58 protein-coding genes (2 of these 58 running past the window's edge) are annotated in these 55,191 nt (G+C 61.7%); 46 read left to right on the forward strand and 12 right to left on the reverse strand.

Annotation, left to right across the window (positions count from 1 at the left end):
* Nucleotides 1–494 carry the final stretch of a Si-specific NAD(P)(+) transhydrogenase gene (gene sthA / locus CW305_RS04800; RefSeq protein ID WP_003299651.1) on the forward strand. The gene continues 901 nt to the left of window position 1, outside the view, so the window shows 494 of its 1,395 coding nt (coding positions 902–1,395); its start codon lies beyond the left edge, outside the window; it ends in the stop codon at nucleotides 492–494.
* A gap of 145 nt (nucleotides 495–639) precedes the next feature.
* On the opposite strand, the gene CW305_RS04805 is transcribed toward sthA, so the two are convergent.
* The 3 genes from CW305_RS04805 to CW305_RS04815 are packed head-to-tail and all read right to left on the reverse strand — an operon-like array spanning nucleotide 640 to nucleotide 2,306.
* Nucleotides 640–1,362, reverse strand: coding sequence for a glycerophosphodiester phosphodiesterase (locus CW305_RS04805; protein WP_104097239.1), 723 nt, complete (start codon nucleotides 1,360–1,362; stop codon nucleotides 640–642).
* On the reverse strand, nucleotides 1,359–1,667 hold the full coding sequence (locus CW305_RS04810) for a phosphodiesterase (protein WP_104097240.1): 309 nt from the start codon (nucleotides 1,665–1,667) through the stop codon (nucleotides 1,359–1,361). Before CW305_RS04810 ends, CW305_RS04805 begins: the two co-directional genes overlap by 4 nt.
* Nucleotides 1,668–1,670: 3 nt before the next feature.
* Nucleotides 1,671–2,306 carry a PilZ domain-containing protein gene (locus tag CW305_RS04815; RefSeq protein WP_104097241.1) on the reverse strand — a complete coding sequence of 212 codons (636 nt, stop codon included), beginning with the start codon at nucleotides 2,304–2,306 and terminating at the stop codon, nucleotides 1,671–1,673.
* 36 nt (nucleotides 2,307–2,342) lie between these two features.
* Between CW305_RS04815 and CW305_RS04820 the strand changes: the two genes are divergently transcribed.
* The 3 genes from CW305_RS04820 to CW305_RS04830 are packed head-to-tail and all read left to right on the forward strand — an operon-like array spanning nucleotide 2,343 to nucleotide 5,540.
* The gene (locus CW305_RS04820) at nucleotides 2,343–3,590 is read left to right on the forward strand and encodes a lipoprotein-releasing ABC transporter permease subunit (RefSeq protein ID WP_104097242.1); all 1,248 of its coding nucleotides are present in this window, start codon (nucleotides 2,343–2,345) and stop codon (nucleotides 3,588–3,590) included.
* A gap of 7 nt (nucleotides 3,591–3,597) precedes the next feature.
* Entirely contained in the window at nucleotides 3,598–4,296 is a 699-nt protein-coding gene (gene lolD / locus CW305_RS04825; RefSeq protein WP_003299646.1) for a lipoprotein-releasing ABC transporter ATP-binding protein LolD, read from the forward strand.
* A complete protein-coding gene (locus tag CW305_RS04830) occupies nucleotides 4,296–5,540 on the forward strand; it encodes a lipoprotein-releasing ABC transporter permease subunit (RefSeq protein WP_104097424.1) in 1,245 nt (414 codons plus the stop codon). Before lolD ends, CW305_RS04830 begins: the two co-directional genes overlap by 1 nt.
* Nucleotides 5,541–5,546: 6 nt before the next feature.
* Here the strand turns inward: CW305_RS04830 and CW305_RS04835 are convergent, their stop codons facing one another.
* Nucleotides 5,547–6,062, reverse strand: coding sequence for a DUF2062 domain-containing protein (locus CW305_RS04835; RefSeq protein WP_003299644.1), 516 nt, complete (start codon nucleotides 6,060–6,062; stop codon nucleotides 5,547–5,549).
* Between the two features lie 150 nt (nucleotides 6,063–6,212).
* Here CW305_RS04835 and CW305_RS04840 point away from each other — a divergent pair, with 150 nt between their 5' ends.
* The 8 genes from CW305_RS04840 to murB all read left to right on the forward strand — a co-directional run bounded on the left by CW305_RS04840 (nucleotide 6,213) and on the right by murB (nucleotide 13,045).
* A complete protein-coding gene (locus tag CW305_RS04840; RefSeq protein ID WP_104097243.1) occupies nucleotides 6,213–8,438 on the forward strand; it encodes a DNA internalization-related competence protein ComEC/Rec2 in 2,226 nt (741 codons plus the stop codon).
* Nucleotides 8,439–8,509: 71 nt separating this feature from the next.
* A complete protein-coding gene (locus CW305_RS04845; RefSeq protein WP_031298327.1) occupies nucleotides 8,510–9,142 on the forward strand; it encodes a MotA/TolQ/ExbB proton channel family protein in 633 nt (210 codons plus the stop codon).
* Entirely contained in the window at nucleotides 9,139–9,567 is a 429-nt protein-coding gene (locus CW305_RS04850) for an ExbD/TolR family protein (protein ID WP_014820907.1), read from the forward strand. The genes CW305_RS04845 and CW305_RS04850 overlap by 4 nt, the downstream gene beginning before the upstream one ends.
* The gene (gene lpxK, locus CW305_RS04855) at nucleotides 9,567–10,571 is read left to right on the forward strand and encodes a tetraacyldisaccharide 4'-kinase (RefSeq protein WP_041014487.1); all 1,005 of its coding nucleotides are present in this window, start codon (nucleotides 9,567–9,569) and stop codon (nucleotides 10,569–10,571) included. Before CW305_RS04850 ends, lpxK begins: the two co-directional genes overlap by 1 nt.
* Before the next feature lie 45 nt (nucleotides 10,572–10,616).
* On the forward strand, nucleotides 10,617–10,802 hold the full coding sequence (locus tag CW305_RS04860; protein WP_003299639.1) for a Trm112 family protein: 186 nt from the start codon (nucleotides 10,617–10,619) through the stop codon (nucleotides 10,800–10,802).
* Nucleotides 10,799–11,563: a 3-deoxy-manno-octulosonate cytidylyltransferase gene (gene kdsB / locus CW305_RS04865; protein ID WP_104097244.1), complete on the forward strand. Its 765-nt coding sequence runs from the start codon at nucleotides 10,799–10,801 to the stop codon at nucleotides 11,561–11,563. Before CW305_RS04860 ends, kdsB begins: the two co-directional genes overlap by 4 nt.
* A gap of 1 nt (nucleotide 11,564) precedes the next feature.
* On the forward strand, nucleotides 11,565–12,029 hold the full coding sequence (locus tag CW305_RS04870) for a low molecular weight protein-tyrosine-phosphatase (RefSeq protein ID WP_104097245.1): 465 nt from the start codon (nucleotides 11,565–11,567) through the stop codon (nucleotides 12,027–12,029).
* Nucleotides 12,026–13,045, forward strand: a complete 1,020-nt coding sequence (gene murB / locus CW305_RS04875; RefSeq protein ID WP_104097246.1) for a UDP-N-acetylmuramate dehydrogenase — start codon at nucleotides 12,026–12,028, stop codon at nucleotides 13,043–13,045. The genes CW305_RS04870 and murB overlap by 4 nt, the downstream gene beginning before the upstream one ends.
* Nucleotides 13,046–13,417: 372 nt before the next feature.
* On the opposite strand, the gene rne is transcribed toward murB, so the two are convergent.
* On the reverse strand, nucleotides 13,418–16,552 hold the full coding sequence (rne, locus tag CW305_RS04880) for a ribonuclease E (RefSeq protein WP_219819251.1): 3,135 nt from the start codon (nucleotides 16,550–16,552) through the stop codon (nucleotides 13,418–13,420).
* Between the two features lie 557 nt (nucleotides 16,553–17,109).
* On the opposite strand from rne, the gene rluC reads away from it, so the two are divergent.
* From rluC to sppA, 3 genes are read left to right on the forward strand one after another with little or no spacing between them, the layout of a single operon-like run.
* Nucleotides 17,110–18,063 carry a 23S rRNA pseudouridine(955/2504/2580) synthase RluC gene (rluC, locus tag CW305_RS04890; protein WP_104097248.1) on the forward strand — a complete coding sequence of 318 codons (954 nt, stop codon included), beginning with the start codon at nucleotides 17,110–17,112 and terminating at the stop codon, nucleotides 18,061–18,063.
* A complete protein-coding gene (locus CW305_RS04895) occupies nucleotides 18,056–18,742 on the forward strand; it encodes an HAD-IA family hydrolase (protein WP_023446723.1) in 687 nt (228 codons plus the stop codon). The genes rluC and CW305_RS04895 overlap by 8 nt, the downstream gene beginning before the upstream one ends.
* On the forward strand, nucleotides 18,732–19,715 hold the full coding sequence (sppA, locus tag CW305_RS04900) for a signal peptide peptidase SppA (RefSeq protein WP_104097249.1): 984 nt from the start codon (nucleotides 18,732–18,734) through the stop codon (nucleotides 19,713–19,715). Before CW305_RS04895 ends, sppA begins: the two co-directional genes overlap by 11 nt.
* 14 nt (nucleotides 19,716–19,729) lie before the next feature.
* On the opposite strand, the gene CW305_RS04905 is transcribed toward sppA, so the two are convergent.
* Entirely contained in the window at nucleotides 19,730–20,308 is a 579-nt protein-coding gene (locus CW305_RS04905; RefSeq protein ID WP_104097250.1) for a Maf family protein, read from the reverse strand.
* A gap of 103 nt (nucleotides 20,309–20,411) precedes the next feature.
* On the opposite strand from CW305_RS04905, the gene CW305_RS04910 reads away from it, so the two are divergent.
* From CW305_RS04910 to CW305_RS04975, 14 genes are all read left to right on the forward strand, one after another.
* Nucleotides 20,412–20,939 (forward strand): YceD family protein, encoded by a 528-nt coding sequence (locus tag CW305_RS04910; protein WP_014820897.1) that lies wholly within the window; start codon nucleotides 20,412–20,414, stop codon nucleotides 20,937–20,939.
* Between the two features lie 12 nt (nucleotides 20,940–20,951).
* Nucleotides 20,952–21,134, forward strand: a complete 183-nt coding sequence (gene rpmF / locus CW305_RS04915; RefSeq protein WP_003293518.1) for a 50S ribosomal protein L32 — start codon at nucleotides 20,952–20,954, stop codon at nucleotides 21,132–21,134.
* Nucleotides 21,135–21,137: 3 nt separating this feature from the next.
* Nucleotides 21,138–22,208, forward strand: coding sequence for a phosphate acyltransferase PlsX (plsX, locus tag CW305_RS04920; RefSeq protein ID WP_104097251.1), 1,071 nt, complete (start codon nucleotides 21,138–21,140; stop codon nucleotides 22,206–22,208).
* A gap of 62 nt (nucleotides 22,209–22,270) precedes the next feature.
* Nucleotides 22,271–23,209, forward strand: coding sequence for an ACP S-malonyltransferase (gene fabD / locus CW305_RS04925; RefSeq protein WP_104097252.1), 939 nt, complete (start codon nucleotides 22,271–22,273; stop codon nucleotides 23,207–23,209).
* A 14-nt stretch (nucleotides 23,210–23,223) separates the two neighbouring features.
* Nucleotides 23,224–23,967, forward strand: coding sequence for a 3-oxoacyl-ACP reductase FabG (fabG, locus tag CW305_RS04930; RefSeq protein ID WP_042922585.1), 744 nt, complete (start codon nucleotides 23,224–23,226; stop codon nucleotides 23,965–23,967).
* 194 nt (nucleotides 23,968–24,161) lie between these two features.
* Nucleotides 24,162–24,398 (forward strand): acyl carrier protein, encoded by a 237-nt coding sequence (acpP, locus tag CW305_RS04935; protein ID WP_003283670.1) that lies wholly within the window; start codon nucleotides 24,162–24,164, stop codon nucleotides 24,396–24,398.
* Between the two features lie 173 nt (nucleotides 24,399–24,571).
* Nucleotides 24,572–25,816: a beta-ketoacyl-ACP synthase II gene (gene fabF, locus CW305_RS04940; RefSeq protein ID WP_044316189.1), complete on the forward strand. Its 1,245-nt coding sequence runs from the start codon at nucleotides 24,572–24,574 to the stop codon at nucleotides 25,814–25,816.
* A gap of 2 nt (nucleotides 25,817–25,818) precedes the next feature.
* Nucleotides 25,819–26,634: an aminodeoxychorismate lyase gene (pabC, locus tag CW305_RS04945; protein ID WP_104097253.1), complete on the forward strand. Its 816-nt coding sequence runs from the start codon at nucleotides 25,819–25,821 to the stop codon at nucleotides 26,632–26,634.
* Nucleotides 26,631–27,701, forward strand: a complete 1,071-nt coding sequence (mltG, locus tag CW305_RS04950; protein ID WP_104097254.1) for an endolytic transglycosylase MltG — start codon at nucleotides 26,631–26,633, stop codon at nucleotides 27,699–27,701. Before pabC ends, mltG begins: the two co-directional genes overlap by 4 nt.
* Nucleotides 27,698–28,330, forward strand: coding sequence for a dTMP kinase (gene tmk, locus CW305_RS04955; RefSeq protein WP_104097255.1), 633 nt, complete (start codon nucleotides 27,698–27,700; stop codon nucleotides 28,328–28,330). Before mltG ends, tmk begins: the two co-directional genes overlap by 4 nt.
* The gene (locus CW305_RS04960; protein WP_014820889.1) at nucleotides 28,323–29,309 is read left to right on the forward strand and encodes a DNA polymerase III subunit delta'; all 987 of its coding nucleotides are present in this window, start codon (nucleotides 28,323–28,325) and stop codon (nucleotides 29,307–29,309) included. The genes tmk and CW305_RS04960 overlap by 8 nt, the downstream gene beginning before the upstream one ends.
* Nucleotides 29,310–29,340: 31 nt before the next feature.
* The gene (locus CW305_RS04965; protein ID WP_003283656.1) at nucleotides 29,341–29,697 is read left to right on the forward strand and encodes a PilZ domain-containing protein; all 357 of its coding nucleotides are present in this window, start codon (nucleotides 29,341–29,343) and stop codon (nucleotides 29,695–29,697) included.
* A gap of 119 nt (nucleotides 29,698–29,816) precedes the next feature.
* On the forward strand, nucleotides 29,817–30,602 hold the full coding sequence (locus CW305_RS04970) for a TatD family hydrolase (RefSeq protein WP_042922599.1): 786 nt from the start codon (nucleotides 29,817–29,819) through the stop codon (nucleotides 30,600–30,602).
* 108 nt (nucleotides 30,603–30,710) lie between these two features.
* Nucleotides 30,711–32,108, forward strand: coding sequence for an amino acid permease (locus CW305_RS04975; protein ID WP_104097256.1), 1,398 nt, complete (start codon nucleotides 30,711–30,713; stop codon nucleotides 32,106–32,108).
* 204 nt (nucleotides 32,109–32,312) lie between these two features.
* Here the strand turns inward: CW305_RS04975 and CW305_RS04980 are convergent, their stop codons facing one another.
* Nucleotides 32,313–33,446 (reverse strand): aminotransferase class V-fold PLP-dependent enzyme, encoded by a 1,134-nt coding sequence (locus CW305_RS04980; protein WP_104097257.1) that lies wholly within the window; start codon nucleotides 33,444–33,446, stop codon nucleotides 32,313–32,315.
* Between the two features lie 75 nt (nucleotides 33,447–33,521).
* Between CW305_RS04980 and CW305_RS04985 the strand changes: the two genes are divergently transcribed.
* From CW305_RS04985 to CW305_RS05000, 4 genes are all read left to right on the forward strand, one after another.
* Nucleotides 33,522–34,142: a TetR/AcrR family transcriptional regulator gene (locus CW305_RS04985; RefSeq protein WP_003299617.1), complete on the forward strand. Its 621-nt coding sequence runs from the start codon at nucleotides 33,522–33,524 to the stop codon at nucleotides 34,140–34,142.
* Between the two features lie 38 nt (nucleotides 34,143–34,180).
* On the forward strand, nucleotides 34,181–35,077 hold the full coding sequence (locus CW305_RS04990) for a radical SAM protein (protein ID WP_104097258.1): 897 nt from the start codon (nucleotides 34,181–34,183) through the stop codon (nucleotides 35,075–35,077).
* Between the two features lie 130 nt (nucleotides 35,078–35,207).
* Nucleotides 35,208–35,822: a DUF4823 domain-containing protein gene (locus tag CW305_RS04995; protein WP_014820884.1), complete on the forward strand. Its 615-nt coding sequence runs from the start codon at nucleotides 35,208–35,210 to the stop codon at nucleotides 35,820–35,822.
* A gap of 55 nt (nucleotides 35,823–35,877) precedes the next feature.
* Nucleotides 35,878–36,447 (forward strand): DUF1285 domain-containing protein, encoded by a 570-nt coding sequence (locus CW305_RS05000; RefSeq protein WP_104097259.1) that lies wholly within the window; start codon nucleotides 35,878–35,880, stop codon nucleotides 36,445–36,447.
* Between the two features lie 55 nt (nucleotides 36,448–36,502).
* Here the strand turns inward: CW305_RS05000 and CW305_RS05005 are convergent, their stop codons facing one another.
* Nucleotides 36,503–38,158 (reverse strand): electron transfer flavoprotein-ubiquinone oxidoreductase, encoded by a 1,656-nt coding sequence (locus CW305_RS05005; protein WP_023446706.1) that lies wholly within the window; start codon nucleotides 38,156–38,158, stop codon nucleotides 36,503–36,505.
* Nucleotides 38,159–38,488: 330 nt separating this feature from the next.
* Between CW305_RS05005 and CW305_RS05010 the strand changes: the two genes are divergently transcribed.
* The 7 genes from CW305_RS05010 to CW305_RS05040 all read left to right on the forward strand — a co-directional run bounded on the left by CW305_RS05010 (nucleotide 38,489) and on the right by CW305_RS05040 (nucleotide 44,389).
* Nucleotides 38,489–39,238 carry an electron transfer flavoprotein subunit beta/FixA family protein gene (locus CW305_RS05010; RefSeq protein WP_041014470.1) on the forward strand — a complete coding sequence of 250 codons (750 nt, stop codon included), beginning with the start codon at nucleotides 38,489–38,491 and terminating at the stop codon, nucleotides 39,236–39,238.
* A complete protein-coding gene (locus CW305_RS05015; RefSeq protein WP_104097260.1) occupies nucleotides 39,239–40,183 on the forward strand; it encodes an electron transfer flavoprotein subunit alpha/FixB family protein in 945 nt (314 codons plus the stop codon).
* 126 nt (nucleotides 40,184–40,309) lie between these two features.
* Nucleotides 40,310–41,134, forward strand: a complete 825-nt coding sequence (locus CW305_RS05020) for a substrate-binding periplasmic protein (RefSeq protein WP_031298316.1) — start codon at nucleotides 40,310–40,312, stop codon at nucleotides 41,132–41,134.
* A gap of 11 nt (nucleotides 41,135–41,145) precedes the next feature.
* Nucleotides 41,146–41,499 carry a DUF4398 domain-containing protein gene (locus CW305_RS05025; RefSeq protein ID WP_425444913.1) on the forward strand — a complete coding sequence of 118 codons (354 nt, stop codon included), beginning with the start codon at nucleotides 41,146–41,148 and terminating at the stop codon, nucleotides 41,497–41,499.
* On the forward strand, nucleotides 41,496–42,293 hold the full coding sequence (locus CW305_RS05030) for an OmpA family protein (protein ID WP_104097262.1): 798 nt from the start codon (nucleotides 41,496–41,498) through the stop codon (nucleotides 42,291–42,293). Before CW305_RS05025 ends, CW305_RS05030 begins: the two co-directional genes overlap by 4 nt.
* Before the next feature lie 110 nt (nucleotides 42,294–42,403).
* The gene (locus CW305_RS05035; RefSeq protein ID WP_014820876.1) at nucleotides 42,404–43,834 is read left to right on the forward strand and encodes an aminotransferase-like domain-containing protein; all 1,431 of its coding nucleotides are present in this window, start codon (nucleotides 42,404–42,406) and stop codon (nucleotides 43,832–43,834) included.
* 33 nt (nucleotides 43,835–43,867) lie between these two features.
* Nucleotides 43,868–44,389, forward strand: coding sequence for a superantigen-like protein SSL4 (locus tag CW305_RS05040; RefSeq protein ID WP_014820875.1), 522 nt, complete (start codon nucleotides 43,868–43,870; stop codon nucleotides 44,387–44,389).
* A 26-nt stretch (nucleotides 44,390–44,415) separates the two neighbouring features.
* Here the strand turns inward: CW305_RS05040 and CW305_RS05045 are convergent, their stop codons facing one another.
* On the reverse strand, nucleotides 44,416–46,980 hold the full coding sequence (locus CW305_RS05045) for a bifunctional diguanylate cyclase/phosphodiesterase (protein ID WP_104097263.1): 2,565 nt from the start codon (nucleotides 46,978–46,980) through the stop codon (nucleotides 44,416–44,418).
* Between the two features lie 122 nt (nucleotides 46,981–47,102).
* Nucleotides 47,103–47,270, reverse strand: a complete 168-nt coding sequence (locus CW305_RS05050) for a DUF2897 family protein (protein WP_014820873.1) — start codon at nucleotides 47,268–47,270, stop codon at nucleotides 47,103–47,105.
* A 166-nt stretch (nucleotides 47,271–47,436) separates the two neighbouring features.
* Here CW305_RS05050 and pyrF point away from each other — a divergent pair, with 166 nt between their 5' ends.
* Nucleotides 47,437–48,132, forward strand: coding sequence for an orotidine-5'-phosphate decarboxylase (gene pyrF / locus CW305_RS05055; protein WP_104097264.1), 696 nt, complete (start codon nucleotides 47,437–47,439; stop codon nucleotides 48,130–48,132).
* A gap of 51 nt (nucleotides 48,133–48,183) precedes the next feature.
* Here the strand turns inward: pyrF and CW305_RS05060 are convergent, their stop codons facing one another.
* Entirely contained in the window at nucleotides 48,184–49,188 is a 1,005-nt protein-coding gene (locus CW305_RS05060; RefSeq protein WP_023446695.1) for an NADP-dependent oxidoreductase, read from the reverse strand.
* Between the two features lie 217 nt (nucleotides 49,189–49,405).
* On the opposite strand from CW305_RS05060, the gene CW305_RS05065 reads away from it, so the two are divergent.
* Nucleotides 49,406–50,167, forward strand: coding sequence for an SDR family oxidoreductase (locus CW305_RS05065; protein WP_014820870.1), 762 nt, complete (start codon nucleotides 49,406–49,408; stop codon nucleotides 50,165–50,167).
* A 46-nt stretch (nucleotides 50,168–50,213) separates the two neighbouring features.
* Here CW305_RS05065 and CW305_RS05070 read toward each other — a convergent pair whose 3' ends face one another.
* A complete protein-coding gene (locus tag CW305_RS05070; RefSeq protein WP_104097265.1) occupies nucleotides 50,214–51,401 on the reverse strand; it encodes a benzoate/H(+) symporter BenE family transporter in 1,188 nt (395 codons plus the stop codon).
* A 246-nt stretch (nucleotides 51,402–51,647) separates the two neighbouring features.
* On the opposite strand from CW305_RS05070, the gene fliE reads away from it, so the two are divergent.
* The 4 genes in view from fliE to fliH are tightly spaced (at most 19 nt apart) and all read left to right on the forward strand, a layout consistent with a single transcriptional unit that may run on beyond the window.
* The gene (gene fliE / locus CW305_RS05075) at nucleotides 51,648–51,977 is read left to right on the forward strand and encodes a flagellar hook-basal body complex protein FliE (protein ID WP_003299599.1); all 330 of its coding nucleotides are present in this window, start codon (nucleotides 51,648–51,650) and stop codon (nucleotides 51,975–51,977) included.
* Nucleotides 51,978–51,990: 13 nt separating this feature from the next.
* On the forward strand, nucleotides 51,991–53,772 hold the full coding sequence (gene fliF, locus CW305_RS05080) for a flagellar basal-body MS-ring/collar protein FliF (RefSeq protein WP_104097266.1): 1,782 nt from the start codon (nucleotides 51,991–51,993) through the stop codon (nucleotides 53,770–53,772).
* Nucleotides 53,765–54,781: a flagellar motor switch protein FliG gene (fliG, locus tag CW305_RS05085; RefSeq protein WP_014820867.1), complete on the forward strand. Its 1,017-nt coding sequence runs from the start codon at nucleotides 53,765–53,767 to the stop codon at nucleotides 54,779–54,781. The genes fliF and fliG overlap by 8 nt, the downstream gene beginning before the upstream one ends.
* Before the next feature lie 19 nt (nucleotides 54,782–54,800).
* Nucleotides 54,801–55,191: the 5' portion of a flagellar assembly protein FliH gene (gene fliH / locus CW305_RS05090; RefSeq protein WP_014820866.1), read on the forward strand. It continues 386 nt past the right edge of the window; only the first 391 of its 777 coding nucleotides appear in the window; its start codon is at nucleotides 54,801–54,803; its stop codon lies off the right edge, out of view.

Below are 55,191 nucleotides of genomic sequence, written 5' to 3' on the forward strand. Positions count from 1 at the left end.
AGATCGGCAATATCTACGCTGCCGGCGATGTGATCGGTTGGCCGTCGCTGGCCAGTGCCGCTTATGACCAAGGCCGTTCGGCAGCGGGCAGCATCGTCGAGAATGACTCCTGGCGTTTCGTCGATGACGTACCGACCGGTATTTACACCATTCCCGAGATCAGCTCTATCGGCAAGAACGAGCGCGAACTGACCCAGGCGAAGATTCCCTATGAAGTCGGCAAGGCGTTCTTCAAAAGCATGGCGCGGGCGCAGATTTCGTTCGAGCCAGTGGGCATGCTGAAGATTCTCTTCCACCGCGAAACGCTGGAAGTGCTCGGTGTGCACTGCTTCGGTTATCAGGCTTCGGAGATCGTGCACATTGGCCAGGCGATCATGAACCAGAAGGGGCCGGCGAACAGCATCAAGTACTTCGTCAACACCACCTTCAACTACCCGACAATGGCCGAAGCCTACCGCGTCGCTGCGTTCGACGGGCTCAACCGGCTTTTTTGAGCAGCTCCGGCCGCTGGCCTGAGGCGGCTGGAGAGGGCGGCGACTCCCGTGATTGGCATTGGCCTAACCGGGAGAGCTTCTGATCAGGTGAGGGTGAATCCGGCAGCGGCCTGCGCTGCCGGATCGTGCCGCGGTGTGTTGGCTGTCAGGATCGCGATAGGGTACTGACCGCCAGGCCGGGGTAGTCGGTGATCAGGCTGTCGACGCCGAAGTCGGCCAGGCGGCGCATCAGGGCCGGTTCATTGACTGTCCAAACCGATACATGCAGGCCCTGTTTACGGGCTTTTTCCAGACGCTCCGGGGTGCACAGCGTCCACTTCAGCGCCAGTAGGTTGCAGCCATATTGACGGGCGACCTTCAGTGGATCGAGCCAGTTGTACTCGGCTACCAGCCCGCGTGAGATCTCCGGCGCAAGCCGCTTCAGCGCACGCAGCACTTCACGAGAGCTCGACGTGACGGTGATGCGATCGAGCAATCGATACCGTTCGGCCAGCTCCTTGATCGCTATGACCGTACGCGCGGCGCGCACCCGCGAAGCACTCTTGACCTCGAGCTGCCAGTGCTCGAAATCGCATTTTTCGAATAGCTCGCTCAGCCTGGGAATAGGGCAGGGCGTCTTCCAGCCAGGCCCCCCTTCCCTGGCGTCGTAGTTAACCAGCTCGTCGGCATCATGTTGCACGACCTTTCCCCGGCGGCCGGTGGTGCGCTTGAGCGTCGGGTCGTGGATGACCATCAGTTCGCCGTCGCGGGAAAGATGCAGGTCCAGCTCGCAGCGGCGCACACCATGCTGCAGGCATTGCTCGAAGCTTGCCAGGGTGTTTTCTGGCGCTTCGCCTTTGGCGCCGCGATGGCCGTAGATGAGTGTCACGGTTGCAAGTCTTCCTTAGGGGGTGATGGGGCGCGTTGATGATGGCGCACGCTGTTGATCACCCAATCGCCTTCGAAGTACACGGAAAATTCCCGGTAATCCCAGCGGGTGATCGGCGGCTGGCCGACGGCGGGTCGCTCTTCATCGGCCAGGCCGAAGCGGTCCAGTACCTGGTTCTTCGAGTCGCCACGAGTCGGCATGGTCATTTCCGGCAGGCCTTGTTGGCCAACAGGTATCCGAATGTCTTCGGCGAACAGGGGTGGACTGAATGTCAGTACGAGCAGCAGAGTCGCCAGGCGGCGCATCGGTCAATCTCCTTGCAGGCTTTCCAGGGCCAGGCGCCGCTCCAGCGCCTGTTTCTGCAGGATATGTCGTGCGAGCAACTGTCGCTGTGCATCAGTCAACGCTTCGAACTCTGTGCCGATATCGTAACGCCCGTCATCCATCGGCGTGCAGTAGATGACCCGCGCGGCCAGCACAAGGCCAAGCCCCTGGGGCAGCAGAATCAGTTTCAGCGTGAGCCTCTCTCCTTCAGCCCTGGGCTGCTCGCTGGCGAAGCTGATACCGCCTTCGGACAATATCACCGGCTGCGGTGCGCCCTGATCCTTCAGCAGATCCTGCGCCAGTGCCTGGCCCAGGAGTTCGATTCGTTTGTTCTGCACCTTCAGGTAGTTGGCCAGCGTGCGATTGCTCTCGGCAATCTGCCGCAACAAATGCTGCGCTTCGAAATCAAGTTGGTGCAGCTCGCCGAGCAGGCTGAAAAGCGGCGGTAGGGGCGCTGCGTCGGCCTCCTGGCCTTGGTCGGCCGGGATGATTTCCAGTGCCACACGATCCTCGATACGGTAGTATTCGCGGCGTTCTTCAGTGTCTTGTGTAGGCATGGCGATACCCGGGATGCAGTAATGGCCAGAGTGTATCAGGCCCCGCGGTGACGTCAGCTGCATGTTGTTTTTTCCCCCGCCAGCGAACCCGTCGATCTTATGTTCAGACCGCTGTCCGTCTTTATCGGCGCGCGTTACACCCGCGCCAGACGTCGTAGCCTCTTCGTCTCCTTCATCTCCCTGACATCCATGATCGGGCTCGCCCTGGGTGTGCTCGTGATGATCGTCGTGCTTTCCGTGATGAACGGCTTTGATCACGAGATGCGTACCCGCGTGTTGGGCATGGTGCCGCATGCGACGATCGAAAGCCCGACGCCAATTGGCGACTGGCAGACACTTGGGAAGCGCCTCGAAGGGCACTCCCAGGTCGCGGCGACGGCACCTTTCATTCAAAGCCAGGGGTTGCTGACCCATCAGGGCCAGGTGACGAAGATCCTGATCAACGCCGTGGACCCCGAGGCCGAACGGCGGGTTTCGATCATCAATCAGTTTTTCCGTGAAGGTTCGCTGGACGATCTTGCCGCAGGCGAGTTCGGCATCGTCATCGGTGACAAGGCTGCGACTAAGCTCGGTGTCGGCGTGGGTGACAAGATCACCTTCGTGGCGCCCGAAGTCACCGTGACTCCAGCGGGGATGTTCCCGCGCATGAAGCGTTTTACCGTGACCGGAATCTTTCACGTCGGAGCCGGCGAGATCGATGGCTACGTTGCGCTGGCGAACATCGCTGACATAGCACGGCTGCAGCGCTGGAAGCCGGACCAGGTCCAGGGGGTTCGTCTGCGTTTCGACGACCTGTTCCAGGCGCCCCGCATTGCCTGGGAGCTGGCCGGCCAGCTCGGCGACGATTTCTATTCCCGTGACTGGACCCGCACCCATGGCAACCTGTACCAGGCGATTCGCATGGAGAAGGCCATGATCGGACTGTTGCTGCTGCTGATCGTGGCGGTGGCGGCGTTCAACATCATTTCGACGCTGGTGATGGTAGTAACCGACAAGCGCGGCGATATCGCCATCCTTCGCACGCTGGGCGCGACGCCGAAACAGATCATGGCGATATTCATGGTCCAGGGTACGGTGATCGGCGTCGTCGGCACCTTGGTCGGGGCGCTGCTGGGCATGTTCGCGGCGGTCAATGTCAGCAGCTGGATCGCTGCCCTGGAACGCCTGATCGGACACAAGTTTCTCAGCGCCGACGTCTATTTCATCGACTATCTGCCGTCACGGCTGATGGCGGCCGACGTCATCCAGGTCTGTGTTGCCGCGCTGGTCCTGAGTTTCCTCGCGACCCTGTATCCCGCCTGGCGCGCTGCGCGCACCCAGCCGGCAGAGGCGCTACGTTATGAGTGAACAGGTTATGAACGAGCTTTCTTCGCAAAAGCACGCGGTGCTGAGCTGCCGCAATCTTGGCAAACGCTACGAGCAGGGTCCGGAGTCGGTGGAAGTGCTGTCCGGCCTGCAACTCGAGTTGTTCCCGGGGCAGCGCGTCGCCATCGTCGGCAGTTCCGGCTCGGGCAAGAGCACCCTGTTGAACCTGCTTGGCGGGCTGGATACGCCCAGTGAGGGCAGTGTCTGGCTGGCCGGTGAGGAGCTTTCGGCGCTCAACGAAAAGGATCGCGGGTTATTGCGTAACCGCGCGCTGGGCTTCGTTTACCAGTTCCATCACCTGCTTGCCGAATTCACTGCACTGGAGAACGTCTGCATGCCGTTGCTGATCGGGCGGACGCCGATCCCGGAAGCGCGGCAGAAGGCCGCTGCGCTGTTGACGCGTGTCGGACTCGGGCATCGCCTCGAGCACAAGCCGGCGGAGCTCTCTGGCGGTGAACGCCAGCGTGTGGCGATTGCACGGGCGCTGGTGAACGAGCCGGCGCTGGTACTGCTCGACGAACCTACCGGAAATCTTGACCATCACACGGCGCAAGGCATCCAGGACCTCATGCTGGAGCTCAGCAAGTCGTTGCAGACCGCCTTCCTGGTGGTTACCCATGACCGCCAGCTTGCCGCGCAGATGGATCAGATTCTGCGGTTGGAAGACGGACGTCTGGTGGTCGAATGATGTTCAGGCCTCTGAGTGTCTTTATCGGCAGCCGCTACACCCGTGCCAAGCGGCGCAACCATTTCATCTCGTTCATCTCCCTGACCTCGCTGATCGGCCTGGCACTTGGCGCGTTGGCGATGATCATGGTCCTGTCCGTGATGAACGGATTTCAGCGCGAGATGAGTTCGCGCATTCTCGGGATGGTGTCCCACGCCACCGTCATTGGTGATCAGCCATTGGACGACTGGCAGGCCGTCGCGTCGCGCCTGTCGGCGCATCCTCAGATTGTCGGCAGCGCACCCGTCACCCAGCTCGAAGGCATGCTGTCATTCAAGGGCAGCATGCAGCCGATACAGATCAGCGGTATCGATCCGCAGGCTGAGGCGGATGTATCCATCGTCGGTGATCGCCTGGTCGGAGGCAGTCTGGATGCGCTGAAACCAGGTGAGTTCGGCGTCATCGTCGGCTTGATGACCGCCCGGCGCTTCGGTCTGAAGCTGGGCGACAAGTTGACACTGATCGTGCCGGAAGTGAGCTCCTCGCCCGGTGGAGTCACGCCTCGCATGCAGCGGCTGAATGTGGTTGGCGTATTCAAGGTGGGCGCCGATCTGGACGGCAGCCTGGGGATGATCCACCGCGCCGATGCTGCGCAGATCCATCGTTGGGCGCCGCAGCAGGTGCAGGGCGTGCGGCTCAAGCTGAGCGACCTGTATCGGGCGCCGGAAGTGGCAGCGCAGGTGGCTGAAATGCTCGGTGATGGCTACCGCGTGGAGGACTGGTCTTATACGCAGGGCAGCCTATTCAGCGCGATGAAGATGGAAAAGACCATGATTGGCCTGTTGTTGATGCTGATCGTTGCGGTGGCTGCCTTCAATATCATTGCGACGCTGATCATGGTCGTTGCCGACAAGCGAGCCGATATCGCGATTCTGCGCACGCTTGGCGCGACTCCACGGCAGATCATGTCGATCTTTATGGTTCAGGGCAGCATCATTGGCTTCAGTGGCACCGTGATAGGCGTGATTCTGGGCGTACTCGGTGCGCTGAACGTAAGTGCTCTGGTGGCCTGGCTGGAAAAAGTGTCAGGCCAGCATATCTTTAGTTCCGACGTCTACTTCATCAGCACCCTGCCATCGGAGCTGCGTCTGGAGGACGTGGTGCTGGTATCGGTCGCGGCGCTGAGCTTGAGCTTCTTGGCTACGCTCTATCCGGCATGGCGAGCCGCGCAGACCCAGCCGGCCGAGGCACTGCGCTACGAGTGATGGCCGTTAGCGCCGGCCGTTCTGTCGCCGGCGCCAGCTGCGCCCGACCCACCAGCGCCAGTAGGCCTGAGTTAGAACGTAGCCGAGAATGGCGAAAACGACGCCCGAAACCAGCGAGCCCAGATACAGCGGCTGCCAGTTGTGCTGCAGCATGTGACTTACCCAGGCCAGGCTCAATTCTGCCGGCATGTCAGAGGCCGGTGTATCCAGCAGCCAGGTTCCGACCTTGTAATTGCAATAGAACACCGGAGGCATGGTCAGCGGGTTGGTCAGCCAGACCAAACCTACCGCGATGGGCAGATTGGCTCTCGCGGGAAGCGCACAGACGGCCGCCGCGAGCATCTGCATGGGCATCGGAATCATCGCCCAAAACAGGCCGATAGCCATGGCTCGCGCCACCGAGTGCCTATTGAGATGCCAGAGATTGGGATCGTGAATCAGCGCGCCGAGAAAACGCAGGGACTTGTTAGTCTTGATGCGATCGGGGTGCGGCATGTAGCGTTTGAAAAAGCGACGCGGCATGAAGGTTCTCTGGCAGGCTGCAGCCCGGCGATTATGCCTCGAATCGCGATGCGGCGCTGACAGGAGTCTTGTGACATTAGGTCTACGCCCGCGACAAATTGACCATCCGCCCACAGCGGTCCCGGAATGGATTCCAGGAGTCGAAAAAGCATGCGCACATGGATGTTGGCGCTCGCGGCAGGCCTCGTCTTGCCCCGTTTCTTACCGGCGTTGCCCTCTGTCTGGATCTTGTGCGTGCTTGGCGTGCTGGGGGGCTTGCTGCTTTCGCGTCGGCGCTGGGCGTCGTCTGGGTTGCTTCTCCTTGGGTTCGCCTGGGCATGCTGGCAGTGCCAGAGTGCCATTGATGATCGCCTGCCCGTTTCGCAAGATGGCCGGACATACTGGATCCAGGGAACGGTCAGTGGATTGCCCACCAGCACGGGCGATGTCGTGCGCTTCGAGTTGGAGGATATCGAGTCGAGGCATGCTGGGCTGCCGTCGAAGGTGCGTCTGTCCTGGTACGGCGGCCCGCAAGTGCGGGCCGGCGAGCGCTGGCGGCTTGCGGCTCGACTGAAACGTCCGCGTGGCCTGGTCAATCCGCATGCGTTCGACTACGAAGCTTGGTTGCTGGCGCGTCGCATTGGCGCGACCGGTTCGGTCAAGGCGGGAGAGCGCCTCTTCGCGCCGCACTCCGTGAATAGTTGGCGCGACCGCTTGAGGCTCCGTCTGATGGAGGTCTCCGCGTCCGGTCGACAAGGCGCGGTCGCGGCACTGGTGGTCGGTGATGACTCCGGCCTGAGTCGTGAGGATTGGCAGGTGTTGCAGGACACCGGCACGGTGCACCTGATGGTCATATCCGGACAGCACATCGGCATGCTGGCTGGCTTGCTATACGGACTGGTTGCGCTAGCAGCTCGATGGGGCTTCTGGCCCAGCCGTTGGCCCTGGCTTCCATGCGCATGCGCGTTGGCTCTCGCTGGTGCGCTTTCCTATGGATGGCTCGCGGGGTTCGATGTGCCGGTGCGTCGTGCGTGTCTCATGGTCGCCGTGGTCCTGCTCTGGCGCTTGCGCTTTCGTCATCTGGGTGTCTGGCAGCCGCTGTTGCTGGCGCTGAATGGTGTCCTGCTGGTCGATCCCCTGGTCTCGTTGCTGCCGGGGTTCTGGCTCTCATTCGGGGCCGTTGCGGTGCTCGCGCTGGCGTTCTCCGGTCGGCTCGGCCGATGGAAGTGGTGGGCGACGCTGACGCGCGCCCAATGGGCAGCTTCCCTCGGCCTGCTGCCTCTGTTACTGACGCTGGGACTGCCGGTCAGCGCCAGCGGGCCTTTGGCCAATCTGATTGCCGTACCCTGGGTAAGCCTCACCGTTCCCTTCGCGCTGCTCGGTACGTTGCTTCTGCCGTTGGGCGCTATCGGCGAGACGCTACTCTGGTTGGTCGGCACCTCGCTGGCGCTGCTGTTCGAGCTGCTGTTCGCCATGGCTACCTGGCAACCCGCCTGGCTGGCGGTCGGTATACCCATCTGGGCCTTGCTGATGATTGGGCTGGGTGTGCTGTTGATGTTATTGCCGTCAGGTGTGCCGGTGCGTGCGCTCGGACTGGTGCTCCTGGCGCCGTTGGTGTATCCCCCGTATTCCGAAGTAGCCGAAGGACGGGCGCAGGTCTCGGTGCTGGATGTGGGGCAGGGGCTTTCGGTACTGGTGCGGACCCGGGAGCACGCGTTGCTCTACGATGCGGGACCGAGGCAGGGTGATTTCGATACCGGCGAGCGTGTCGTGTTCCCGTCGCTGCGAAGCCTGGGCGTGAAGAGGCTGGACATACTGCTGCTGAGCCATGCGGATAACGATCATTCCGGTGGCGCTCAGGCGATCCGTCGACTGCTTCCGGTCGCGCGGACCGTCAGTGGGGAGCCGCAACGACATGCGACCGATCTGAATGCCAAGCCCTGTGAAAACGGTGCCGAGTGGCGGTGGAACGGCGTGCGTTTCAGTCTCTGGCAATGGCAGGCGGCCCGGGAAAGCAATCAGACGTCATGCGTTCTGCTGGTCGAGGCCAATGGCGAACGGGTGCTGCTTACCGGCGATATCGATCAGGCCGCGGAGCAGGCGTTGCTGCTCAGCGGACAGGACGTAAAGGCGCAGTGGTTGCTATTGCCTCATCACGGCAGCCGCAGCTCATCGTCGGAGCCATTCCTGCGAGCGGTGAAACCGGGCGCCGCGCTGATCTCGCGCAGCCTGCACAACGCTTTCGGTCATCCTCATCCAGCTGTGACCGCTCGCCTCGAAGCGTCCGCAATCGACGTTTACGACACCGCCTTGCACGGCGCGATCCGCATCGATCTCGGCGATTTCTCGGTGGCGGAGATACAGCGTGCGGAACGTCGGTTCTGGCGGGAAAAATGAGAACGGCGGCCGTCGGCGACCCCTCGACCCTATGCTAGAGTGGCGCCACTTTTTCGAGGGGGATTCATCTCGTGTGGGAGCTGGTCAAAGCAGGCGGCTGGATAATGCTGCCAATCATCCTGTGTTCCATCGCCGCCGCCGGCATCGTTGCTGAGCGCCTGTGGACGCTGCGCCCGAGTCGTGTCACGCCGCCGCATCTGCTTGGCCAGGTGTGGAAGTGGATCAAAGACAAGAAACTCAGCAACCAGAAGCTCAAGGAGCTGCGCGCGGATTCGCCTTTGGGTGAGATTCTTGCCGCCGGCCTCAGCAACTCCAAGCGTGGTCGCGAGATCATGAAGGAATGCATCGAGGAAGCCGCGGCCAGGGTCGTTCACGACCTCGAGCGTTACCTCAACGCGCTGGGCACCATTGCCGGCATCGCGCCCTTGCTCGGGCTGCTGGGTACGGTGCTGGGCATGATCGAAATCTTCAGTGCCTTCATGGACTCGGGCATGGCCAATGCGCCCCTGCTCGCCGGCGGCATCGCCAAAGCGCTGATCACCACCGCGGCGGGCCTGATGGTCGGTATCCCAGCGCTGTTCTTCCATCGTTTCCTGCAACGCCGCGTCGACGAGCTGGTCGTTGGCATGGAGCAGGAAGCGATCAAGCTGGTGGAAGTGGTGCAGGGCGACCGCGATGTCGATCTCGGTGAGGACAAGGCGTGAAATTCCGTCGCAAACCCCGGGAGAACGTGGAGATTGGGCTGGCACCGCTGATCGACGTGGTCTTCATTCTGCTGTTGTTCTTCGTGGTCACCACGACCTTCACCCGTGAAACGCAGCTCAAGGTCGATCTTCCGGAAGCCGCCAGCGGTACACCGCCCCAGGATGCCGAGGTCCGCCAGCTGGAAGTGCTGATCGACGTGGCCGGCAATTATTCGCTCAACGGCAAAGCGCTACTGAAGAGCGACCTCAATTCGCTGATGGCGGCGTTGAGCAAGGAATCTGGCGGCGACAATCGGCTGCCGATGGTCATCAGCGCCGATGGTAAGACCCCGCATCAGGCGGTGATCACCGCGATGGATGCCGCCGGCAAGCTGGGCTTCGGCCAACTGCGCATCACCACGGTCGAGGCGCAGGCCTCTCCCTGATGTCATTCGCCGATCGCCTGCAACGCGCCTGGTATCAGGGGCATCCGGCCCTATGTGTGCTGGCTCCGCTGGAGCTACTCTATCGGCGCGTGGTCGAGGCAAAGCGACGGCGCTTTCTCAAAGGTGAAAGCGCTGCCTATCGCGCACCAGTGCCGGTCATCGTGGTGGGTAACATCACCGTAGGTGGAACAGGCAAGACTCCACTGATTCTCTGGCTGATCGAGCATTGCCGTAGCCGCGGGCTGCGCGTCGGCGTCGTCAGCCGCGGCTACGGTGCCAAGCCGTCGGCGCTGCCCTGGCGCGTTCAACCCGAACACTCGGCGGAGCAATCAGGCGACGAGCCGCTGTTGATCGTGCAGCGTACCGGCGTACCGCTGATGATAGATCCCGACCGATCACGCGCGGTACGGTGCCTGCTGGAGACCGAATCGCTTGACCTGATCCTTTCCGACGATGGCCTGCAGCACTATCGGCTGGCCAGGGACCTCGAACTCGTACTGATCGACGCGGCACGCGGGCTGGGCAACAGGCGCTGCCTGCCGGCTGGCCCCTTGCGCGAACCGGCCGAACGCCTGAATAGCGTGGATGCTGTGCTGGTCAACGGCACCGATTCGGATACCGCCGACGGCTATGCGTTCAGCCTCAAGCCGGTCGCGCTGGTCGAACTGTGCTCCGGCGAGCGCTGGCCTCTCGATCACTTTCCCGCCGGCCAGCTGCTGCACGCGGTGGCTGGCATCGGCAACCCGCAGCGTTTCTTCACCACGCTCGAAACGCTACACTGGCGTCCGATTCCGCACCCCTTCGCCGATCACGCCGCCTACAGCCAGGAGCAGCTGGAATTCAGCCCCGCCCTGCCGTTGGTGATGACCGAGAAGGATGCGGTGAAATGCCGGGCCTTCGCACCGCCGGGTTGGTCATATCTTCAGGTGCACGCCGTACCTTCTGCGGCTTTCGTCACCTGGTTCGACGGCCAGTTGGCGCGATTGCTGCCCGATCACTCTTAAGCCGCTCGCACTGCCATCGCAGTCGAACGCTTCCAAGGACTGCGCATGGATACCAAACTGCTCGACATACTGGCCTGCCCACTATGCAAGGGGCCGCTGAAGCTGACCGATGACAAGTCGGAACTGATCTGCAAGGCCGACGCCCTGGCGTTTCCCGTGCGCGATGGCATCCCGGTGATGCTCGAGAGCGAGGCCCGTACGCTGGACGTGGATGAGCGCCTCGACAAATGAGCACTGCCTACACTGTCGTGATTCCCGCCCGCTATGCCTCGACCCGCCTGCCTGGCAAGCCGTTGCAGGACATTGCCGGCAAGCCGATGATCCAGCACGTGTGGGAGCAGGCAAGCAAGAGCACGGCTCAGCGCGCGGTCATCGCCACCGACGACTCACGCATCGTCGATGCCTGCTCGGCATTCGGTGCGCAGGTTGTTTTGACCCGCCCCGACCACAACTCCGGCACCGACCGGCTGGCTGAGGTATGCGAGCAGCTTGGTCTGCCGAGTGACGCCATCGTGGTCAACGTGCAGGGCGACGAGCCGCTGATTCCCCCGGCAGTTATTGATCAGGTTGCCGCCAATCTGGCTGCGCACCCCGAGGCGGCCATCGCCACGCTCGCCGAACCATTGAGCGATGTGCAGACGCTGTTCAATCCAAACGTGGTAAAGGTGCTCTCGGACACCAATGGCCTAGCGCTGACCTTCAGCCGGGCGCCGCTGCCCTGGGCAAGAGATGCGTTTGCCGCCGATCGCAGCGTACTGCCTGCTGGCGTGCCGTACCGCCGGCACATTGGTATCTACGCCTATCGCGCCGGTTTCCTCGCTGATTTCGTTTCCTGGGGTCCTTGCTGGCTCGAGGATACCGAGTGTCTGGAGCAGTTGCGCGCGCTCTGGCACGGCCAGCGTATTCACGTTGCAGACGCGGTACAGGCACCGCCTGCGGGGGTGGATACCGCGGAAGACCTGGAGCGGGTCCGTCGTCTGCTGGGCGGCTGAGATGAGAATCCTGTTCGTCTGCATGGGCAACATCTGCCGCTCGCCCACCGCCGAAGGCGTGTTTCGCCAGCGCGTCGAGCAGGCTGGGCTCGGCAGTCGGATCGAGATCGATTCTGCTGGGACCGGCGATTGGCATGTGGGCAAGGCTCCGGACTCGCGTGCTTGCGCCGCGGCCGGCAAACGCGGCTATCGGCTGACAGCGCTGCGCGCACGCCAGGTGCAGCCGGAAGACTTCCTGCATTTCGACCTTATTCTGGCGATGGATCACGACAACCTGGCTCGACTGGAGGCCTTGCGCCCCGAAGCGAGCAGGGCGGAGCTTGATCTGTTGCTACGCCGTTACGACCTGGCGCGTGGCGTGGTGCCAGACCCTTACTACGGCGAGAAAGATGGCTTCGAGGAAGTACTGGATCTCCTCGAGGAGGCCTGTGATGCGCTGCTCGTGGAATTGAAGGGACGACTGTGAGCCTGACCCTCGAATCAAACCGATCACTCAAGGCATTCAACACGTTCGCTGTCGATCAGCGTGCGCGCTACTTCGCGGCCGCTCATAACGATGAGGATGTTCGTGACGCGCTCGCCCAGGCGCGTCGGCTCGACGTTCCGCTGCTGCCGATCGGTGGCGGCAGCAACTTGCTGCTGACTCGTGACGTGCCGGCGCTTGTCCTGCATATGGCCAGCCGTGGCAAACGCATCATCGATGAGTCTGCCGAGCAGGTTCTGGTCGAGGCGGAGGCAGGCGAGCCCTGGCACCCATTCGTGCTCTGGACGCTGGATCAAGGCTTGGCGGGCCTCGAGAATCTGAGCCTGATACCAGGTACCGTTGGTGCATCACCAATCCAGAATATCGGTGCCTACGGTGTCGAGATCAAGGACGTATTTGCAGGGCTCACTGCACTGGATAGTGAAACAGGGAGCCTCCGAGAGTTCAGCCAGGACGACTGCGCATTCGGTTATCGCGACAGTCTGTTCAAACAGCAGCCAGGGCGTTTTCTGATTCTGCGAGTGCGTTTCGCGTTGCGTCGCCAGGCAGCGCTGCATCTTGAGTATGGGCCGATCCGCCAGCGTTTGGCGGAGCAGGGGATTACCGTACCTTCCGCGCAGGATGTGAGCCGAGCTGTTTGTGCCATCCGCAGTGAAAAACTGCCGGATCCACAGCAGCTGGGCAACGCCGGGAGCTTCTTCAAGAATCCGCTGGTGCCGGCTGCCGCTGCTCAGACGCTGCGCGATCGTTACCCCGCGCTGGTCGGTTATCCGCAAGCCGACGGTCAAGTGAAACTGGCGGCTGGCTGGCTGATCGAGAAGGCTGGCTGGAAGGGATTTCGTGACGGCGACGCCGGGGTGCATCGGCTGCAGGCGTTGGTGCTGGTCAATCATGGCCTGGCCACGGGGGTGCAGCTGCTGGACCTGGCGCGACGTATCCAGGCCGATGTGCTGGAGCGCTTCGGCGTCAGCCTTGAGATCGAGCCAAATGTGCTCTGACTACGACTGGTACGGTCAGTTCTGGCTGCTTTAAAGCCAGGCCGTGCGGTGGTGTAGATATCTGGTTCTGGTCGCTTGAGCTGTACTGATCTCGCACTCGGTTCGCCTAGCGCGGGCAACCAAGCAGAACCTGCGATGTGCATCGGATGTAAGCGAGCTCAATTTCGACCTGCAGTCGGTCCGGCTTCTCAAGCTCGCCGTGACGGCTTTTTCGGGGAGAGATGGGGCAGTGAATAGCCTTGCTGACTGCGCCGCACCCCTTCTGCCATGAGCGTTCTCTCGATGAATAAGACGAAGGTGTAAACCTTATTCAGGACGGGACAATGCAAAAAAAAGGGATGCCGAAGCATCCCTTTTTTAGGCCAGCGGTGTTTAGCCTTGCGGCTTCTCACGGTTATCTGGCTGGTCACCTTCTGCAGCTTGTTCCGACTCCTGGGGTGATGGCTGAACCACTTCCTCAGTTGTCGGTGCTTCTGGCTTCTGCTCGTCTACTTCAGCGGTCGACACCTGTGCTTGTTCGGCGGGCTCGTCAGCCTCGGCGAGCGGCTGCTCGTGGAGGGTGGTGACTGGCTCGGCGAACTGCTCAGGCTGGGCGTCGGCAGGCACCGGTTCCGCAACTTGTTCAACTTGCGCTTCGACGACTGGCTCGCTGGCGACGATCTCCGGGCTGGCCAGAGGTTGCTCCGCTGCGGCCTTGGCGTCGGCTTCTGCCGCTTCCTTGGCCAGACGCTCGGCTTCACGCTGACGGCGACGGACCTCGCGCGGATCATTAGGCGCGCGTCCGCTAGGCGTCAGCACTGGCGCCACGGCCGGTGCGACTTCGACTTTCTCGACCACCGGCTCCGGGGCAGGCTGTGGGGTGTCGTTGGCTTGGACGACCTGTGGTGCTTCGCTCGGCGCAACTTCGGCAGCGTGTGTCGATGTCTCGTCTGCAGCTTCGATAGCTATCGACTGCTCGGCCACAGTGCGCTGCTCGTCCGCACTTTCCACGCTTGGCGCATGCTCGACAATCGTCGCTACACCTTCGGTGCTGGTTTGAATCACGGCGTCATCAGCGAGCTTGGCCTGTGGCGCCGCTTCGGTGTCGGCGGTGTTCGCGGCCAGGGCGGCGGCTGTTGCTGCGACGGCGATTTCCTCGGTTTTCACCGGGGCGTTGCTCTCGTCGACCTCGTCGATTTCGTTACCGTTGGCGTCACGCTGACGCTCACGGCGATTGCTGCGACGACGCTGGCCGCGGGAGCGGCGGCGTGGGCGGTCGCCGTCGTTGCCTTCGCTGCCCTCGTTGGAGTCCTGGGCGTCCTCGGCTTCGTTCGCATCCTCGGTTTGCTGCAGCAGCTCATCGGCGGCTACCGGGGCTTGCCGTTCGGCGCGCGGCTTGCGCTCTTCGCGCGGGGCGCGTGGTTGCCGCTCGGCCTGCTCTTCTTCTGCTGCTACAGCGATCGGAGCTTCGTCGATTGGTGCTCGCAGTTCGCGCTTACGCTCCTCGCGGGGCTTGCGGTCCTCGCGTGGGGCTCGCTCGCGGCGCGGCTGGCTTTCGGCAACTTCGGCCTGTTCACGGGGTTTGCGTTCCTCGCGTGGTGGGCGCGGCTGGCGCTCTTCGCGTGGCTGACGCTCCTCGCGAGCTTGGCGCTCCTCACGGGGCTGGCGTTCTTCGCGCGGCTTGCGCTCCTCATCACGGCCACCGCGCGAATCGCGGCGACGGTTCTGCTGGCGTCCGCTGCGGCGCTCGTCATTGCGCTGCGGGCGCGGCGAGGCGGGCTTCTTCTCGACTTCGGCTGTGGCCTGCGGTTCTTTCGTCTCGCCTGCGAACAGTCCGACCAGGGATTTGATCAGGCCCTTGAACAGACTTGGTTCCTGCACCGGCGCGGCAACGGGTGTTTCGGTTGGCGCTGCGGCGGCTGCCGCCGGTGCGGTGCGCTGCGGTGCGGTCTTGACCGCCGCTTCCTGACGAACCAGGGTGCGTGTGGAGCTGACCGGCTGAGCTTCTTCGGCCTCGGTCGGGCTCATTTCGTAGCTGGCTTGGCCTGCCATGATTTCTGGGCTGTCGTCACGCAGTCGCTGAACTTCGAAGTGCGGCGTTTCCAGGTGATCGTCCGGCAGGATGAAGATGCGCGCACGGGTGCGCAGCTCGATCTTGGTGATCGCGTTGCGTTTCTCGTTGAGCAGGAATGCTGCAACCTGGAACGGCACGCGGGCGCGAACCTCGGCGGTGCGGTCCTTGAGGGCTTCTTCTTCGATCAGGCGCAGAATCGCCAGCGACAGCGATTCGACGTCACGAATGATGCCTTGGCCGTTGCAGCGTGGGCAGACGATGCCGCTGGTCTCGCCCAGAGAGGGGCGCAGACGCTGGCGGGACATTTCCAGCAAACCGAAGCGCGAGATGCGGCCGACCTGGATACGTGCACGGTCGGCTTCCAGTGCTTCGCGCATCTTCTCCTCGACGGCGCGCTGGTTCTTGGCCGGGGTCATGTCGATGAAGTCGATGACGATTAGTCCGCCGATGTCGCGCAACCGCAGTTGGCGGGCGATTTCCTCGGCCGCCTCCAGATTGGTCTGCAGGGCGGTTTCTTCGATGTCGCCACCCTTGGTGGCGCGAGCCGAGTTGATGTCGATGGATACCAATGCTTCGGTCGGATCGATGACGATGGAGCCGCCGGAAGGCAGTTTTACTTCACGCTGGAAGGCCGTCTCGATCTGGCTTTCGATCTGGAAGCGGTTGAACAGCGGTACGGAATCTTCGTACAGCTTGATCTTGCTGGCGTACTGCGGCATCACCTGCTGGATGAAGCTCAATGCCTCGTCCTGTGCTTCGACACTGTCGATCAGCACTTCGCCGATGTCCTGGCGCAGGTAGTCGCGGATGGCGCGGATGATGACGTTGGATTCCTGATAGATCAGGAATGGCGCGGGGCGATCCTGGGAAGCATCCTTGACTGCGGTCCAGAGCTGCAACAGATAGTCGAGGTCGCACTGCAGCTCTTCGCTGGAGCGGCCCAGGCCGGCAGTGCGGACGATCAGACCCATGTCAGCGGGGATATCGAGACCGTTCAGGGCTTCACGCAATTCATTGCGTTCTTCACCTTCGATGCGGCGCGAAATGCCACCAGCGCGCGGATTGTTCGGCATCAGGACCAGATAACGGCCGGCCAGACTGATGAAGGTGGTCAGTGCAGCGCCTTTGTTGCCGCGCTCTTCTTTTTCGACCTGAACGATGACTTCCTGGCCTTCGCGCAGGACGTCCTTGATGTTCACGCGGCCTTCAGGCGACTTGCTGAAGTATTCGCGAGAAATTTCCTTGAGGGGGAGGAAGCCATGGCGCTCGGCGCCGAAGTCGACGAAAGCAGCTTCGAGACTGGGCTCGACGCGGGTGATCTTGCCCTTGTAGATGTTGGCTTTCTTCTGCTCGCGGGCACCTGATTCGATGTCCAGATCGAACAGACGTTGGCCGTCGACCAGTGCGACACGCAACTCTTCGGGCTGAGTTGCGTTAATTAGCATTCTTTTCATGTAGTACCGTCGGTTTCCGTGGCATCCGGAAACGGCGTTCGGCACACACGACTCTCGCGGTCGGTGTCAGGTGAGTCAGGAATGGTTGTAAAGCACTCCAGTGTCCAGCGATGTGCGGCCAAATGGGCCGGCGTCGCGACGACGTCTCCTGCTTGCTGTCGGAACAGAAGCAATGGTTCGGGAGGAGGAATCAGGCATCGGTAGCGGACGGAATGAAGCGTCTGTGAAAGCCTTTGCTACGCAATCCGATGCTGTGCATCTCCACCCAACACGCATACTTTGAAAATCGGGTGCCGCTCGCAGAATCCGGGGAGCGGGTTGTCGATTATCGCGATTCCCATAGGGGGCACGCATCATGTCTTCAAGGCTTGTTTCGCAACTTCTCCGCTACTTGAGGGAAGCTCCGTCGGACGGCCTCACGTCCTAGAACATTTTTTTGCCGGTCTGGGTTGGCGGTATCGCTGGCATCCCTGGACCTGACCGCTTTTGGCGGCGTTCGCGACTATAACAGCAATGTTTAAGTGCTTCAATTCCATGAAAATTGATATGATGCCGCGATGACCAATACCCCCTCCCAGACCTCCGGTGTGCAAATACTCGAGGTCGCGCCGGAACTTGCCGGCCAGCGCATTGATAACTTTCTCCGCAACCAGCTCAAAGGCGTGCCCAAGACGTTGATCTACCGCATCTTGCGCAAGGGCGAGGTGCGTGTGAACAAAGGGCGCATCAAGCCTGAGTACAAGTTGCAAGCCGGTGATCTGGTGCGCGTGCCGCCGCTGCGCCTGGCCGAGCGCGACGAGCCTGAGCCGCTTGCTCAAGGACTGTTGGAAAGGCTGGAAAAGGCCATCGTGCACGAGGACAAGGCGCTCATCGTACTGAATAAACCGGCCGGCATAGCTGTGCATGGTGGTAGCGGGCTCAGCTACGGGGTGATCGAGGCTTTGCGGCAACTGCGTCCTGATGCCAAGGAGCTTGAATTGGTGCATCGACTGGATCGCGATACCTCCGGTCTGCTGATGATCGCCAAGAAGCGCAGCATGTTGCGCCACCTGCATCAGGCGTTGCGCGGTGACGGTGTAGACAAGCGTTATATGGCTCTGGTGCGTGGTCGCTGGGAAACGTCGAAGAAGCAGGTCAATGCGCCGTTGCTGAAGAACACACTGCGCTCTGGTGAGCGAATGGTCGAGGTGACCGAGGACGGCAAGGAAGCGCTGACATTGTTTCGCGTGCTTCGTCGCTTTGGTGACTTCGCAACGCTAGTGGAGGCCAAGCCGGTTACCGGTCGCACGCACCAGATTCGTGTGCACGCGCGCCATGCCGGGCACAGCATCGCCGGCGACAGCAAGTACGGTGATGAGGAGTTCACTCGCGAGATTCGCGAACTAGGCGGCAAGCGATTGTTCCTGCATGCATACGCGCTGAAGGTTCCCTTGCCTGATGGCGGTGAGTTATCCCTGGAGGCGCCCGTCGACGAAATGTGGGCGCGAACGCTGGAGCGTCTCGGTGAGTGAGTACCGGGTTCTGATATTTGATTGGGATGGCACGCTGGTCGACTCGATCGGGCGTATTGTCGAATCGATACATGTTGCGGCGCAAAATTGTGGTTTGCCGCAGGTCGATGATGCCTCGGTCAAGGGCATCATCGGGTTGGCCTTGCCGGAAGCGATTGGCGTGTTGTATCCGGATCAGGCGGATGTCGCGCTGATCGAGGATTTTCGTCACTGCTATAGCGAGTATTATCTGTCCCTGGAGACCCAGCCTTCAGCTCTTTATCCGGGAGTCGCCAAGGCGTTATCCGAGTTCCGTGACGCCGGGTATATGCTCGCTGTCGCGACTGGAAAGGGGCGTCGCGGCCTTGATCGCGTTTTGGCTGGGCAGGGGTGGGAGGACTTCTTCGATATCACCCGTTGTTCGGACGAGACGGCAAGCAAGCCCGATCCACTGATGATCCACCAGATTCTTTCTCACTGCGGTGCTCGTCCGGAGCAGGCGCTGATGGTCGGTGATTCGGTGTTTGACCTGCAGATGGCTCATCGCGCGGGTGTGGATGGCGTAGCTGTCGCTTATGGCGCACAACCACTGCACATCCTGCAGCAGTGCAAGCCGCGCACTGCGATCAATCATTTTTCGGAGCTTGGTGATTGGCTGCGCTCCTTGGCGGTTTCTGAGGTGAATGCAAATGTCGGATGAGTGGAAGGCTCCGGTAGACGAGTCCAAGGGTGATCGTAATAGCTGGAAGCTGCTGGAGAAGACGCTGCTTGCAGGGGTTCACGAGCAGCGGCGCGCTAGGCGCTGGGGTATCTTCTTCAAGTTATTGACCTTCATTTACCTGTTCGGCGCGCTGGCACTGTTTTCCCCGGCGCTGCAGTTTGGTTCCAGCAAGGGCGCGGAGGGTAGTCATACGGCGGTCATCAATGTGCGCGGCATGATCGCGGATGAAGAGCCTGCCAGCGCCGATAACGTCGTCGGTGCCTTGCGGGCGGCCTTCGAGGACGCCAATACCAAGGGTGTGGTGCTGCGAATCAACAGCCCGGGGGGCAGTCCGGTGCAGTCGGGCTATATATATGACGAAATCCGGCGTTTGCGCGGCGAACATCCGACCATCAAGGTCTATGCGGTGATTACCGACCTGGGGGCGTCGGGTGCGTACTACATCGCTAGCGCCGCGGACGAAATTTATGCTGACAAGTCCAGTCTGGTGGGGTCGATCGGTGTAACCGCGGCCACCTTTGGCTTCGTTGATACCATGGAAAAGCTCGGCGTCGAGCGGCGTGTCTATACGGCGGGTGAGCACAAGGCTTTTCTGGATCCGTTCCAGCCGGAAAAGCCTGAGGAGACCCAGTTCTGGCGAGGCGTGCTGGCTACCACCCATCAGCAGTTCATCGACAGCGTCAAGCGTGGTCGCGGCGATCGCCTTCAGGAGGAGCAGCATCCGGAGTTGTTCTCAGGTCTGATCTGGTCTGGGGAGCAGGCATTGGAGCTCGGGTTGATCGATGGTTTGGGAAGTACGGCGCATGTCGCGCGCGAGGTGATCGGTGAGCCCGAGCTGGTGGACTTCACTGTCAAAGAGTCGCCGCTGGATCGTTTTACCAAGAAACTTGGTGCTGGCGTCGCCGAACGCTTGGCTATTCTGGTTGGGGTGCAGGGGCCGGTGTTGCGATAGCAGCCGGCTCGCGCTCACGGAACGTCGTAGCCTGCGTTCAGTAGCATGTCCACCAGGCGGATGAGCGGAAGGCCTACCAGGCTGGTGACGTCCTCGCCTTCGGTGGCGCGGAAAAGACTGATGCCTAATCCTTCAGCCTTGAAACTGCCCGCGCAATCGTAGGGCTTTTCAATTCTCAGATAGCGCTCGATTCGGGCTTCATCTAGTTCTCTGAAGTGTACGGTGAACGGTATGCAGTCGGTCTGAATTCTGCCTGTCGCGCTGTCGAGGAGCGCCAGTCCGGTCAGAAATCGGACGCTGTTGCCGCTGGCGGATTGCAGTTGCTGTTTTGCCCGCTCGAAGGTGTGCGGTTTGCCGATAATCTTCGAGTCCAATACTGCAGCCTGATCGGAGCCGATAATCAGGTGATTCGGATACCGCTCGGCAAGCGCTCTGGCCTTCTGCTCGGCGAGTCGGTTTACGAGTTGTTCGGCGCTTTCTCCGGGTAGATGGGTTTCATCGATATCCGGGGCGCAGCTTTCGAACGGCAGTCCCAGCCGGGAGAGCAATTCCTGTCGATAGGGTGAGCTGGATGCAAGCAGCAGGCGGCGCATGATTCCTCCTTTATATATAGGTGCGAGATTGTATGCGTTGCGTCGTGAAGCTGGGCGGAATTCCTTTGACAGGCTGCGGGCGCGTCCCTAGAATGCCGCGCTTATGTTGAAAGGACCGATACCACCGCACGTTGATCCGCGCAAGCTCGCCGACCGAGCGGCCACCCTAGCCGGTGAGCTGCAATTGTCGCAGCTGAAGCGGCTCGCCGATCCTCTTGAGGATGATCAGGGTGTGGTGCGCGCCAGTTTTGCCTTTGGGCGCGACGAGCAGCGTACTGCGGTTATCCGTAGTCAGCTCGACGTTGAAGTCAAAATGATTTGCCAGCGTTGTCTGGAGCCGGTTGTTCTGCCGATTCACAGCGAGTGCGATTACGCGGTTGTGAATGAAGGGGCGAGCAGCCAGCACCTGCCCAAAGGGTACGACGTGCTGGAAGTGGGAGAGGATCCTCTGGATCTGCTGGCGCTGGTCGAAGACGAGCTATTGCTCGCTCTGCCGATTGTTCCACTCCATGACCCTGAAATTTGCCAGCCGCCGGTTGGGCCAGATGAGCCTGAACCGAGTGAGGACGAGGTAACGCGGTCCAACCCGTTCAGCGTACTGGCGCAGTTAAAGCGTGACCCAAACGTTTAGGAGTTGATCCAAATGGCTGTTCAGCAGAACAAAAAATCCCGTTCCGCCCGTGACATGCGTCGTTCCCATGACGCTCTCGAGCCGAACGCTCTGTCCGTGGAAAAGAGCACCGGTGAAGTTCACCTGCGTCACCACGTGTCCCCGGACGGTTTCTACCGTGGTCGCAAGGTGATCGACAAGGGCGCTGACGAGTAATCCTTGTCCGCTCCGGTCATCGCGATCGATGCAATGGGTGGGGACTTCGGTCCCCACTGCATTGTTCCGGCCAGTCTGTCCTGTCTGGCTGAAAGCCCCTCGCTGCATCTGGTCCTTGTCGGCCAATCTTCCCTTCTCGAACAGCTTGTCGCCCAGCATCCTGGGGTCGATCGTTCGCGCCTGAAAATCGTCGATGCGCCTGAAATCATTGGTATGGCTGAACGCCCGGCTCAGGCATTGCGTGGCAAGCCACGCTCTTCCATGCGTATTGCCCTCGAGCAGGTTCGCGACGGTAAAGCCAATGCTTGTGTAAGCGCCGGTAACACCGGCGCGCTGATGGCATTGGCGCGCCAGGTTCTGAGAACGCTGCCAGGTATCGATCGGCCGGCGATGGTGACAGCGCTCCCTACGCAGGCTGACCCATGCCTGCTGCTGGACCTGGGCGCAAATGTCGATTGCCCGCCCGAGCAGCTTTTCCAGTTTGCTGTCATGGGGGCTGTGGCGGCCGAATCGCTGGGGCGACAGCAGCCTAGGGTCGCGCTGCTGAATGTCGGTACCGAAGAGATCAAGGGCAATCAGCAGGTCAAACAAGCCGCGCTGCTGTTGCAGCAGGCCGCTGATCTCAACTATCAGGGCTTCATCGAGGGGGATGGGCTGTATCGCGGTGAAGCCGACGTGGTCGTATGCGATGGCTTTGTCGGCAACATATTGCTCAAATCCAGCGAGGGATTGGCTGGGATGCTGGTCGCCAGAGTCGAGGCGCTTTTCAAGCGTTCGCTTGGCGCGCGCATTGTCGGTGCTGTCGTATTGCCGTTGTTGCGCCGTCTGCGGGCGGATCTCAATCCGGCTCAGTACAATGGTGCGAGCTTTCTCGGGCTGCAGGGAATTGTCGTCAAGAGTCATGGTAGTGCTGGTGCGGACGGCTTCAAAGCAGCGATCCGGCGCGCGGCGCAGGATGTCGAGCATGATCTCCCTGAGCAACTGAGGAGCAGGCTGGGGCATTTTCTGCAGCCACCTCATTCGTACGATGATGTGGATGATGTGACCGCAGGTGGTGGCCAGCCATCCAACTGAAATTCGCGACGCCGGTCCCTGGCGTATTCTTCAGACGAACAGAACCACAAGAGAGTCGTTTCATGTCCGCATCACTTGCTTTCGTCTTTCCCGGTCAGGGGTCTCAGTCCCTTGGCATGCTGGCCGAGCTGGGTGCCCAGCAAAGCGTGGTGGTCGATACTTTTGCCGAGGCATCTTCGGCGCTCGGGTACGACCTTTGGGCGTTGACCCAGACCGGTCCGGAAGAACAGCTGAATCAGACCGACAAGACCCAGCCGGCGATTCTTGCCGCCTCCATTGCAATCTGGCGTTTGTGGCAGACAGAAGGCGGCGCGCAGCCCGCATTCGTTGCCGGACACAGCCTCGGTGAGTACTCCGCTCTGGTGGCGGCGGGCAGCCTGCCGTTCGCTGACGCCATCAAGCTGGTTGAATTGCGCGGTCAATTGATGCAGCAGGCAGTGCCGGCCGGGCAGGGCGGCATGGCTGCCATTCTCGGGCTGGAAGATGCCGATGTATTGGCCGCCTGTGCCGAGGCCGCGCAAGGTGAGGTGGTCAGTGCGGTCAACTTCAACGCTCCGGGTCAGGTGGTGATTGCCGGCAGTGCAGCGGCGGTAGAGCGCGCGATCGAAGCGTGCAAGGCCAAAGGTGCCAAGCGTGCGATGGCTTTGCCGGTGAGTGTCCCCTCTCATTGCGATCTGATGCGTCCGGCTGCCGAACGCTTCGCTTCCTCGGTGGAGTCGATCGAATGGCAAGCGCCGCAGATTCCGTTGGTGCAGAACGTCAGCGCAGCAGTCGTCGCGGATCTGGAAGTGCTCAAGCGTGATCTGCTGGCACAGCTCTACAGTCCGGTGCGCTGGGTCGAGTCCATGGTTGCTCTGGGAGACCGTGGCGTCACCTCGCTGGTCGAGTGCGGACCCGGCAAGGTTCTGTCGGGCCTCAACAAACGCTGCGTCAAGGGCGTCAGCACCTACAATCTGGATACCCCCGAGGCCTTCGCGGTCGCTCGTGCCGCATTGGCTTGAACAAGGAGAATGCTATGAATCTGCAAGGTAAGGTGGCGTTGGTAACCGGCGCGAGCCGCGGTATTGGCCAGGCCATTGCCCTTGAGCTGGGCCGCCAGGGCGCGATCGTAATTGGTACTGCGACCACGCCAACCGGCGCCGAGCGCATCGCCGAGACACTGAAGGAAAACGGCATCGAAGGCGCTGGGCTGGTGCTCGATGTTGGCAACGATGAATCTGTCAGCAGCACTCTTGAGCACATTCAGCAGCATCTCGGACAGCCGGCAATTCTGGTCAACAATGCCGGTATTACCCGCGATAACTTGATGCTGCGCATGAAGGATGATGAGTGGCATGACGTCATCAACACCAACCTGAATAGCCTGTATCGCCTCTCCAAGGCCGTGCTGCGCGGCATGACCAAGGCTCGCTGGGGTCGAATCATCAATATCGGTTCGGTGGTTGGTGCCATGGGCAACGCCGGACAGGTAAACTACGCGGCAGCCAAGGCCGGTCTGGAGGGTTTCAGCCGTGCATTGGCTCGTGAGGTCGGTTCTCGTGGTATCACGGTGAATTCCGTGGCGCCTGGTTTCATCGATACCGACATGACTCGCGAGTTGCCGGAAGCCCAGCGTGATGCGCTCGTGGGGCAGATTCCCCTGGGGCGTCTCGGTCAGGCCGAAGAAATTGCAAAGGTCGTTGCGTTTCTCGCTTCGGACGGCGCTGCCTACGTCACCGGTGCTACCGTTCCGGTGAATGGCGGCATGTACATGAGCTGAGTGTGACGCCCTACGCAGGAGGACAGTCTTAGAGGCTGTCTTTAAATTAGCTATAAAACCGCAGCTGGTTTATAGACAGAAGGTTGAAGGCGGCGTCATGCTTGCCTGCTTCCAGCTTGAAATGCGGAAAACGCTTTCTATACACTACCGCGCAAACCAGCTGCCTGATTTTTCCATAGGAGTGAAAACAAGGTATGAGCACCATCGAAGAACGCGTCAAGAAAATCGTTGCCGAGCAACTTGGCGTTAAAGAAGAGGAAGTAACCAACAGCGCTTCCTTCGTCGAAGACCTGGGTGCCGACTCTCTTGACACCGTTGAGCTGGTGATGGCTCTGGAAGAGGAATTCGAGACCGAGATCCCGGACGAGCAAGCTGAGAAGATCACCACCGTTCAGGAAGCCATCGATTACATCAACGCGCACGCGCAGTAAGTTGTAATCTGCTTCAGAAACAGGAACAGCCGCACTGCCTTTGAACGAGGTAGTGCGGCTTTTCTTTGAGAGGGATTCATCCAGGTCGCGGGGGCTCCATTGCACCCAGCCGGGGATGGTTCCTGTCTTGGCGGGAACCGAGCCAAGTACGTTTAGGTATAGGAGTAATCGCTGTGTCGCGTAGACGCGTCGTAGTCACCGGGATGGGCATGCTATCGCCACTGGGCAACGATGTGCCAAGCAGCTGGCAGGGAATTCTCGCCGGCCGCAGTGGTATCGGCCTGATCGAGCACATGGATCTTTCTGCCTATTCCACTCGTTTTGGCGGGTCGATCAAAAGCTTCGATGTCGAGCAGTATCTGCCGGCAAAAGAGGCACGCAAGCTCGACCTCTTCATTCAGTACGGCCTTGCCGCGAGTTTCCAGGCGGTGCGTGATTCCGGGCTGGAGGTCACTGACGCCAATCGGGAGCGCATCGGCGTCGCGATGGGGTCCGGTATCGGCGGCCTGACCAATATCGAAAACAGCTGCAAGGCACTTATCGAGCAAGGTCCGCGGCGTATATCTCCCTTCTTCGTGCCGGGCTCCATCATCAACATGGTGTCTGGTTTCCTGTCGATCCATCTGGGATTGCAGGGCCCCAACTATGCAATCGCTACCGCCTGTACCACAGGCACCCACTGCATTGGCATGGCCGCCCGTAACATCGCCTATGGCGAGGCGGATGTCATGGTGGCCGGCGGTTCCGAGATGGCTGCCAGTGGGCTTGGTATCGGAGGCTTTGCGGCAGCACGCGCACTGTCCACCCGCAACGATGACCCGGCGGCTGCGAGCCGGCCCTGGGACAAGGGGCGTGACGGTTTCGTTCTCTCCGATGGTGCCGGTGCGCTGGTGCTGGAGGAGCTGGAGCATGCCAAGGCCCGGGGGGCGCACATCTACGCCGAACTGATCGGTTTCGGCATGAGCGCCGATGCGTTCCACATGACCTCGCCGCCCGACGACGGCGCCGGTGCTGCGCGCTGCATCCGCAATGCGCTGAAGGACTCCCAGTTGAATGTCGATCAGGTGCATTACATCAATGCACACGGCACCTCGACTCCCGCAGGTGACAAGGCCGAGGCTGCTGCTATTCGCAGCGTATTCGGTGATCACGCCTATGAGCTGTCGGTCAGTTCGACCAAATCCATGGTCGGCCACCTGCTGGGTGCTGCCGGTGCGGTGGAAGCGATCTTCAGTGTTCTGGCTATTCGTGATCAGGTCGCGCCGCCGACCATCAATCTGCATGAGCCGGATGAAGGCTGCGACCTCGATTTCGTTCCGCACGAGGCCAAGCCCCGACCGATTGAGGTGGCGGTGTCCAACTCGTTCGGTTTTGGCGGAACCAACGGTTCGCTGGTATTCCGCCGGTTCGCCGAGTGACATTGAGCTGGCTGAACGGGGAGCCCTGTGATGGGCTGCCCATTCATGATCGAGGACTGGCCTACGGCGATGGGCTGTTCGAGACTATTCGCGTCGCAGGTGGCCAGGCGCGGTTGGTCGAACGCCATCTGCAGCGGCTGCAAGATGGCTGTGAGCGGCTCGCCATTCCCGTTGATGCAAATCTGCTGCGCAATGAGCTGATGCGCTTCTGCCGGGCACTGGGGCAGGGCGTCGCCAAGCTCATCGTCACGCGTGGCGCCGGACAGCGTGGTTATGCAACGCCACAGCCGTGTCAGCCGCAGCGTCTGCTGTTAGGCTCGTCCTCTCCAGCTTATCCGCCACAGCATGCTGAAACCGGCATCAGGCTATTTCCGTGCGAGACCCGGCTTGCCGAGCAACCGCGACTCGCCGGCATCAAGCATCTGAATCGCCTGGAGCAGGTGTTGGCGCGTGCCGAGTGGCATGATCCGGTCTACGCGGAAGGGTTGATGCGCGATATGTCCGGCCGGGTGGTGGAGGGCGTTTTCAGCAATCTGTTCATCGTGGAAGCCGGCAAACTGCGCACCGCGCCGCTGACTCGTTGCGGAGTCGCTGGGGTCATGCGTGCGGAGATCATTGCGCGCGCAGCACAGCACGGGCTCCCGGTCGTGATCGACGACATCAGCTATGCCGAGCTTTTGCAGGCCGATGAGGTATTCCTCTGCAACAGCCTTTACGGCATCTGGCCCGTGACAGCTTTGGCCGAGTGCGTCTGGCCCGTCGGTCCGCTGACCCGTAAACTGCAGTCCGTTGTCGCCGACCTGTTGAGTGATTCGTGATCCGTAAAATTCTTGTTCTGCTGCTGACAGTGTTGCTGTTGGCGGCGATTGCGCTCGGACTGTTCACCTGGAAACAGCATGCTGCGCTCGAGCAGCCTCTGGCCGTTACCGACGAGGCCCTGCTGCTCGACGTGCGTCCGGGCGATACGCCCAGTGGCGTGCTTCAGCGGTTGGAGGCCGAAGGCGTACTGGAGGATGCCTTCTGGTTGCGTTTGTATTGGCGTTTGAACCTGTCCGGGCAGAGCTTGCACACCGGCGAGTATCGCCTGACCCCCACTATGACGGCGCGGGACATGATCGGGCTTTGGCAGCGTGGCGAAGTGGTGCAATACAGCCTGACCCTGGTCGAGGGCTGGAACTTCCGCCAGTTGCGTAGCGCCCTGCAGAGTCAGCCCAAGCTGGAGCAAACCCTGGATGGTTTGACTGATGCCGAAATCATGTCGCGCATCGGTGCGTCGGGCCAGCACCCGGAAGGACGCTTCTTCCCAGATACCTATCGTTTCACCCGCGGTACATCTGACGAGGACCTGCTGCGCCGTGCCTTCGCCCGCCTGGAGCAGGTTCTCGAAGAGGAATGGCAGCAGCGTGCCAGGGAGCTGCCGTACAAGGACGCCTATCAGGCGCTGATCATGGCCTCGATCATAGAAAAGGAAACCGGCGTGCCCGGCGAGCGTGGAGAGATTGCCGGCGTCTTTGTGCGCAGGCTGGCGCGGGGCATGCTGCTGCAGACCGACCCAACCGTTATCTACGGCATGGGTGAGAAGTACAAGGGCCGGATCACCCGCACCGATCTGCGCACGCCGACACCCTACAATACCTACACCAATGCCGGCCTGCCGCCGACCCCGATCGCGATGGTCGGGCGCGAGGCGATCCGCGCCGCGCTCCATCCGGCGGATGGCACCAGTCTCTACTTCGTCGCCCGTGGCGATGGCAGCCATGTTTTCAGCGATACGCTCAATCAGCACAACCGTGCGGTGCGCGAGTATCAGCTCAAGCGCCGTGCCGACTACCGCTCCAGCCCGCCGCCACGGCAGGCACCGGCGGACAACGGAAACGTACAATGAAAGGACTCTTCGTGACCCTCGAAGGCCCTGAAGGGGCCGGCAAGAGCACCAATCGTGAATATCTCGCCGAGCGCTTGCGCGCATGTGGCGTGGATGTCGTGCTGACCCGTGAGCCCGGTGGGACGCCGCTGGCCGAGCGTATCCGCGAGCTGCTTCTCACCCCGGCCGACGAGCCGATGGCGGTGGATACCGAGTTGCTGCTGGTCTTCGCCGCACGTGCTCAGCATCTCGCGCAGGTCATACGCCCGGCACTGGAGCGCGGGGCGGTGGTGCTCTGCGATCGTTTCACCGATGCCACCTATGCCTATCAGGGCGGGGGGCGAGGGCTCTCTATCGAGCGGATCGCCCAGCTGGAAGCCTTCGTGCAGGGCGAGCTGCGACCTGATCTGACCTTGATCTTCGATCTGCCGGTCGAGGTGGGGCTGGCCCGTGCGGCGGCGCGCGGTCGTCTGGATCGCTTCGAACAGGAAGGCCTCCGCTTTTTCGAATCGGTACGGCGCGCCTATCTGGATCGCGCCAAGGCTGCGCCGTCGCGCTATCGAATCATCGATGCAGGGCAGTCATTGAATGTCGTGCAGCAGGATGTACAGGCCCTGATTCCCGACCTGATGGGGCGCCTCGATGGCTGACGTCCTCCCCTGGCAGGCGGAGCTCTGGCGGCAGCTGGCAGGTCGTACGCAGCATGCTCACGCTTACCTGCTGCACGGTCCTGGCGGCATCGGCAAGCGGCAGCTGGCCGAGCAATTGATGGCGCTGCTGCTTTGCCAGCGGCCCGTGAACGCCACGGCCTGTGGTGAATGCAAGGCTTGTCAGCTGTTGGCTGCACATACGCATCCGGACCATTACATCCTCGAGCCGGAAGAGGTCGACAAGGCCATACGGGTCGACCAGGTGCGTGATCTGGTCGGCTTCGTCACCCAGACTGCGCAGCTGGGTGGGCGCAAGGTGATACTGCTGGAGCCCGCCGAGGCGATGAACCTCAATGCGGCCAACGCATTGCTCAAGAGCCTTGAGGAGCCCTCCGGCGATACGGTACTGCTGCTCATCAGCCACCAGCCGAGTCGCCTGTTGCCGACCATCAAGAGCCGTTGCGTGCAGCAGGCCTGCCCTCTGCCGGGACGGCAACAGAGTCTCGACTGGCTGGCTGGACAGCTCCCCGAGCTGGCAGCGGAGCTGCGTGAGCAGCTACTGACACTGGCGGCGGGGTCACCTCTGGCCGCCTTGAAGTTGCATGAGCAGAAAGTACTGGACTTGCGCGCGCAGGTTGTCGACAGCGTGAAGAAGCTGCTCAAGCAGCAACAGTCACCCAGTCAGCTGGCTGAGGGCTGGAATGCGCTGCCGCTGATCCTGCTGTTCGACTGGTTTTGCGAGTGGACGCATCTGATCCTGCGGTATCAGATGGCCGGTGATGATGCTGAGCTCGGTGCAGCCGATATGCAGAAGGTGTTGCAGTACCTTGCGCAGAAGTCAGCGCAACACAAAGTGATGGCGCTGCAGGACTGGCTGCTCGAACATCGGCAAAAAGTGCTAGGCAAAGCCAACCTCAACCGTGTGTTGCTTCTCGAAGCGCTGCTGGTGCAGTGGGCAACGCTGCCCGGCGCGGGCTAGAATCGACTGGAATTTTCGTTAGGAACACCGCATGAGCCTGCCAGCAAATCTTGGTCCGCGTAATGGCATCCTGTCCCTGACCATCAAGGACAAGTCGGTGCTCTATGCCGCGTTCATGCCCTTCATCAAGCATGGAGGTCTGTTCATCCCGACCAACAAGAGCTACAAGCTTGGCGACGAAGTGTTCATGCTGCTCAACCTGATGGACGAGCCGGAAAAGATTCCCGTTGCCGGCAAGGTCGTCTGGATCACCCCAAAGGGCGCCCAGGGCAGTCGCGCTGCTGGAATTGGCGTGCAGTTCAACGAAGGCGACAGTACCGCACGCAACAAGATCGAAACCTATCTGGCCGGTGCGCTCAAATCCGACCGTCCGACCCACACGATGTAACGCTCTGAGTCACTGAACGTCATCCCTCGCCAGACGGCAGGGTGTTCGTTGGCCTTTCCTGACAACCGGCCATTTGCTCTACAATCGCCCCTTTTTCGCGATAGCAAGTAGTGCATTTCATGCTGGTAGATTCCCACTGTCACCTTGACCGACTCGACCTGACCGCACATGACGGTTCACTGGATGCCGCGTTGGACGCTGCGCGCTCGCGCGGTGTCGGGCATTTCCTCTGCATCGGCGTTAGCGCCGACAACGCAGCGGCGGTCAGATCGCTGTCCGAGCGCTATGCCGACGTGGATTGCTCGATCGGTGTTCATCCTCTGGATCTCGAGCCGACGAGCCAGCCGGTGCTGGACTGGTTGCTTGGCGAGCTCCAGCACCCGCATGTGGTTGCCATTGGTGAAACCGGTCTGGATTACCACTACGAGCCCGAAGCTGCGCAGATGCAGCAGCAGTCCTTCCGGCTGCATCTTGAAGCAGCCAGGCTGACCGGCAAACCGGTCATCGTGCACACCCGGGCTGCCCGCGCCGATACGCTGGATCTGCTCCGTGAAGCGGCGCTGCCGCAGGCGGGTGTATTGCATTGCTTTACCGAGGACTGGGACATGGCCAAGGCTGCGCTTGATCTCGGTTTCTATATCTCTCTGTCGGGGATCGTCACGTTCCGAAATGCCGATGCGCTGCGCGATGTGGCTCGCAGAGTGCCGGCTGATCGCTTGCTGGTCGAAACCGATTCGCCGTATCTGGCGCCGGTTCCCCACCGTGGCAAAGCCAACCTGCCGCAGTATGTGCGGGAGGTCGCCGAGTTTGTTGCGGAGTTGCGTGGCGTTCCGTTCGAGGCGCTGGCTGAGCAAACCACTGCCAATTTCAAGACACTGTTCCCGCTGGCCAGGGTGCGCAGCTGACGTCGCCGCCGCGTAGGATTGGTGCTTTCCAGCACGTCCGGTGCGCTGCCTTCTTTCTCGCCGACACGAGCGGCGCTTTTCTTGCCCTGAAGATCCACAAGGTGGCGTATGACCGCTGAAACGCTGCACACCGGACCGCTCCAGCGCGGTCTGAAGAATCGTCATATCCAGCTGATCGCCCTGGGCGGAGCGATTGGAACGGGACTGTTCCTGGGCTCGGCCGGAGTTCTGAGAAGTGCCGGCCCGTCGATGATCCTGGGTTATGCGATCGGTGGCTTCATCGCTTTTCTGATCATGCGCCAGCTGGGGGAGATGATCGTCGAGGAGCCGGTCGCAGGGTCGTTCAGCCATTTCGCACACAAATATGGCGGCGGTTATGCGGGGTTCCTTTCCGGCTGGAACTACTGGGTGCTGTACGTCCTGGTGGGCATGGCCGAGCTGACGGCGGTCGGCAAGTACGTGCAGTTCTGGTGGCCTGATATTCCCGCCTGGGCCACAGCCGCTGCGTTCTTCGTGCTGATCAATCTGATCAATCTCAGCAACGTCAAGGCTTTCGGTGAGGCCGAGTTCTGGTTTGCCATTGTCAAGGTCGCCGCCATCGTCGGCATGATCCTGCTCGGGCTTTTCCTCCTGGTCAGTGGCCAGGGGGGCGAGCAGGCAAGCATCAGCAACCTGTGGACGCACGGTGGCTTCTTCCCCAACGGCTTCAGCGGCATGCTGCTGGCGCTGGCGATCATCATGTTCTCCTTCGGTGGACTGGAACTGGTCGGCATCACGGCGGCAGAAGCGGCGGAGCCAAAAACCGTGATTCCCAAGGCGATCAATCAGGTCGTCTATCGCATTCTGATCTTCTACATAGGCGCGCTGACGGTGCTGCTGGCGCTGTATCCCTGGGACGCACTGTTGCAGACGCTGGGCTCCGCGGGCGACCCCTACAGCGGCAGCCCCTTCGTGCAGATATTTTCGCTGATCGGCAGCGATGCGGCGGCGCATCTGCTGAACTTCGTCGTGCTGACGGCTGCGCTTTCGGTCTACAACAGCGGCGTGTATTGCAACAGCCGCATGCTGTACGGCCTGGCAGAGCAGGGCGATGCGCCGCGCAGCCTGATGAAGATCAATGCCCGCGGTGTCCCGGTGCTAGCGGTGGGCGTGTCGGCCCTGGTAACCCTGCTCTGCGTGGCGGTGAACTACCTGTTTCCGCAGGGCGCGCTCGAACTGCTGATGTCCCTTGCGGTGGCTGCGCTGGTAATCAACTGGGCGATGATCAGCCTTGCGCACCTGAAATTTCGTCGCGCCATGCAGCGCCAGGGCGTTGAGCCGAGCTTCAAGGCGTTCTGGTTCCCGCTGAGCAATTACCTGTGCCTGGCCTTCGTCAGCGGGATCCTGGTCATCATGCTGTGGCTACCTGGCATCCGCATGTCGGTGTTCGCGATTCCGGTCTGGGTCGGGTTTCTCTGGCTGTGCTACCGGCTGCGGACTCGTTTGCTGGCGCAGCCCCAGACCTGAGAGCAAAAAAAACCCGGTTTCCAGGGAAGCCGGGCCAAGACCATTAGGAGTATGAAATCGCAATCCTAGCGACCTCATCTGGCTGGGCAGTGGGGGGATTGCCCGGCCAGTTACTCAAGTATTAACGCTGCTCCGCGGGTTTGCCGGCGGATTTCCCTGATTTTTAAACGCATTTGGAATACAAGTCTCGCTGGCTGATCGCCTTCAGTGCGCAGCCAGGTCATGCAACAGGCCTAGCGTTTCGTCTATGACGTGCTCCGGCGTGTAGAAATGTGGCGAGAAGCGGATGCCGCCGCCGCGTTGTGCACACACCACCTGTTCAGTCTTGAGTCGCTCGAACAGAGCGGCATTGGACCAGCCGTCGAGGCGGAACGTGACGATGCCGGAGCGCCTCTCCGCTTGGCCTGGCGAGAGGGTTTCTACTCCATTCAGCTCGCTGATCCCGTGAGTCAGCCATTCGATTCGCTCGTCCAGCGATCTGGCGACTTGCTCCATCCCCACTTCCTCCAGCAGCGACAGGCTGGCTTCGAGTGCCATTGCCCCCAGCATGTTCGGGCTGCCGCACTCGAACCGCCTAGCACTGCGTGCGGGCTCCCAGTCGCTACGGTCGTAGTCGCCGGCGTGCTCCAGCATGTGCCAGCCGTACTCGTGCAGTTTCAGTTGCTCGCGTAGGTCGTTGCGACAATAGAAAACACCGAGTCCTTCCGGGCCGAGCATCCACTTGTGACCATCCGCCATGGCGAAGGCGCAACGGTTCTGCTGGACATCGAAGGGCAGGGCGCCCAATTGCTGGATTGCATCGATGCACAGAAGCACGCCGCGTTGCTCGCAGCCTTCGCCCAGGCGCGGAAGATCCAACCGCATGCCGCTCGCATATTGCACGGCGCTGATCGACATCAGGCGTACCCGAGGACCACACGCTGCAAGGAGGTCAGCCTCGGGATCGACACCCTTGAGACTGACCTGAATGACTTCCACGCCGAGTGGCCGCAATGCCTCCCAGACCACCCTATTGGACGGAAACTCCTCGTCGCTGATCACGATCTGATCACCGCTTTTCCAGTCCAGCCCGAAGGCGACGAATGAGAGCGCTTCGGAGGTGTTCTTGACCAGCGCCAGATCGGCACTGCTCGGCGCGTTGAGCAGTCGCGTCAGGCGTTGGCGCAGGCTGCGTTCCACTGTGAGCCATTCGGGGTAGTCGCGCGCGCCCAGGGTTGCATTCTGCTCGGCAAAGGCGCTCACGGCCCGAGCCGCCCGCCTGGGCCAGGGAGCGACGGCAGCATGGTTCAGATATCGCAAACCGACTATTTGCGGGAATTCGTCATTTATTTGAATCATGGTTGGATGTCCCGTGCATTTCATGACCGGTTAGGCATAATGGCTGCCTCGTTTTTCACCTCAAGCAGCCTTCCTATGCAGAATGAACCTCGTAAGGTCCGCGAATTTCGTCGCCGCGAACAGGAAATCCTCGATACCGCGTTGCAGCTTTTTCTCGACCAGGGAGAGGACAGCGTTACTGTCGAGATGATTGCCGATGCGGTCGGCATCGGCAAAGGCACGATCTACAAGCACTTCAAGTCCAAGGCCGAAATTTACCTGCGGCTGATGCTGGACTACGAGCGCGACCTGAACCAGATCCTCCACTCTCCCGACCTGGACCGCGACAAGGAAGCGCTTTCGCGCGCCTACTTCGAGTTCCGCATGCGCGACCCGCAGCGCTATCGGCTGTTCGACCGCCTCGAGGAGAAAGTGGTCAAGGGCAATCAGGTGCCGGAAATGGTCGAGCAGCTGCACAGCATCCGCGCCTCCAACTTCGAACATCTGACCCAGTTGATCAAAGGCCGTATCGCCGAAGGCAAGCTGGAAGACGTGCCACCGTACTTCCACTATTGTGCCGCCTGGGCGCTGGTACATGGTGCGGTGGCGCTGTACCACTCGCCGTTCTGGAGCAACGTGCTGGAAGATCAGGACGGCTTCTTCCAGTTCCTCATGGATATCGGCGTACGCATGGGCAACAAGCGCAAGCGTGACTGAATCGGCGGCAGCGTGAAGATCGAACAGGCGTGGACGCAATGAACGCGAGCGAGTTTTCCATCCGCTACATCGAGCCAGTATTTCGGCCACCCAGCGAGGCGCATTCGCTGATCCTGCCGGTGACCAATGGCTGCTCCTGGAACAGCTGTACCTTCTGTGACATGTATACCGCGCCGCAGAAGAAGTTTCGTGCTCGCGATGAGGCGGAGGTGCTCGACGAGATCCGTCGTTGCGGCGAGCAGTTGATCGTGCAGCGTGTATTCCTCGCCGATGGTGACGCCTTGGTGTTGCCGACCCACCGGCTGTTGAGAATCCTTGAACAGATCCGCCAGTGCCTGCCCGAAGTTCAACGTGTCTCGAGCTATTGCCTGCCACGCAACCTGCGCAAGAAGTCGGTTGCCGAGCTGCAGGAACTGGCGGATGCGGGGCTCGGCATGGCCTATGTCGGCGCCGAGTCCGGCGACGATGAGGTGCTGGCGCTGGTCAACAAGGGGGAGACCTACGAATCGACGCTCAGCGCGCTGGATAAGCTGGGGGCGGCGGGCATCGCACGCTCGGTGATGATTCTCAACGGGCTTGGCGGTCGCCAACTGAGTCGCCAGCACGCACGCAACTCGGCGCGGCTGATGAATGCAGCGCAGCCCGAGTTTCTGTCCACGCTGGTGGTCAGTTTTCCGCAGGGTGAAGCGCGTTTTCGGCAAACCTTCGAGGATTTCGAGCCGCTGGTGCCGGCCGATCTGTTTCGCGAGCTGGAGTGGTTGCTGGAGGATCTGCAGCTGACCGATACGGTTTTTCGCAGCGACCATGCGTCCAATTATCTGGTGCTCAAGGGGATTTTGGGTGCCGATAAGCCGGGCCTGCTGCGTCGGGTGCGTGAGGCCATCGAAGACCCGCGTAACGCCCCGTTGCGTCAGGAGTGGCAGCGAGGCCTGTAGCCGCCTCGTTCAGGCGGGGAGTCGAGAGCATCCAGCTGAACCGGCTCGCCTCGGTGCTGGAAGTGGCGTGGATGCTGCATTGGCTGTCGAATCGTCGGTTTTTCGTCGCCGGCCCTATGAGGTGAGTTTCATGCGATTTCTGTTACTGGCAGTGCCTGGCTTGCTTGCATTGCTCATGCTTTCTGGCTGCATGAAGGTCAGCGACATGGCGGAGGGTACCCGTTATCACCTTCGCGATGCCGGAATTCTGGATCACAGCGAAACCCGTCGTTCCAACTCCTGGCGCCTGCAGCCGGACTCATTCATCTATATCGCGCAGGGACATTTCGTGCCGCCCGGAGACGCATACCCGCGGCCGAACGTCGTGGCCGAAGAGGCCTTCAGCGGTTTTGTCGAGTACTTCCCAATGGTTCGTCGAGCCCGTGGCCCGCTCGGGCTTGAGGAGGCAATGGCCGAAGCGTCGGCAATGGGCGCGCATTATCTGCTGTATCTGCGGTTTGCCGCGGCTGATGATCGCATCGGCAGTTTCGACGAGCTGAACGATCAGCGCGCACTGGATCGCCTTGGTGTCGATTCCGGCGTGGTGCAGTTGATGCTGGTGGAGACCGGAACTCGCTATCTGGTCGATACCGCTCGCATTCGTAATCGTGGCGGCGTGCTCGGCATCTACGATGCAAAGCCGGAGCAACTCTTGCGTCCGCCACTGCAGGACTATGCTCGTCGGTTGTTGGGCCTGTCACGTTGAGCGATGTGGCAGTATCGGGAACAGGCGATTACCTCATTCAATCGAGGAGGACCGAATGACCGATATAGGCAAGGCTGGGGATCTGCTTGCGCAGCTGTCCGCTGGCGGGAAGAAGAAAGGGTTGCCGCCGGTGCATCTGTGGAACCCTCCGTTCTGTGGCGATCTGGACATGCGCATCGCGCGCGACGGGACCTGGCACTATCAGGGTTCGCCGATCGGGCGGCCGGCAATGGTGCGTTTGTTTTCCACGGTGATTCGCCGCGACGGCGACGACTACTTCCTGGTGACACCGGTAGAGAAGGTCGGTATCCAGGTCGAAGATGCGCCTTTCGTTGCGGTCCGGCTGGAAGTCAGTGGCGAGGGTGAGACGCAAAGCCTGCGCTTTATCACCAATGTCGAGGACGAGGTCGAGGCTGGTGAAGAGCACCCTTTGCGCGTTGTCACCGACCCGCAAACGCAGGAGCCGGCGCCATATGTGCATGTGCGTGCCAACCTCGAGGCACTGATCCATCGCAATGTGTTTTATGAGCTTGTGGAGCTGGCGGTGCCCGGCAAGGTAGATGGCAAGGATTACCTCGGTGTGTGGAGTGGCGGGACGTTCTTCCCGATTGGCGCCGCTGAGTAGCTGTTTCGTTACCCATGATCAAAAAAGGCTCCCGAGGGAGCCTTTTTTGATGGTCTTACATGTTGGGGTAGTTCGGTCCGCCGGTACCTTCGGGCGCGACCCAGGTGATGTTCTGCGCCGGGTCCTTGATGTCGCAGGTCTTGCAGTGCACGCAGTTCTGCGCGTTGATCTGGAAGCGCTTGCTGCCATCGTCGTTGCTCACGACCTCGTAAACGCCGGCCGGGCAGTAACGCTGTGCCGGCTCGTCGTACATCGGCAGGTTCTTTTCGATCGGAATGCTCGGGTCGGTCAGTTTCAAGTGAACCGGCTGCTCTTCCTCGTGGTTGGTATTGGAGAGGAATACCGAGGAGAGCTTGTCGAAGCTCAGCTTGCCGTCCGGCTTGGGGTAGTCGATTTTCTTCGACTCTGCAGCCGTCTTGAGGCAGGCGTAGTCCGGCTTGGTGTCGTGCAGGGTGAAGGGGATCTTGCCACCGAAGATGTTCTGATCGATGAAGTTGAACGCGCCACCCTTGATTGCGCCCCACTTGTGAATGGCAGCGCCGAAGTTGCGGCTCTTGTATAGCTCGTCGTACAGCCAGCTGGACTTGAAGCCCTCTTCGTACGCGGTCAGCTCGTCGCCACCTTCGCGTCCGGCCAGCAGTGCGTCCGCAGCGGCTTCGGCCGCCAGCATGCCGGACTTCATCGCCGTGTGGCTGCCCTTGATCTTGGCGAAGTTCAGGGTGCCGGCGTCGCAGCCGATCAGTGCGCCGCCGTTGAATACCATCTTCGGCAGGCAGTTGATGCCGCCCTTGGCGATCGCACGTGCGCCATAGGAAACGCGCTTGCCGCCTTCCAGGTACTGCTTGATCACTGGATGGTGCTTGTAGCGCTGGAATTCGTCGAACGGCGACAGATACGGGTTGCTGTACGACAGGTCGACGATCAGGCCGACGACCACCTGATTGTTTTCCAGGTGATAAAGGAAGGAACCGCCAGTGTTTTCGTCGTTCAGCGGCCAGCCCGCAGTGTGCACGACCAGTCCCTGCTCATGCTTGGCCGGGTCGATGTCCCACAGTTCCTTGATGCCGATGGCGTAGTGCTGCGGGTCGACGTTGGCGTTGAGCTGGAAGCGGTTGATCAGCTGCTTGCCGATATGACCACGGCAGCCTTCGGCGAACAGCGTGTACTTGGCGCGCAGCTCCATGCCTGGCGTGTACATGCCTTCCTTCGGATTGCCTTCGCGGTCGACGCCAAGGTCACCGGTGACGATACCGCGCACGATGCCGTTCTCGTCGATCAGCGCTTCCTGAGCGGCGAAGCCTGGGTAGATCTCGACACCCAGGTTCTCGGCCTGCTGGGCCAGCCAGCGGCACAGGTTGCCGAGGGAAATGATGTAGTTGCCTTCGTTGTGCATGGTCTTGGGGACCAGTGCATTGGGCAGCTTGCTGGCGGCTTCGGCGGTCTTGAGCAGGTAGATGTCGTCACGCTTGACCGGCGTATTGAGCGGGGCGCCGAGCTCTTTCCAGTCAGGGAACAGCTCATTCAGTGCGCGCGGCTCGAAGACTGCGCCGGATAGAATATGGGCGCCTACTTCGGAGCCTTTCTCAACGACGCATACACTGATTTCCTGACCAGCGTCGGCGGCTTTCTGCTTCAGGCGGCAGGCTGCGGATAGGCCTGCAGGGCCGGCGCCGACGATGACAACGTCGAATTCCATGTATTCGCGTTCCATTGGGCTTTCTCCTACTCAGGGCTTGGTTGTTATATAAGTGGTGGAGGGCTGTGATCGGTCCCTGACCGAGCCGGGCCGGCGCATTATATATAGACGCTCGAATCGGTCCAATACAAACGTTTGTTTGAATTTTCTGGAAGCCTGTTAGAATCGCCCGAACCGCGTCGTTATGACGGGTCATATGCGTTGTTGACCCCGTCCGCGGCCTGCGGTCAAGATACGGACGGTTTGCACTCGCCGAACAGGGCAGCGGCTATCAAAACCCAAGCCACGAGCAAGGCTCGGTTCGCCTCGGCGGAATTCTATTCACCGGAGAGTAACGAGGAATCCATGAAGGTTCTTGTAGCTGTCAAACGAGTGGTCGATTACAACGTCAAGGTTCGCGTCAAGGCGGACAATTCGGGCGTTGACCTCGCCAACGTCAAGATGTCGATGAACCCCTTCTGCGAAATTGCCGTGGAAGAAGCCGTACGCCTGAAAGAGAAGGGCGTGGCGAGCGAAATCGTTGTCGTCTCCATCGGTCCGACCGCTGCTCAGGAGCAGCTGCGCACCGCGCTGGCGCTGGGCGCCGACCGCGCCGTGCTGGTCGAGTCCAACGACGAACTGAACTCCCTTGCGGTCGCCAAGCTGCTCAAGGCCGTGGTCGACAAGGAGCAGCCGCAGCTGGTCATTCTCGGCAAGCAGGCGATCGACAGCGACAACAACCAGACCGGGCAGATGCTCGGTGCACTGACTGGCTATGCCCAAGGCACCTTCGCCTCCAAGGTGGAAGTGGCTGGCGACAAGGTCAACGTGACCCGCGAAATCGACGGCGGCCTGCAGACCGTCGCGCTCAGCCTGCCGGCGATCGTCACCACCGACCTGCGTCTGAACGAGCCGCGCTACGCGTCGCTGCCGAACATCATGAAGGCCAAGAAGAAGCCGCTGGAAACGCTGACTCCAGATGCGCTGGGCGTCACCACCACGTCTACCGTGAAGACCCTGAAAGTCGAAGCGCCGGCTGCCCGCAGCGCCGGTATCAAGGTCAAGTCCGTGGCTGAACTGGTCGAGAAACTGAAGAACGAGGCGAAGGTAATCTAAATGACTATCCTGGTTATCGCTGAACACAATAATGCCGTTCTCGCGGCCGCTACCCTGAACACCGTTGCCGCCGCCAAGCGGATTGCCGCCCAGGCCATCGGTGGCGACATCCACGTACTGGTAGCCGGCAGTGGCTGCGGTGCCATCGGTGAAGCAGCCGCGCAGATCGAAGGCGTGGCCAAGGTACTGGTCGCTGACGACGCGGCTTACGCCAATCAGCTGCCGGAAAACGTCGCGCCGCTGATCGCCGACCTGGCGAAGAACTACAGCCACGTGCTGGCTGCGGCGACCACCAACGGCAAGAACTTCCTGCCGCGCGTTGCTGCTCAACTGGATGTCGATCAGATCTCCGAGATCATCGCCGTTGAAAGCGCCGATACCTTCAAGCGCCCGATCTATGCCGGTAACGCCATCGCTACCGTGCAGTCCAGCGCTGCCATCAAGGTCATCACCGTGCGTGCCACCGGCTTCGATGCCGTGAATGCCACCGGCGGTTCGGCTGCGGTCGAGCAGGTCTCAGGCGCTGGCGATGCCGGCAAGTCGACTTTCGTTGGCGAAGAGCTGGCCAAGTCGGATCGTCCCGAGCTGACCGCTGCCAAGATCGTTGTTTCCGGCGGTCGTGGCATGCAAAACGGCGAGAACTTCAAGCACCTGTACTCGCTGGCCGACAAGCTTGGCGCGGCTGTTGGTGCCTCCCGTGCCGCTGTCGATGCCGGCTTCGTGCCCAACGACATGCAGGTCGGACAGACCGGCAAGATCGTTGCACCGCAGCTGTACATCGCGGTGGGTATCTCCGGCGCCATCCAGCACCTGGCGGGTATGAAGGACTCCAAGGTGATCGTCGCGATCAACAAGGACGAGGAAGCGCCGATCTTCCAGGTTGCCGACTACGGCCTGGTGGGGGATCTGTTCGAGATCGTGCCGGAGCTGGAAAAGCTCGTCTGAAGCTGATCGCTGTTGAAGAAACCCGCTCATGTAGCGGGTTTTTTCATGGGCGATGGGCGGGTTCGTCGGTGTACCATCGGCGAACTTCGATCAGCATCAGTTAACTCGCGCAATAAGGGGATCTTCATGCGTTTCGCTTTTCCGTTGAAATTGGCCATGGTCGCGCTGGTGTTGGCAACGCCATTCACGGCAGCGGCAGCGGGGAAGTGCGACCGTCTGGTGGCGACTGGCGCAGCGGACAACCCTCCCTTTCTCTGGCGCGATCCGCAGAACCCGAAGCGTCTGATCGGGGCTAATGCGGACCTGCTCGGGCAGATCGCCGACTCGCTCGATCTGAAACTGGACCTGCTTTACACCGGTGACCGAACCAAAGCGCTCGAAGAGGTGCGCAGTGGCCGGGTCGACGTACTGGCCGATGCGACACTGACGGTGCAGCGACTCGAAGAACTGGATTTCGTCCACCCGGCCATCCTGCAATTGCAGACCGTCGCCTGGGTACGCAATGAGCCCGGCTTCTTCTATGCCAGCCGTGAAGATCTGGGAGGCCACGCCGGCTTGATCGCTGGCACCAGCCGCTTCGGTAGCGAGTTCGACGCCTTCGCGAAAAAACACCTGCAATTGCAGCCGGTCGCCGACCTCGCTCAGGGGCTGAAGCGGATCGTGGCGGGCAATGGCGACTACTTGCTGCATGAGCGGTACAGTGCAGTCGCGGCGGCTGATGCATTGGGGCTGCTGGACAAGGTGCAGCGTCTCGAACCTCCAGTGGTAGGCCGGGATATGCACCTGGCCATTTCGCACGACTCGGCCTGCAATGATCCCTGGCTGCGCGGACAACTGGCGCGGAAGATGACAGAATTGCGCGCCGCCGGTGTGCCTGAGCAACTGGTGGCGCACAACCTGACTGTCTGGAAGAACCAGCAGTCAGAGCGGGCAAAGGCTTCGAAAAAGTAGGACTCGCCGTGTTGAAACGACTTCTCGCCAGCCCATTTCTGGTCCTGGTTTTCCTGACTGGCTGTGCCAGTGACCCTGTTCCGACAGAACAATTGCGTTTGACCGCACAGGCCGTAGCCCAGGCGCGCTCCGTAGGCGCAACCGATGCGTACGAGGACCTCGTGCTGGCCGAAAGCAAGTTGAGCAAGGCCCAGGCGGCACTCCAGGCGGGCGATAATCGCGAAGCTCGGCTGTTGGCCGAGCAGGCAGAGCTGGATGCGCGTCTGGCGGAGAGCAGGGTTCTGAAGGACAAGCGCGAGGCCCAGATCGACGATCTGAATCGTCGCATTCAGCGGCTACGGCAGTTGCTGGGGGAGGCCAGGTGAGAAGTGGATTTGCGATAGCCCTGGCTGGGCTGGTACTGGCTGGTTGCTCGACGCCGCAGACCGAGCTCGAATTGAACCGCGCATCTGCCGCGCTGCAACGAATTCAGGCGGACAGCATGGTCCAGCGCAGCGCGCCGAAGGATGTTCAGCGTGCACTCGAAACGCAGCAACGCGCCGAGCGTTTCAACCAGTACTGGGGGGGCGCCGCCGACGCCCGGCATTACGCCTACCTGAGTCAGCGCTACAGCGAAATCGCCGCGCAGCAGGGTGAGCTGCTGCAGCATCAGGAACAGGTCGCACGCCTGGAGATGGAGCGCGACCGGCTGCGGCGCATGCTGCAGGACGCCAGGTTGATGACCGCCGAGCAACAGGGGCGCTGGCTGGAAGACCAGATGATGAGCCTGGCTGCCAGCGAAACCGATCGCGGCATGGTCATGACGCTGGGCGACGTGCTGTTTCGTGCCGGCAGTGCCGACCTCAGCCACACGGCCAATCGCACTTTGCTCAAGCTGGTGCATTTCCTCCAGCTCAATCCGCAGCGCAAGATTCGCATCGAGGGATACAGCGACAGCCGCGGCGATGCCCAGGAGAATCTCGCGCTGTCGCAGGCGCGGGCGCAAACGGTGGCGGATCTGCTGATCAATCTTGGCGTCGCTGCCGAGCGGGTAGAGGTGCGCGGCTATGGTGAGCGCTTTCCGTTGGCCGAGAACGCCTCGGCACGCGGTCGCGCGCAGAACCGTCGCGTTGAGATCCTGTTCTCCGACGCGGAAGGCAATCTCGGCCCCGACCGTTAGTCGCGCGGCCATCTGAGCAGACTGTTTCGCCTAGACGTGACCTAACTGTATTGGTCTGGGTCTCCAGCAGTGCGCTACTGTTACGGTTCAGTTGGCAGGAGACCGGCTAGATGACCAATCTGTTGCTCTATCAGCGCATTGCCCAGCAGCTTGCCGAAGATATTCGGCGCGGCGTATATCGCCCCGGTGAGCGCGTGCCGTCGGTACGCAAGATGAGCCGACAGCTGAGTGTCAGCCACGCCACGGTGTTGCAGGCGTACGCCAATCTCGAAGATCAGGGCATGATCCGTGCGCGCCCGCAGTCCGGCTTCTACGTCCACCAGACGCCCGTACTCACTGCGCCGACCCCGGATATTGCCCAGGTCGAGCGGCCGAAACTGGTCACCCGCAGCAGCATCATCAATCAGGTGCTCAGCGAGTCGCGCCGCGAGGGGCTGATTCCGCTGGGGGCGGCCGTGCCGCATGTGGATTACCTGCCGGTACGGGCGTTGCACCAGCAGCTGGCGAAGGTCACGCGGTTTCACAGCCCGCGGGCATTCAGCTACATGTTCAGCCCGGGCTACGAGCCGCTGCGCCGCCAGGTGGCGATTCGCATGCGCGATGCCGGTGTGGTGGTGGATTCGAGCGAAATCGTCATCACCCATGGCTGCGTTGACGCGTTGCAGATGTCACTGCGGGTCCTGACCAAGCCGGGCGATCTCATCGCCGCCGAGTCGCCGACCTATTACGGCTTGCTGCAACTGGCCGATCTGCTCGGTCTGAAGGTCATCGAGATACCCAGCGACCCGGATACCGGAATGAGCCTTGAGGCGCTGCAGCTTGCGGCAGGGCAGTGGCCGATCAAGGCGCTGGTGCTGACCGCGCGCCTGAGCAATCCGCTGGGCGTGAGCATGCCTGACCACCGGCAGAAGCAGCTGCTGAGCCTGGCGGCGCGTTTCGACATCCAGATCGTCGAGGACGATATCTATGGCGAACTGATGTTCGACCAGGGCCAGTACAAGGCGCTCAAGTCCAATGATCGGGACGGACGTGTCATCTACTGTTCCAGCTTTTCCAAGACGCTTTCGCCGGGGGTGCGCATCGGTTGGGTCATCGCCGGGCGCCATCAGGCCGAGATCGAGCGCCTGCAGACCTTCAGCACCCATTCGGCGTGCAGCGTCACTCAGATGGGTGTGGCGGCTTATCTGGAGAACGGGGGTTACGATCGACACCTGCGTGCCATCCGCCAGGAGTACCGCAAGAATCTCAGCGCGTTTCAGCTGGCGGTACAGCGCTACTTCCCGGAAGGCACACAGATGACGCGCCCCAAGGGCAACTTCATCCTCTGGGTCAGCCTGCCGGTGCGGGTCAATACCCAGGACCTGCACGTCAGGGCGCTGGAGCGGGGGATCAGCATCGCGCCGGGACTGATCTTCAGCAACACTGAACAATTCAACCACTGCATTCGTCTCAACTGTGGGCTGCCCTGGAATAACGAGACCGAGCGGGCGCTGCGGACACTCGGGCAGCTGGCTTCGGAACTGTGCCGGGATGCCCAGTAGCGCCCCAAACCTGCCGCTGTAAGGAGCGATCGGATGCGAAGGCCGCTGTTGTTATTGCTGTCGTTGGCCTTGCTGGGGGGATGCGGGGACGACGAATCGACTTCATCGCGTGCGCCCGCGCCGGTCGAGCAGCCCTCTGAACCGGAGAGTATCGTCGAGCAGGAAGAGGTGCCGCCTGATCTCGATATTGAGCTGGCGCCAATCGAAGAAACCTCCGATGCCGAGCCGCCGGAAGTGGAGATCAGCCTGCCCGAACCCGTTCCCGAGGACGAGGCACCTGCCCCGGCGCCGCAGCCATCGACGGCTAAGCGCTCCACGCCGCCGCCAGCGAAGGTCGAACTGCCCGAGCCGGAACTCGATCTGCGCTTGCCCGAGGAACTGGTCGAGGAGCTGGCGCCAGGCCCGGGTGATGAATCGATGCGGCTGTTACCGCCGCTTTTCGAGGGTGGCGGGCCGTCGCGATCGATGCAGATCGGCGGCCGGCTGATTTCCGGCGAGGCAGAAGACGAGGAGCTCATCGAGGGCGCGGAGATTCGCCTCGAATTCAAGCGCTGAGGTGCATGCGTTCCCCGGCCTTCGCTTTAGTCCCTGGCTGGCAGCTGCGATAGCAGCCGCTGCAGTTCATCGGCCGGCATCGGGTGGCTCATGTGGAAGCCTTGCACCTCGGTGCAGCCGTCGTCTTTCAGCAGCCGCAGCTGTTCCTCGGTTTCCACGCCCTCGGCCGTCACGCGCATCTGCAGGCCGCGGCCCAGTTCGATCAAGGCGCGTACGATCGAATGATCTTCCATCGACTGCCCGATACCGGCGACGAAGCTGTTGTCGATCTTTATCACATCGAAGGGGTAGTGGCGCAGGCTGGTCAGCGACGAGTAGCCCGTGCCGAAGTCATCCACGGCCAGGTGCACGCCGAGCGCCTTGACCCGCTTGAGCTGGTCCAGCGTGCCCTGCGTTTCCCGTAACAGTGCACTCTCGGTAATCTCCAGTTCCAGCCGCTCCCCTGGCAGGCCGTTCTCGCCGAGCGCATGGGCTATCTCATCGAGCAGCCGATCATCATGCAGCTGAAATGGCGAGAGGTTGACCGAGACGACCGTATCGCCTGGCCAGCGAATCGCCTGGCTGCAGGCCTGATGCAGCACCCAGCGCCCGAGCGGAATGATCAGCCCGGTTTCTTCGGCCAGTGGAATGAACTGCTCCGGCAGTAGCAGCCCGCGCTCGGGGTGATTCCAGCGCACCAGTGCCTCGGCTCCGATGATTTGCATGCCCTGGCTCAGGTAGCGCGGCTGGTAGTACACCTCCAGCTGCTGCTCGGCAAGCGCGACGCGCAGTTCCTCTTCGCGCTGGAGCCGCTCGTGCAGCCGCTGATCCATCTCGCGGCCATAGGCACGCCAGGTTCCCCGGCCTGCTTCCTTTGCCTGGTACAGCGCAATGTCGGCGCAACGCAGCAGTTCGTTGGCCTGGTTGGCATCGTCGGGCGCCAGGGCGACGCCGATGCTGGCGCCGATATTGATCTGCTGGTCTTCGTAGACAAAGGGCGCGCTGAGGGCCTCGATGATGCGGTTGCAGAGACGGTCAATATCGGTGTCTTCGCTCATCCGGTGGAGCGCGACGACGAACTCGTCACCGCCCAGCCGCGCCACGAGGTCGCCGTCGCGGGTGTGTTGGCGCAGGCGGGATGCCACGCCGATCAGTACTTCGTCGCCAGCGGCGTGACCGAGGGTGTCATTCACCGGTTTGAAGCGGTCCAGGTCGATGTAGAGCAGTGTCAGTGCCGAGCCGCTACGAAGCGCCGCCAGATTCTGATCTAGGTAGTCGCGCAGCCGGCTGCGGTTGGGCAGGCCGGTCAGGGCATCGTGCTGAGAGAGGTACTGAACGCGAGCTTGCGCCTTGGTTTCCTCGGTGATGTCGCTGGCGGTGCCGCGATAGCCGACCAGCTTGTCGTCCTGATGGATGGCGCGGGCAGCCAGCCGGCAGAAACGCTCGCAGCCATCGGCGGCACGATAGCTGCTGCGCAGTGGCGCGACCTGTGGTGCCTGGAGCCAGTTCTGCAGCGCGGCACTGTCGCTGATCAGCAGTTCCAGCAACGGGCGGCCCAGCCACTGGCTGGATTCGTGTCCGGTGATCTGGCGAAAGCGATTGGAAAGGAAGGTCAGCCGAGCTTGCGCGTCGGTTTCCCAGATCCAATCGGAAGCGGCCTCGGCGACATCGCGAAACCGCTCCTCGCTTTCCGCCAGCGCGCTGCGACTGGCGGCCAGCCTTGCATAGCTGATGTCGAGCAAGTGCAGGCTGCGCAAGGCATGGCGAATGAGCAACCAGGCGAGCAGCCCCAGCCCCAGGGCCACGGCCGCGAGGATTGGCAGGGTAACCCACAGCAGCAGGCGCCCCGGCTGCGCCGGCGTCCAGGTGAGCTGGATGGTCGAGCCATTCTCCAGAGGCAGCTCGATGCGCGGATCATCGGTTGGCGTTGAGTCTGGAGCCAGGCGCAGATGCTCGATCGCATACTGCTCACCGATCTCCGCCAGCCGCTCGGCGTCCAGCAGGTCGACGAACAACAGAATCGACGCCGGCCCTTCGTTCTCGTCGATATCCGTACCACCGGTGCTCAGCGCGGCTGCGGCGACCAGCGCCGGCTGACCGTCAGCCCAGAGCAGGGCGGAGACGCCCGATTCCTCCTCGACAGCTTCCCGGGCCCGCGCCAGCAGTTGCGGTAAACCGTGGAGAAACTCGAAACCGTCGATTGTCTGGAGTTCGCCGCGAACTACGGAGTAGGCCGTATCGCCTGCCGGAGAGATGACCAGCACCACCTCGTAGTCGAAGTCCTTGTACAAGGATGGGCCGAGATTGGCCTGGGTATAAGCCCAGTCGAGGTCGACCTGCCTGTTGAGATGCACGTAGGCGTCGCCCCAGAACGCATAGTCGACGATGGAGCGGTTCATCCAGTCGTGCTGTGCCTGCAGCGCCTTGCCTACGAGGAAGTGGCTTTGCTGCAGTGCATCCTGATCGATTCTCCGGGCAATGTGGATGAGTGCGACAGCGGCCACAATGAGGGCGATGACCAGTAGGGCGACCATGCCAGGAAGAATGCGGCGAGCGAAAATCAGTCTGGCCTTCGGTTTTACCGGGCCATCGTCGGGAAGGAGAGTTTGCATGAGGGGATTCCTGCCAGCACTGCATTGGATCGCGGCAATGGCGGCATGGTGCCACTACCGCTCGGCAAAATCATCGTAAATTGCGCGGACCACTGGCTCGAGCGACTGCGTTCTATCGACTTTTAGCGGTCGCGGGAGTCCTGCGCGTCCGCCTCGGCATTGCGTTGAGCGATGCGTTTTTTCTGTTCTTCGGTCAGCGGAATCTTCTTTGCCGTCGAGCGCAGCATCAGCAGGCTACCGACGATCGAGCCCAGCGCGACGAGCAGAATAAGCCAGAAATACCAGGGCATTTTTTTCCTCCGGGCGGTTGGGCGGCAGTGACGAGCCGCACTCTACGTGGCTGCGTCAGGGTGGTCACTATCGGCGTTGCGATAGCTATTCTGACCCCTCAGGGAGGCTTTCGTCGCGCGCGGTGTTTTCTGCGACAATGCGCGCCGACTTTTCCGAGGACGTGTCATGACCTGCCAGACTCCGATTATCGTAGCGCTCGATTTTCCCTCCCGTGATGCTGCTTTGGCATTGGCGCGCCAGCTCGATCCGCGGCTTTGCCGGGTCAAGGTCGGCAAGGAGCTGTTCACGCGTTGCGGTCCGGCGGTGGTCGAGGCATTGCAGGGAATGGGCTTCGAGGTGTTTCTCGACCTCAAGTTTCACGATATTCCCAACACCACCGCGATGGCGGTTAAGGCCGCTGCCGAGCTGGGCGTGTGGATGGTCAACGTGCACTGCTCCGGCGGTCTGCGGATGATGGCGGCCTGCCGTGACACGCTTTCTGGTATGGCCGGACCCACGCCGCTGCTGATTGGTGTCACCGTGCTGACCAGCATGGAGCAGGACGATCTCGCTGGCATCGGTCTGGATATCGCACCGCAGGAGCAGGTGCTGCGGCTGGCCGGGCTGGCTGCGCAGGCTGGGCTGGATGGACTGGTCTGTTCGGCGCAGGAGGCAGTTCCGCTCAAGGCGCAGTTCCCGGCGCTACAGCTGGTCACACCGGGTATTCGTCCGGCCGGCAGTGCGCAGGACGATCAGCGCCGCATCCTGACTCCGGTCCAGGCCATGGCTGCAGGCTCCGATTATCTGGTGATCGGTCGGCCGATCGCGCAGGCAGCCGATCCGGCGCAAGCGCTGGCAGCCGTGGTGGCCGAGCTGGCATGACGAAAAAAGGCCGGGCCTCACGGCTCAGCCTTTTTCGCAGCGGGCAGTTGCTCAGCTGACCTTGAGCACCAGCTTGCCGAAGTTGCCGCCGGTGAACAGCTTCATCAGCGTGTCCGGAAAGGTCTGCAGTCCCTCGATGATGTCTTCCTTGCTCTTGAGCTGGCCGCTCGCGAGCCATTCGGCCATGTCGCGCATCGCCTCGGGATAGCGCGTGACATAGTCGGTCACCACCATACCTTCCATGCGCGCGCGATTGACCAGCAGCGACAGGTAGTTGGACGGGCCCTTCACCGCTTCCTTGTTGTTGTACTGGCTGATGGCCCCGCAGATCACCACGCGAGCGCCGACGCTGATGCGCTGCAGCACCGTATCCAGGATGTCGCCGCCGACGTTGTCGAAGAACACGTCCACGCCTTTCGGGCATTCACGCTTCAAGCCCGCTGCCAGGTCTTCATTCTTGTAATCGATGGCGCCGTCGAAACCGAGTTTCTCGGTCAGGAAGCGGCACTTGTCCGCGCCGCCGGCGATACCCACCACGCGACACCCCTTGATCTTGGCGATCTGCCCGGCAACGCTGCCGACCGCACCGGCGGCGCCGGAGATCACCACGGTCTCGCCGGCCTTGGGCTGGCCAACCGCAAGCAGCGCGAAGTAGGCGGTCATGCCGGTCATGCCCAGCGCGGACAGGTAACGCGGCAGCGGAGCCTGTTGCGGGTCGACCTTGTAGAAACCCTTCGGCTCGCCGAGGTAGTACGCCTGCACGCCCAGCGCACCGTTTACATAGTCGCCTTCCTTGTAGTCCGGATGCTGCGAGGCAATCACCTTGCCGACACCGAGAGCGCGCATTACTTCGCCGATGCCCACAGGTGGAATGTAGGACTTGGCATCGTTCATCCAGCCGCGCATGGCTGGGTCTATGGACAGGTATTCGACCTTGACCAGAATCTGATTGGGGCCAGGCTCGCTCACCGGCTTCTCGACGTAGTCGAAGGTCTCCCGGGTCGGCGCACCGATCGGCCGCTGGGCTAGCAGGAATTGCTGGTTGAGCAGGGTCATGGAATAAGCCTCGTGTTTGCGAAAGGTTTGGTTTAGCCCGGCCAGCGCCGCGCCGCAAGCTACGTCAGCAGGCTGGAATGAACGGGCATCCAGTTCGGTGATATGACCGTGCCGGCAGTTAAATGCGCGAGCGCATAGCGGTATAAGTTCGACCGGGAAGCCTTGTGCGGTCATTTTGCGGGCGCAAGGTGAGTCGAATTCTTCGGGAAGAACAATCATGAGCATGACATTCTCCGGGCAGGTTGCCCTGGTTACCGGCGCAGCAGCAGGAATCGGTCGCGCCACCGCGCAGGCGTTCGCCGAGCAGGGCCTCAAGGTGGTGCTGGCCGACATCGACGAAGCGGGCATCCGCGATGGCGCAGAAAGCATTCGTGCTGCTGGCGGCCAGGCGATCGCCGTGCGCTGCGACGTCACGCGCGATGCGGAGGTCAAGGCGCTCATTGAGCAGACGCTGGCGCAGTACGGGCGGCTCGACTACGCCTTCAACAATGCCGGCATCGAGATCGAGCAGGGACGCCTGGCCGAAGGCAGCGAGGCGGAGTTCGACGCGATCATGGGCGTCAACGTCAAGGGCGTCTGGCTGTGCATGAAGCACCAGCTGCCGGTCATGCTGGCGCAGGGTGGTGGCGCCATCGTCAACACCGCGTCCGTTGCGGGTCTCGGTGCTGCGCCGAAGATGAGCATCTACGCGGCATCCAAGCATGCGGTGATCGGCCTGACCAAGTCGGCAGCGATCGAGTACGCCAAGAAGCAGATTCGCGTGAATGCGGTGTGCCCGGCGGTGATCGACACCGACATGTTCCGCCGTGCCTACGAGGCCGACCCGCGCAAGGCGGAGTTCGCTGCGGCCATGCACCCAGTCGGGCGCATCGGCAAGGTCGAAGAGATTGCCGCCGCGGTGCTGTACCTGTGCAGCGACAGCGCCGCCTTCACTACCGGTCATGCGCTGGCGGTAGATGGCGGGGCGACGGCGATCTGACGGCGCGCCCGGCGCTGTCTGGCCGGGCACCCCTTTGCAGCGCCGCTCAGTTACGGCGGCGCAGAATCAGCAAGGTGATTACACCTGCGATCAATCCCCACAGCGCCGCGCCGATGCCGAACAGCGTCAGCCCCGACGCCGTGACCATGAAGGTAATCAGCGCTGCCTCTCGCTCGTCGGGCTGTTGCATCGCCTGGGTCAGCCCCGAGCCGATCGAGCCGAGCAATGCCAGCGCGGCGACGGACAACACCAGTGCCGCGGGGAAGGCGGCGAACAGCGCGGCCAGGGTTGCGCCGAAGATGCCGGCAATGCCGTAGAACACACCGCACCAGGCAGCAGCGGTATAGCGTTTTTGCGGGTCGGGATGAGCTTCTGGGCCTGCGCAGATGGCCATGGTGATCGCCGCCAGGTGAATGCCGTGAGAGCCGAACGGCGCCAGCAGTACCGAAGCGATGCCGGTGGTGGAGATCAGCGGCGAAGCCGGCACCTGATATCCCTCGGCACGCAGCACGGCCAGGCCTGGCATGTTCTGCGAAGCCATGGCGATGACGAACAGCGGGATGCCGATACTGAAGATCGCCGCGAGGGAAAACGCCGGTGTGGTCCACACCGGCACCGCGACCTGCAGGCTGAAGCGCTGGAAGTCCAGCAGGCCGGAAATACCGGCGATCAGGCAGCCGACCAGCAGCGCAGCGAGCACGGCGTAGCGGGGCTGCATTCGCTTGGCCAGCAGGTAGCTGAAGAACATGCCGAGCACCAGCACCGGCTGAACCTCAACGGCACGGAAAATCTCGCTTCCGATATTGAACAGCACGCCCGCCAGCAGCGCGGCAGCCAGCGATGCCGGTACTCGCCGCATCAGCCGATCGAAGCTTCCAGTCAGGCCGCACAGGGCAATCAGCGCCGAGGCGAAGATGAAGGCGCCGATGGCTTCGGCGTACGGCACGCCGGGCAGACTGGTGATCAACAGGGCCGCGCCGGGCGTCGACCAGGCAATCACCACCGGCGTGCGATAGCGCAGCGACAGGCCGATGCTGCAGATCGCCATGCCGACCGACAGTGCCCAGATCCACGAAGAGATCTGCGCCGTGCTCAGGCCTGCTGCCTGGCCGGCCTGGAACATCAGCACCAGCGAGCTGGTATAGCCGGTGAGCATGGCGATGAAGCCGGCGACGACGGTCGAAGGCGAGCTATCGCTCAGGGGGCGCAGGGCGGTACGGCTGATTTCGTTCATTGCTGATTTCTACTTATGCAAGGTATGACGTCGCGCGGCTGCGGCAGCCTATCGTACAAAGCCTATTGGCCGTGCTCGGATAGCGTCGCGGTACAGCCGCCCGCGTATTGGACGTAACAGTTGCAACGGGCGTGAGTGCAGGTCATCGCCGCGCCTGGCCGCTGGTATTCGATCTGGCACCCTTGTTGCTATCTAGTCTTTGCCTGCCGCGATGCGTCAAAAAAACCGCGGCTGTTGGAGGATTAGATGAGTCAGGGTGTTCAATTCAATCGCTTGATGCTGGAAATGCGGGCCATGCAGACCGATGCAATGGCGCGCGCCAAGCCGGAGGTCAAGACCCAGGAGGTCGGCGCTCCGAGCTTTTCCGACATGCTTGGCCAGGCGGTGAATAAAGTGCACGAAACCCAGCAGGTTTCGAGCCAGCTGTCATCTGCCTTCGAGATGGGGCAGGGCGGTGTCGACCTGACCGAAGTGATGATCGCCTCCCAGAAGGCCAGCGTTTCCTTTCAAGCCATGACCCAGGTGCGCAACAAACTGGTTCAGGCTTATCAAGACATCATGCAGATGCCGGTGTGAGGCGGGTTGAATCATGGCTGAAGCGGTGAACGTTCCGGTGCCGGCTACTCCCGAGGGTGTCAAGAAGCCCCTGCTGGGCTTGTCCTTTCTGGAAAACCTTTCGGATATGTCCATGCTGCGGCAGGTCGGCCTGTTGGTCGGGCTGGCGGCCAGCGTGGCGATCGGTTTTGCCGTGGTGCTCTGGTCGCAGCAGCCCGATTATCGTCCGCTGCTCGGCAGCCTGGCGGGGATGGATGCCAATCAGGTGATGGAAACCCTCGCCGCTGCGGACATCGCCTATACCGTTGAGCCGAACTCCGGCGCCCTGCTGGTCAAGGCGGATGATCTTGCTCGCGCACGTCTCAAGCTCGCCGGTGCGGGTATCGCGCCGGCCGACAGCAACATCGGTTTCGAAATCCTCGACAAGGAACAGGGGCTGGGTACCAGCCAGTTCATGGAGGCGACCCGTTATCGTCGTGGTCTCGAGGGCGAACTGGGCCGCACCATTTCCAGCCTGAACAACGTCAAGGGCGCCCGTGTGCACCTGGCGATCCCGAAGAGCTCGGTGTTCGTTCGCGACGAGCGCAAGCCCAGTGCCTCGGTACTGGTGGAGCTTTACCCGGGCCGCGCGCTGGAGCCGAGCCAGGTGATGGCGATCATCAACCTCGTCGCCACCAGCGTGCCGGAACTGGGCAAATCGCAGATCACCGTGGTGGATCAGAAGGGCAACCTGCTGTCCGATCAGCAGGAGCTGACCGAGCTGAGCATGGCCGGCAAGCAGTTCGACTACAGCCGCCGCATGGAAAGCCTCTACACCCAGCGCGTGCACAACATTCTGCAGCCGGTGCTGGGCAGCGGCCGCTACAAGGCCGAAGTCTCCGCGGACGTGGATTTCAGTGCCGTCGAATCCACTTCGGAAACCTTCAACCCCGATCAGCCGGCGCTGCGCAGCGAGCAGAGTGTCAACGAGCAGCGCCAGAGCAGCCTGCCGCCGCAAGGCGTGCCGGGCGCCCTGAGCAATCAGCCTCCTGGCCCGGCGACCGCGCCCGAGCAGGCCAATCAGGCCGCAGCCGCCGCGGGTGCCGTGGCTCCTGGTCAGCCTCTGCTCGATGCCAATGGTCAGCAGGTCATGGATCCAGTGACCGGTCAGCCGATGCTCGCGCCTTATCCGGCCGACAAGCGCGAGCAGGCTACGCGCAACTACGAACTCGATCGCTCGATCAGCTATACCAAGCAGCAGCAGGGTCGCCTGCGCCGGCTCTCGGTGGCAGTAGTGGTCGACGATCAGATGACGCTCAATGCGGCCGGCGAGATGGTTCGCGTACCGTGGAGCGCCGATGATCTGGCGCGCTTCACTCGCCTGGTGCAAGACGCGGTGGGTTTCGATGCCAGCCGCGGCGATAGCGTCAGCGTGATCAACACCGCGTTCGTCGCCGACAGCGCCGGTGAGACCTTCGAAGAAATACCGTTCTACTCGCAACCGTGGTTCTGGGATGTGGTCAAGCAGGTCCTCGGCGTGCTGTTCATCCTGGTGCTGGTGTTCGGTGTGCTGCGTCCGGTGCTCAAGAGCCTCACCAATCCGTCCAGCGGCAAGGACCTGCAGGTTGCCAGCGGTCCGGGCGAACTGGGTGACGATGATGGACTGGATTCCGGCCTGGCCAGCGACCGGGTCAGTCTGAGCGGCCCGCAGAACATTCTGCTGCCGAGCCCCAGCGAGGGATATGAAGCCCAGCTGAACGCGATCAAGAACCTTGTGGCCGATGACCCGGGACGGGTAGCCCAGGTGGTGAAAGAGTGGATCAACGCCGATGAATGACAATCGAGTTCAAGCCAAGCTCAACAAGGTCGACAAGGCCGCCATCCTGTTGCTCTCGCTGGGTGAAACCGACGCTGCGCAGGTCCTGCGTCACCTCGGTCCGAAAGAGGTGCAGCGCGTCGGTACTGCCATGGCGCAGATGCGCAACGTGCAGAAGGCACAGATCGAACAGGTAATGAGCGAGTTCGTCGAGATCGTCGGCGACCAGACCAGCCTCGGCGTCGGCTCCGACGGTTACATCCGCAAGATGCTTACCCAGGCACTCGGCGAGGACAAGGCCGGCGGCCTGATCGACCGCATCCTGCTGGGCGGCAACACCAGCGGTCTGGACAGCCTGAAATGGATGGAGCCGCGTGCGGTGGCGGATGTGATCCGCTACGAGCACCCGCAGATCCAGGCCATCGTGGTGGCCTATCTCGACCCGGACCAGGCTGGCGAGGTGCTCTCGCATTTCGACCACAAGGTGCGCCTGGACATCGTCCTGCGCGTGTCCTCGCTCAATACCGTGCAGCCGGCTGCGCTGAAAGAACTGAACCTGATCCTGGAAAAGCAGTTCTCCGGCAGCACCAACACCAGCCGCGCCAGTCTGGGCGGCGTAAAGCGCGCGGCGGACATCATGAACTACCTGGACAGCTCCATCGAAGGCCAGCTGATGGATGCCATCCGCGATGTGGACGAGGACCTGTCGAGCCAGATCGAAGACCTGATGTTCGTCTTCGACAACCTCGCCGAAGTCGACGACCGCGGCATTCAGGTGCTGCTGCGTGAGGTATCCTCCGACGTGCTGGTGATGGCGCTCAAGGGCGCCGACGACGGCATCAAGGAAAAGGTCTTCAAGAACATGTCCAAGCGCGCCGGCGAGCTGCTGCGTGACGACCTGGAGGCGAAGGGCCCGGTGCGCGTCAGCGATGTCGAGAATGCGCAGAAGGAAATCCTTACCATTGCTCGCCGCATGGCCGAGGCCGGTGAAATCGTCCTGGGTTCCAAGGGCGGCGAAGAGATGATCTAACCAGGTACGAATTCCACACATGGCCAAGGACAACCCCAGCGACGTCATACGCGCGAAAGACGTCAGCCTGTTCGATCGCTGGTCGCTGCCCAGCTTCGACCCGCAGGGCGAAGAAGACGAGCTGCCGGCAGCAGGGGTCGTGGAAGAGCCCGCCGAAGAGCTGGCGCGAAGCGAGGACGTCCCGGTCGAGGAAGTCAAACCGCTGACGCTCGACGAACTCGAAGCGATCCGCCAGCAGGCATACAACGAAGGTTTCGCCACCGGCGAGAAAGATGGTTTCCATGCCGGCCAGCTCAAGGCGCGGCAGGAGGCCGAGGCCGCGTTGGCGCCGCGGCTGGAAAACCTTGAGCAGCTGATGGGTCAGTTGCTCGAGCCGATTGCCGATCAGGATCGCAATCTCGAGCACGCCA

The organism is Stutzerimonas kunmingensis, assembly GCF_002929225.1.
In the GTDB taxonomy this organism is placed as follows: Bacteria; Pseudomonadota; Gammaproteobacteria; order Pseudomonadales; family Pseudomonadaceae; genus Stutzerimonas.

Bases quoted from the DNA above. Each gene is read 5' to 3' on its own strand.
- CW305_RS04970 (WP_042922599.1), top strand. From the start codon at position 29,817: ATGCTGGTAGATTCCCACTGTCACCTTGACCGACTCGACCTGACCGCA.
- fabD (WP_104097252.1), top strand. From the start codon at position 22,271: ATGTCCGCATCACTTGCTTTCGTCTTTCCCGGTCAGGGGTCTCAGTCC.
- CW305_RS04975 (WP_104097256.1), top strand. From the start codon at position 30,711: ATGACCGCTGAAACGCTGCACACCGGACCGCTCCAGCGCGGTCTGAAG.
- CW305_RS04810 (WP_104097240.1), bottom strand. From the start codon at position 1,667: ATGCGCCGCCTGGCGACTCTGCTGCTCGTACTGACATTCAGTCCACCC.
- fabG (WP_042922585.1), top strand. From the start codon at position 23,224: ATGAATCTGCAAGGTAAGGTGGCGTTGGTAACCGGCGCGAGCCGCGGT.
- CW305_RS05070 (WP_104097265.1), bottom strand. From the start codon at position 51,401: ATGAACGAAATCAGCCGTACCGCCCTGCGCCCCCTGAGCGATAGCTCG.
- CW305_RS05010 (WP_041014470.1), top strand. From the start codon at position 38,489: ATGAAGGTTCTTGTAGCTGTCAAACGAGTGGTCGATTACAACGTCAAG.
- rpmF (WP_003293518.1), top strand. From the start codon at position 20,952: ATGGCTGTTCAGCAGAACAAAAAATCCCGTTCCGCCCGTGACATGCGT.
- CW305_RS04985 (WP_003299617.1), top strand. From the start codon at position 33,522: ATGCAGAATGAACCTCGTAAGGTCCGCGAATTTCGTCGCCGCGAACAG.
- CW305_RS05065 (WP_014820870.1), top strand. From the start codon at position 49,406: ATGAGCATGACATTCTCCGGGCAGGTTGCCCTGGTTACCGGCGCAGCA.
- rluC (WP_104097248.1), top strand. From the start codon at position 17,110: ATGACCAATACCCCCTCCCAGACCTCCGGTGTGCAAATACTCGAGGTC.
- CW305_RS05015 (WP_104097260.1), top strand. From the start codon at position 39,239: ATGACTATCCTGGTTATCGCTGAACACAATAATGCCGTTCTCGCGGCC.
- CW305_RS04910 (WP_014820897.1), top strand. From the start codon at position 20,412: ATGTTGAAAGGACCGATACCACCGCACGTTGATCCGCGCAAGCTCGCC.
- sppA (WP_104097249.1), top strand. From the start codon at position 18,732: ATGTCGGATGAGTGGAAGGCTCCGGTAGACGAGTCCAAGGGTGATCGT.
- CW305_RS04980 (WP_104097257.1), bottom strand. From the start codon at position 33,446: ATGATTCAAATAAATGACGAATTCCCGCAAATAGTCGGTTTGCGATAT.
- CW305_RS04995 (WP_014820884.1), top strand. From the start codon at position 35,208: ATGCGATTTCTGTTACTGGCAGTGCCTGGCTTGCTTGCATTGCTCATG.
- CW305_RS04905 (WP_104097250.1), bottom strand. From the start codon at position 20,308: ATGCGCCGCCTGCTGCTTGCATCCAGCTCACCCTATCGACAGGAATTG.
- lpxK (WP_041014487.1), top strand. From the start codon at position 9,567: ATGTCATTCGCCGATCGCCTGCAACGCGCCTGGTATCAGGGGCATCCG.
- CW305_RS04870 (WP_104097245.1), top strand. From the start codon at position 11,565: ATGAGAATCCTGTTCGTCTGCATGGGCAACATCTGCCGCTCGCCCACC.
- CW305_RS05035 (WP_014820876.1), top strand. From the start codon at position 42,404: ATGACCAATCTGTTGCTCTATCAGCGCATTGCCCAGCAGCTTGCCGAA.
- fliG (WP_014820867.1), top strand. From the start codon at position 53,765: ATGAATGACAATCGAGTTCAAGCCAAGCTCAACAAGGTCGACAAGGCC.
- CW305_RS04990 (WP_104097258.1), top strand. From the start codon at position 34,181: ATGAACGCGAGCGAGTTTTCCATCCGCTACATCGAGCCAGTATTTCGG.
- CW305_RS04840 (WP_104097243.1), top strand. From the start codon at position 6,213: ATGCGCACATGGATGTTGGCGCTCGCGGCAGGCCTCGTCTTGCCCCGT.
- kdsB (WP_104097244.1), top strand. From the start codon at position 10,799: ATGAGCACTGCCTACACTGTCGTGATTCCCGCCCGCTATGCCTCGACC.
- CW305_RS04960 (WP_014820889.1), top strand. From the start codon at position 28,323: ATGGCTGACGTCCTCCCCTGGCAGGCGGAGCTCTGGCGGCAGCTGGCA.
- CW305_RS05020 (WP_031298316.1), top strand. From the start codon at position 40,310: ATGCGTTTCGCTTTTCCGTTGAAATTGGCCATGGTCGCGCTGGTGTTG.
- CW305_RS05050 (WP_014820873.1), bottom strand. From the start codon at position 47,270: ATGCCCTGGTATTTCTGGCTTATTCTGCTCGTCGCGCTGGGCTCGATC.
- CW305_RS05060 (WP_023446695.1), bottom strand. From the start codon at position 49,188: ATGACCCTGCTCAACCAGCAATTCCTGCTAGCCCAGCGGCCGATCGGT.
- CW305_RS04965 (WP_003283656.1), top strand. From the start codon at position 29,341: ATGAGCCTGCCAGCAAATCTTGGTCCGCGTAATGGCATCCTGTCCCTG.
- lolD (WP_003299646.1), top strand. From the start codon at position 3,598: ATGAACGAGCTTTCTTCGCAAAAGCACGCGGTGCTGAGCTGCCGCAAT.
- fliF (WP_104097266.1), top strand. From the start codon at position 51,991: ATGGCTGAAGCGGTGAACGTTCCGGTGCCGGCTACTCCCGAGGGTGTC.
- pyrF (WP_104097264.1), top strand. From the start codon at position 47,437: ATGACCTGCCAGACTCCGATTATCGTAGCGCTCGATTTTCCCTCCCGT.
- CW305_RS04820 (WP_104097242.1), top strand. From the start codon at position 2,343: ATGTTCAGACCGCTGTCCGTCTTTATCGGCGCGCGTTACACCCGCGCC.
- CW305_RS04815 (WP_104097241.1), bottom strand. From the start codon at position 2,306: ATGCAGCTGACGTCACCGCGGGGCCTGATACACTCTGGCCATTACTGC.
- CW305_RS05000 (WP_104097259.1), top strand. From the start codon at position 35,878: ATGACCGATATAGGCAAGGCTGGGGATCTGCTTGCGCAGCTGTCCGCT.
- CW305_RS04835 (WP_003299644.1), bottom strand. From the start codon at position 6,062: ATGCCGCGTCGCTTTTTCAAACGCTACATGCCGCACCCCGATCGCATC.
- CW305_RS05045 (WP_104097263.1), bottom strand. From the start codon at position 46,980: ATGCAAACTCTCCTTCCCGACGATGGCCCGGTAAAACCGAAGGCCAGA.
- fliE (WP_003299599.1), top strand. From the start codon at position 51,648: ATGAGTCAGGGTGTTCAATTCAATCGCTTGATGCTGGAAATGCGGGCC.
- acpP (WP_003283670.1), top strand. From the start codon at position 24,162: ATGAGCACCATCGAAGAACGCGTCAAGAAAATCGTTGCCGAGCAACTT.
- CW305_RS04860 (WP_003299639.1), top strand. From the start codon at position 10,617: ATGGATACCAAACTGCTCGACATACTGGCCTGCCCACTATGCAAGGGG.
- CW305_RS05005 (WP_023446706.1), bottom strand. From the start codon at position 38,158: ATGGAACGCGAATACATGGAATTCGACGTTGTCATCGTCGGCGCCGGC.
- tmk (WP_104097255.1), top strand. From the start codon at position 27,698: ATGAAAGGACTCTTCGTGACCCTCGAAGGCCCTGAAGGGGCCGGCAAG.
- CW305_RS04830 (WP_104097424.1), top strand. From the start codon at position 4,296: ATGTTCAGGCCTCTGAGTGTCTTTATCGGCAGCCGCTACACCCGTGCC.
- rne (WP_219819251.1), bottom strand. From the start codon at position 16,552: ATGAAAAGAATGCTAATTAACGCAACTCAGCCCGAAGAGTTGCGTGTC.
- CW305_RS05040 (WP_014820875.1), top strand. From the start codon at position 43,868: ATGCGAAGGCCGCTGTTGTTATTGCTGTCGTTGGCCTTGCTGGGGGGA.